Here is a 57,671-nt window from a genome sequence, read left to right as displayed (position 1 = left end):
TGCGGGGTAACCCGATGTATGCTGTTTTTGACATACATTTGGACCATGCGCCTGCGTGATAACCCAATGTATGCTGTTTTTGACATACATTTGGGCCATGTGCCTGCGCGTCAGCCAATGTATGTTGTTTTTGACATACATTCGGCCCATGCGCGTGCGTGCGAGCACAATGTATGCTGTTTTTGACATACATTTGGGCCATGCGCCTGCGCGTCAGCCAATGTATGTTATTTTTCACTTACATTTGGGTCATGCACGTGCTTGCGACCACAAAAAAGCCCTATCCTTCCGCAATGGAAGGATAGGGCCTCTTATTACGATGCGCTCCGTCAATGCTGAAGCACATCACTTATGAAGTGTAAAATCTTAACCGCCAACACGCGCAAGCTCACGCATATTCGCTTCAAAAGCAGCCATCAGTGCAGCTTCACCGGTCAAACCGCTGCTCTCCACCTTGCGGATCTGCTCCAACATTCGTTTGTAATCCTTCGGAATGACACGGGCAAATCTCGGCAGGGCCTCATCCCATGAATCCAGTATTGCCCGGCCCGCATTACTGTCTGTATGTTGGGTATGGCGGCTGATCATAGCATGCAGTTCAGCGATTTCGTCCGCTTCCTCTACACGCTCCAGCAGCACCATCTCCAGGTTACAACGTTTGATGAAGGTATTATCCGGATCGTATACATAAGCGATACCGCCCGACATCCCTGCTGCAAAGTTACGGCCTGTTGTACCCAGTACAACCACACGGCCGCCGGTCATGTATTCGCAGCCGTGGTCGCCTACGCCTTCAACGACTACATTCGCCCCGGAGTTGCGGACGGCGAACCGTTCACCGGCAATACCGCTCACATAAGCTTCGCCGCCGGTTGCTCCGTACAGCGCCGTATTTCCGATGATGATATTCTCTTCTGCCGCGAAGGTAGCCTTGCGCGAAGGCCGGATAATCAGCTTGCCTCCGGACAGCCCTTTGCCGACATAGTCATTCGAGTCGCCTTCAACGGTAATGGTGACGCCCTTCGGCACGAATGCGCCCAGACTCTGTCCCGCAGATCCGGTAAAGTGCAGGCGGATCGTATCGTCCGGCAATCCGGCTGCGCCGTATTTGCGCGTCAGCTCACTGCCGAGAATCGTACCCACGGCACGGTTCACGTTCGTGATCGGCAGGGAAGCTTCCACTGCCGTGCCGGATTCCAGCGCAGGTGCAGCAATATCGAGCAGATGCGTCATATCCAGAGTCTCTTCCAGACCGTGGTTCTGGAACTTGCTGCGGAAGCGTGTGCTTCCTTCCGGCATAGCCGGAATGTGCAGCAGACTGCTCAGATCGACACCCTTCTTCTTCCAGTGCGTGGATGCCTTAACCGCATCCAGACAATCGGTACGGCCGACCATCTCTTCAATCGTCCGGAAGCCCAGCTCTGCCATAATCTCACGCAGATCCTGTGCCACGAAGGTCATGAAGTTCACCACATGCTGCGGATCACCCATGAAGTTCTTGCGAAGCTCAGGGTTCTGGGTAGCTACGCCCACCGGACAAGTGTCCATCTGGCATACACGCATCATGATACAGCCTACGGCTACCAGAGGTGCAGTAGCGAAGCCGTATTCTTCAGCACCCAGCAGAACGGCTACCGCGAGGTCGCGCCCGCTGAGCATCTTGCCGTCAGTCTCCAGCACGACACGGTCGCGCAGATTGTTCAGCATCAGCGTCTGGTGGGTCTCCGCCAGGCCCAGCTCCCAAGGGAGTCCGGCATGACGGATAGAGTTCATCGGCGAAGCGCCGGTCCCCCCATCATAACCGCTGATCAGGATAATATCAGCGCGGCCCTTCGCCACACCTGCGGCAATGGTGCCAACGCCAACCTCAGAGACGAGCTTCACGTTAATGCTGGCACGCGGATTGGCATTCTTGAGATCATAGATCAACTCTGCCAGATCCTCAATCGAATAGATATCGTGATGCGGCGGCGGCGAGATCAGTCCCACGCCTGCCGTTGAACCGCGGACCTCCGCAACCCAAGGGTATACCTTGCGGCCCGGAAGCTGTCCGCCTTCACCCGGCTTGGCGCCCTGCGCCATCTTGATCTGAATCTCATCGGCGTTCACCAGATAGTTGGAGGTAACGCCGAACCGTCCAGAAGCGACCTGCTTGATCGCACTGCGGCGGGAATCGCCGTTAGCGTCCGTAAGGAAGCGCGCCGGATCTTCTCCGCCTTCCCCGGTGTTGCTCTTGCCGCCGATACGGTTCATGGCAATAGCCAGCGTCTCATGTGCTTCCTTGCTGATCGAGCCGAAGGACATGGCACCGGTCTTGAAGCGTTTCATGATCGATTCAGCCGATTCTACCTCATCCAGTGATACCGGAGCACCTACGCTCTTGAACTGCAGCATCGAGCGCAGCGTCTGGTGCTTCTCGCTTTCGCCCTGAACGAGCGCTGCATACTTCTTATACATCTCATAATCACCGCTGCGCACGGAGTGCTGAAGCAGATGAATGGTCTGCGGGTTGAACAGATGCTCTTCCCCGTCACTGCGCCACTGGTATTCACCGCCGGAATCCAGCACCATATCGTTGCCGTCTTTGTCGGTGAAGGCGCGGTAATGGCTGGCAAGCGCTTCTTGCGCTACTTCCTCCAGGCCAATTCCGCCGATACGCGAAGGCGTCCAAGTGAAGTAACGGTCTACGAACTCCGAATTCAGCCCAACCGCTTCAAAAATCTGTGCCCCCCGATAGGACTGAATCGTGGAGATTCCCATTTTGGACAGAATTTTGACCACACTCTTCGTAGCTGCCTTGATATAGTTCTTCACAGCCTTCTCATGCGAGATTCCGCGGAGCAGGCCCTGGCTGATCATGTCATCGAGACTCTCGAAGGCCAGGTAAGGATTGACCGCACTTACACCATAACCCAGCAGAAGCGCATAATGATGAACTTCACGCGGTTCGCCGGATTCCAGCAGGATGCTGACCTTGGTACGGGTTCCCGAGCGGATCAGATGGTGATGCAGGCTGGAGACTGCCAGCAGCGCCGGAATTGCCGCATTCTCGCGGTCTACACCCCGGTCGGACAGAATAAGGATATTATGGCCCTTGCCCATGACGCGGTCTGCCGCCTCATTCATCCGGTCAAGCGCAATTCGCAGCCCTTCTGCCCCCAGCTCTGCCGGGAATAGAATCGGAATGGACATCGACTTGAAGCCCGCACGGCGGACATGACGGATTTTGGCGAAATCCTCGTTCGAGAGAATTGGAGAATCCAGCGAGATCTGCCGGCAGCTCTCCGGTTCTGCCTTCAGCAGGTTGCGTTCAGGTCCGATCGTAGTCGCTGTGGACGTTACCAGTTCTTCACGGATGGCGTCAATCGGCGGGTTGGTGACCTGGGCGAACATCTGCTTAAAGTAATTGTACAGGCGCTGTGGACGGTCTGATAACACGGCCAGCGGCGAATCGTAACCCATGGAGCCGACAGCTTCGGCGCCTGTGGAGGCCATAGGCTCCAGCACCTTGCGCAGATCCTCAAAGGTATAGCCGAAGGACTGCTGCAGCTGCTGCACATTATCATGCTTCGGATTCGGCAGCTCCGGTGCATCCGGGAGCTGATCGAGACCGATGAGATGCTCATCCAGCCACTCTTGATAAGGCTGCTCGGAGGCGATCTCGGCTTTGACCTCTTCGTCCGAGATAATCCGGCCCTGCTTCGTATCCACGAGCAGCATGCGGCCCGGTCTCAGCCGGTCTTTGTATAGAACATCTTCTGCCGGAATGTCGAGGACACCCGCTTCAGAGGAGAGAATAATCAGATCATCTTTGGTGACATAGTAACGCGCAGGACGCAGGCCGTTACGGTCGAGGATGGCCCCGATCTGTACACCGTCGGTAAAGCCCATTGCGGCAGGCCCGTCCCACGGTTCCATCAGGGTGCTGTGGTATTCATAGAAGGCTTTCTTCTTCTCGTCCATGCTGTCATGATTGCTCCAAGGCTCAGGAACCATCATCATCGCCACATGGGGCAGGGAGCGTCCGCTCAGGTAGAGGAATTCAAAGGTATTATCGAACATGGCCGTATCGGAGCCGTCCGGATTCACCACCGGCTTAACTTTGCTGATGTCTTCTCCGAACTTCTCGCTCTTGAACAGCGACTGGCGGGCATGCATCCAGTTCACATTGCCGCGAAGGGTGTTAATTTCACCGTTGTGGATCATGAAGCGGTAAGGGTGGGCACGTTCCCAGCTCGGGAAGGTGTTGGTGCTGAAGCGGGAGTGGACCAGCGCAATCGCTGATTCCAGCGTCTCCTCCTGGAGGTCCAGATAGAATTGTCCTACCTGTACGGTAGTGAGCATGCCTTTGTATACGATCTTCTTACAGGAAAGACTCGGCACATAGAAGGATTCGCCCTCTTCTGCCCCGCCGTAGCGGATCGCCAGCTCTGCCCGTTTGCGGATCACATACAGCTTGCGTTCGAAGGACAGGTCATCCTTGATTCCCTCCGAGCGGCCGATAAATACCTGGCGTACATAAGGCTTAGCAGCCTTGGCCGTCTTGCCGAGCATTTCGTCAAAGGTCGGGACATCGCGGTAACCGAGTACCTGCTGCCCCTCTTCCGCGATAATCTCGCTCAGGAGCGCCTCGTGGCGGGCGCGGATCTCCTCGTTATGAGACAGAAAGATCATGCCCACGCCATAATGGCCCGGCTCCGGAAGCTCAAAGCCCAGCTTCGCAGCTTCGCCGGCAAAGAAACGGTGGGGAATCTGCAGCATAATGCCGGCTCCGTCTCCAGAGTTCGGCTCACTTCCCTGGCCTCCCCGATGCTCCATATTGAAGAGCATAGTCAGTGCATTACTGACAATATCATGGGACGGCTTGCCTTTTATATGCGCGACAAATCCCATGCCGCAAGCGTCTTTTTCGAACTGGGGATCATAAAGGCCCTGTTTGCCGGGCAGTTCAGTGTGTCTCATCACATGCAACCTCTCTATTATAAAGTAGACGGAATTCCAGGAAAATTTTTCAGCGGAAAATCTTAATAATTATTCAGGCAGAATTGGTGTTATTATTTTATCATCGAGCTGACATGAGCGCAATTTAAACTTTTTTATGAGCTTGATTAACATTTGCTTTTGCATTGCAGCTTTAGCGAATAAAAGCGTAAAAAAACTGTCGAATGTATAATTATGCATAAATGACGAATAAGCGCTTATGCACTGAAAGCGTTTCAATCATTTTCCCGGCCTGAAAACAGCACTTCCTTTAGCTATTTATATTTATGAATAAACCAAAAGCGCCCCGTAAAGGGGCGCTTTTGGTTCGTATGTTTTACAAAGAATGTTGTTGCTTTATACAGTCAAAACTTGTTCACTTTTCAGTACTGCTTCATTGCCGCGGTCACGGGTCATGAAGTAGGTGAAGGTAAGGGCCAGGAATATTATTCCATAAGCGCCAAGCGTTCCTGCATCGGCCCACATGGAGCCGAAGTCTCCCGTAGAGATTACTGCCTTGAAACCTTTGACACTGTAAGTCATCGGCAGCAGCGGATTGAAGATCTTCATCCAGTTAGGAATCAGCTCCAGCGGAAAGGTTCCTGCGCTTGTAGTCAACTGGAAGATCAGAATCAGAATGACTACGAAGCGGCCAGGCTGATCCAACCAAGTAACAATCGCTTGAATCATCCACATGAAGGCCAGGCTGGTAATGAACGAGAAGGCGTAGAACAAGGGTACATTCTGTACTTCAAGTCCCAGCCCATACAAGACAATCAGGACAGCCAGCAGAGCCTGAAGCACACTCATCATGGAGAATGTAAGTGTACGGCTCATGAACCGGTTGAACCGGCTGGCGCCAATGACTTCGGAATCACGCATAGGGATAACAATCGTACAGATCAGAGCACCTACGAACAATCCGAGGGACAGGAAGTAAGGAGCGAATCCTGTGCCGTAGTTAGGCACCTTGTTAACCTTCACTTCTTCGATCTGTACCGGCTGGGCGAACATCGATACCAGTCCATCGGTCTTGTTCACCGATTTGGTCTGTGAAGCCGCATCGCCCAGCTTGCTTGCCAGCTCACCGGAGCCTGTCTTCAGCTCATCCAGGCCATCCTTCAGCTGCCCCGCTCCGTCACTCAGCTTCTTCGAGCCATCGGCTACCGAGCTAAGGCCGGTGCCCAGCTTGCCTGCGCCAGCCAGCAGCTTCGTGGTGCCGGCTTCCAGCGCCTTGCCGCCGTCTGCCAGCTTCACGCCGCCCGCTGCAGCTTCGTCCAGCTTCGCGCCGAACTGCTTCATGCCTGCGGCCAGCTTCGCGCCGCCGTTCTCCAGTGCGCCTGCTCCGGCTGCCAGCTGATTCTGGCCATCCAGCAGTTGTGTGCTGCCTGCGTAGAGCTTCTGCGCTCCCTCATGCAGCTGACCCACACCTGCATCCAGCTGCTGTGAACCGCTGTGCAGCTGATTCGCTCCCTGCAGCAGCTGCTCCTGGCCGCTGTTCAGGGCCGCAGCTCCGTCAAGGAGCTGCTGCTGGCCCTGGTCCAGCTGCGTCGCGCCCGCAGCTACTGCTGCGCTTGCTGCCACCAGCTTCTGCACCTCAGGGCTTGCTGCCAGCTGAGGATTCGACTTCGCCAGCGCCTGCAGACCGTCAGACACAGCCTTAGCTCCGGCTGCTGTCTTGGCACTTCCGTCCTTCGAAGCCGTAAGTCCGGCTTCAAGCTTCGCACTGCCCTCGGCGGAGGATGATAATCCGGCCGCAAGCTTCGCGCTGCCATCCACAACTGCCTTCGTACCTGTCTGCAGCTTCTCGGTGCCGACGACAGCCGACTGTGTTCCAGCCTGTAGCGAAGCTGTTCCGGCTGCCGTCTTCTGCAGCCCGGCATTCAGCTGCTTGCTGCCCGCTGCCGACTGCGTCACCCCATCCTGCAGCTGCTTATGCGCTGCGGATAACTGCTGCAGTCCTCCGGCCAGCGTGCTGCTGCCGGTTTTGAGTGCGGCTGCACCGTTATTCAGATCACTCACGCCCTGCGTAAGCGGCGCTACACCATCCAGCAGCTTGCCGGTGCCTTCGGTGAGGACAACCAGATTGTCCTTCAGCTTCAGCGCGCCGTCATCCAGCTTGGTGGCGCCGTCTGCGATCTTGGTCGCACCGTCTCCGGCTTCGCCCAGACCGTCTGCGATTTTGGTGATTTTATCAAACACAGAACTGGTATAAGCTTCCGTAATCTTGGCGGATACCTTGCTCTTGATATCCTTCACTGCCGTGCCGCCAATCTGGCCTGCCAGGAAGTTGTAGCCTTCATTCGGCTCGTAGATGATCTTGGCCGGCTGCGGATCTGCATCCAGCAGTGTAGTTGCCTTGGCCGAGAAGTCTTCCGGAACCACAATCGCCATATAATAGGTATTGTCCGCAAGCCCGGCTTCCGCCTGCTCCCGGCTGACGAAATTCCACTTGAACCCGTCCGTCTTCTTCAGCTCCGTGACCAGATCTTCTCCGGCGGTCAGCTTGGTGCCTTCATAATCAGCACCCTTATCCTGATTGACAACCGCTACCGGAAGCTCGTTCATTTTACCGTAAGGGTCCCAGAATGCTTTCAGGAACAATCCGCTGTACAGAACAGGAATAAATAGAATGGCGAACATGGAAATACGCATCTTGGGATTCTTGAATACCGCGCCAAGATCCTTCATAAACACGGATAAAGATTTCATTCTGGTTCTCTCCTTATGATCATATGCTCTCTCTTGAAAATACGATGTCTTGCTGTGAAATGATAGTTTCGTGAATATTACAGTAACACTGGATGACTGTTTTCCCCATTCGGTCATTCAAAGGCAAAAAAAAATGGGTCTATCCTGTTCAGTACGATCCAACTCAGCACCATCCGCCTCAGCCCATCAATTCCAATCAGGGAAAGCGCAGCTGTAGGAAACGCCATCCCTATACCGGACTTAACTTCTACTGTGACAGCCCCTCTGCCAAAAACAGATGAAAGTAATACTTGATCTGTTCTTTGGTCAACGGCACATGTACCTTGCTCAGCTCAGCAGTAAGCGCGATATATAACCTGAACATTACCACCGACACAATCTGGGGATCGCAGGGTTTGATTTCCCCTTGACGAATGGCCTGCTCCACCTCCCGTTCAAGATATTCAAGCACCACACTCTCGATCTTGTCGAGTCCTTCACCAGCCTGCGGCGTTCCGAAGTCCAGACTCTCCTGGGAGAGCTTGATGAATAGCTCGTGTTCGCTCCGAAATTCCAGCAGGGCATCCAGCACACGGTGCAGATTATCAAAAAATGGCTTATCGCGCCTAATCTCCCGCTCGGCGATCATTTTCATCTCGATGATGACATCCCGCAGGATTTCATCAAATAACTGTTCCTTGTTCGTAAAAAAGGTGTAAATCGTCCCTTTGCCGACATTGGCAATCTTGGCGACCTGGTCCATCGTTGTTGCCTTATATCCGAATAATGAAAAAGACTTCGTCGCCGCCTGCAGCACCTGCTGCCTTCGATCTACCACAGCCATTCATACACTCCCTTTCCTGAAGGATCGTCTGCCACTTCCGTTTTGACCATTTTACTGATCCGGTCACTCGGTCAAGACCAACTTTACCACTTTGCCTATGCCTTTGCAATACTTTTGCTAAATTTTTTTATTTTATTGCAGTGTTTTAACTTTCTATTTACGTCTTATTTGTATAATGTGAGAAAAGAAGCAAAATCCCTAGTATAATATTAGGAGAAGCATGTACGCGGTAACCGCAGACGGACTACTAATGAAGCTATCTAACAAACCTATCTATAATGGAAAGTTGCAGGTGAACTTATGCGAAAGAAAAGAGTACTGCTGTTTTCGGAAGGCTTCGGCACGGGCCATACAGGGGCAGCCTATGCTCTGGCTGAAGGAATACGACTGCTGAATCCCGATGTTCAGTGCCGGGTCTTCGAGCTCGGAAAATTCCTGAATCCTACGGTCGCTCCTTGGATTCTTTCCGCTTACCGCAAAACTGTCAGCAGCCAGCCGAAGCTGGTCGGCATGATGTATAAGACCCAATATCATAAATCACTGAACCGGTTGACCAAGCTGGCCCTTCACCGGATTTTTTATACCCATGCCTCTCAGGTCATTGAACAGCTGCGGCCGGATCTGATTATCTGCACGCATCCGATTCCCGCTGCGGTCATCTCCAGGCTGAAGCACCAGGGGCTTGATGTACCGTTCTATACGCTGATTACAGATTATGATGCCCACGGCAGCTGGGTGAATGCGGAAGCCAACCGATATCTGGTATCGACCTCAAGGGTCAAATCCATTCTTACGGGGCGCGGCGTCCCCTCCGAGCTGGTGACAGTGACCGGGATTCCCGTGCATCCGAAATTCTGGGAGTCCCAGGGCAAGACTAAGCTGCGCAAAGAGCTGGGGCTTGCCGACATCCCGACTGCGCTTATTATGGGCGGCGGCTGGGGCCTGATGTTCGGCAAGGATATTATGAACTCGCTCACCGCCCGGATCAATGAGATCCAGCTTATCTTCTGTATGGGCAGCAACGACAAGGCTATAGCCAAAATGCAGGCCAACCCCCTGTTGAACCATCCCAATGTAAGGATTCTCGGTTACAGCAGTGAGATCAACAAGCTGATGGATGCCTCAGATCTGCTGATCACGAAGCCTGGCGGAATGACCTGCACTGAAGGTCAGGCCAAAGGCATTCCGATGCTGTTCTATAACGCCATCCCCGGCCAGGAAGAGAAGAACAGCCAGTATTTCGTCGAGCTGGGGCTGGCCGAGATGCTGAATCCGGGCGTCGTGGACAAATGGTTCTCCATGCTGCTAAGCGAATATGCCGGATTCGGGGGACCGCAGAAGCGCAAGGCCTCTCCGGACCTCCAGCAGCCGCAGCACTGCGCCGCCACCATTCTTAAGATGCTTGGGAAGCCAGCTGCGGAAGCGGTCTTCTCCGAGGCGTGGAGCGCCCCTCCGCCCAAAGTACGGAGCGAAGAAGCCGTCTATGTCACACCTTAAGCCCTTATCCTGATTCCCTAACACAAAGAACCTCCAGCCCATAGATCCTGCGGGCTGGAGGTTTTTTGTATTACATATGGCCGTAACAGAATAGACGTATGGCGTCTGAAGTATAGCGAGTCTTTTATTTATAAAAGGTATGATTGCCGATGGTCTTGGCGAATGTCCGTGAATGATGCACGGTCAGATCCTGTGCCAGCGTCAGCGACAGGAAGAAATAGGTATCATCCGTAACCTCTTTGACCCCCATAAGCGCTGCATTCACAGCCTTAATACTGTCCGCATTTGGCTTCACGCGTTTAAGACGCCCGTTGGCCACAGGACTGAACTGCCTTTTCTGATAAATAACTTCTCTAATAGTGTCGGGATAATTGGCTGACCGCAGCCGGTTTAGAACAACGTTGGCAACTGCCACCTTGCCCTTGTACGGTTCGCCTTCTGCCTCTGCCATGACGATTTTTTGCAGCAGATGCAGGTCTTCTCCGGATACGGCGTAGCTCCAGGTAGCTTCAGCTTGCTGCTCCTTGGGTAGTAGCTTGGTCCGGGAGAAGAACAATGTTGCGGGGGGATGTTGCTGAGTTACAGCCTTGCTTGATTTCACACTCTTCGTCCCCGTTGCCGCGATCTTGGGCGCTTGCGCCACTGGCGGCGATGCTTTCACCACAGTTACCTTAGGCTTAGTCACAATGGAAGCCGGCTTGACAGCGTCCTTGCGCTGCAGCTTCTCGGGACTTAACCATCCTGCACTCACCGTGCGGGTCCAGGTATGAACCGGTTTGGCAGCTGTGGTGTAGAGCATGGGTGTAATGATTCCGGCTGAATGGCTTGTCCTGTGCAGGACCGATGCGGCTTGCGGAATAAGCTGCTCTACCGATTGATGGCTTGCAGACTTCAGCTTACCCATTTCTATTACATTCTCCCCGGTAGCAGCAGTTCCTTCGGGGTTCATCAAACTTATCGCTGAGAAAGACACTAGGATTACACCAACCAGCAGCGCAATATAGCGGCTCTGTTTGAAAATCAACATGTTTTACCTCCTATTTTACGGCACATTCCTATTGTATGTAACCGAAAATGGAAGCTTTGAAAACTTTCTTGTCGATTTTATATTCAGAAAAATGTAAATTTTTCAGTCATTTCATACATAGGAATGGCATGCATCCTGGTAGCATACACCACAAAACCCTCTACCGTCCAGCCTATGTCTGGAAGTAATTCGCCCGGGGGCTGATTCTTTATCCGTAAATTTTCCAGCTGCTCCAGCGTAAACGGATCTTCTCCTCGGTATTTGCGGGCTACTGTCAAATGGGGATTGTACGTTCGCATCTCTGGGGTATAGCCTAGGGGTAGGGTCGCTGAAACTACCTTTTGCTGCAGCTCCTTCAGCGGCTCCAATTCGCCGGAAATCCCGGCCCAGAGCACTCTTGGCGAGTCTGGAAGACCGAAGGTGCCCCATTCGCCGAGCTTCAGCTGAAAGCCTTTACTTGAACGCGCAACCTTCCGGAGTGCCTCATAGAGAGGTGGAATATTTTCCCTGGGGGTATCTCCAAGAAATTGAAGCGTAATATGGAAATCTTTGAAATGTGTCCATCTGGCAAATTTAAGTCCGGACGACACACGGGCAGACTCATTCTTCAGATATTCAAGCAGCGTATCAGGCAACGGCACCGCAACGAACAGACGCTCCACTTCTTGCTCCGGGTCCAAATGACTCATGCGAATTTCACCTTTCCAGACAGATTTGTTATGCTTATCTATACTTATCGTCTATTTCTCTACTGAAATGTAGAACAGGAGGGAACCATCATGACTAAATCCATCGTTTGTATGCAGCAGCTGTCCTCTGCTCAACAGGAGCTGATCCGCGCCGCTGCACCAGAGTACACCCTTACCCTTGGAGATTCCAGGAACCCTGATCTGGAGCTGCTCTCCGGCGCAGAGATTATTATCGGCTGGGGCAAAGGCATCCGGGACACCGTGCTGCGCCAGGGCTCGCCGCTTCGCTGGGTACAAGCCTGGTCCGCCGGAGTAGAGAAGCTTCCGCTGGAAGCCTTGAAGGAACGCGAAATTCAGCTGACGAACGCCAGCGGCGTGCATGCGGAACCGATTACTGCTGTCATCCTCAGCTTCATGCTAATGTTCACGCGGAATATGCACACAGCCATCCGTAACCAGCAGAACCGCCGCTGGCACTCGAACGGACAGGAGAGCGAGCTGACCGGCAAGACGATTGTTATCGCCGGAACCGGCGCCATCGGCAGCGAGACTGCCAGAATCGCCAAAGCCTTCCATATGAAGACGGTCGGAGTCAGCCGCTCCGGGCGACCGGTGGACGGCTTCGACCAGATCTTCACCACCGGGGAGCTGAAGGACTCCGTCCGCGAAGCAGACTTCGTAGTCAACACGCTGCCGCTCACCGACGAAACGCGCGGGCTGTTCGATGCTGAGGTCTTCTCCGCCTGCAAGCAGGGGGCCTACTATATTAATATTGGCCGCGGCGTCACCACGCATACGGAGGACCTGATCGCGGCACTGAACAGCGGCCAGCTGGCCGGTGCGGGCCTCGATGTCTTCGAGACCGAGCCGCTGCCGGAGGACCACCCGCTCTGGGGCATGGAGCAGGTCATCATCACCCCTCACTGTGCCGGGGTAACCGACCGCTATGCCGACCGGGTGGTCGACATCTTCGTGGAGAACATGAAGGCCTACCTGGAATCCGGCAAGCCTTCGCGCAATCTGGTGGATTATAGCCGCCAGTATTAGAGGGCTTGGGCGGCCGGGGAGACTGGTGCGCTGTGTCGCATACATGCCCAGCTCATTCAACTCTTTTAACTAATTTCAGCAATTCAGTTCATTCAGTGATTCACGAATTCACACATAATAAAGAGCCTCTGCTAAACTAAGCAGAGGCTCTTTATTTACTTCCATCCCTAAATAGATTGAACTTGAAATTCACCCATTAGGGAGCAGTGGCGGAAGAGAAGTTTGGAACTGTAGGAGCGTTAGCGTCCGCCTTTAGATTTGTATTTCTACTGCTTACAGCAGCTTAAATGAGGAAATACAAATCTAACAGCGGCCGGAAGTCCAAACATTCTCTGCAGTCACGGCGTATCCCTAATCTCCGAAATTTCGCTGCTTCAATCTATCCCCCTCACACCTTAAAGCGGGTCACCGACTCCCGGAGCTCCGCAAGCAGCAGCTTCAGCTCCGAGATGCCGTTAGCCACAGCGGTGGTTGAGCTGAGCTGCTCATGCGCAGAAGCAGAGGTCTCTTCGACGCCTGCCGCCGATTGTTGGGAGAGTGCCGAGATATGCTGGCTGAACTCGTTCATGGTCTCGCTGGCACCGGTCATTTGCTGCAGATCCTGGCTCATCTCGTCGATAGTCACCGCCATCATGCGGACCGAGCCGTTGATCTCAGCCAGCGCATCACCGGTCTCGACAATCTGCCGGCTGCCTTGCTCCGTCTTGGCTACCCCTCCGCGCAGCTGCTCTACCATGGTTCTGGAGTCGAGCTGGATGCCCTGTGTAATCTCTGTAATCTCCGAGACCGTCTGTTGCACATCCTCTGACAGCTTCCGCACCTCCTGTGCGACAACAGCGAAGCCGCGTCCGCTGTCACCGGCCCGTGCGGCTTCAATAGCGGCATTGATCGCCAGCAGATGAGTCTGCTCCGAGATGCTCCGGATGGAGCCTACCAGATGGAAGATACCTTCATTCTTGCGGTTCAGCTCTTCTACGGTGTCCATAGACTGCGAGACCGTATCGGCAATCTCGTTCATCTGCGCCACGGAGCTTTCCATGAGCGCCCGGCCTTTTTCACCCTTTTGCCGTACCTGCTCTGAATGATTGGAGAGATCCGTACCTCTGGCGGCAAAATTCTCAATTAACGTATTCAGCTCCTCCACCGCCTTGGAGGCATCTACCGCTGCTTCGGCCTGGCTTCCGGACGCTGTGGCCAGCTCTTCCATCGTCAGCGCAATCTGGCTGCTGCCTTCCTTGGTTTCAGCAATTGTATGCATCAGCTCATCACCCTGCTCCGTAATGACCCTGGATACATTTCTGATCCGGCTGACCATTTCGAGCAGCGTGCGGTTCGTTTCATTCACAGTCTTGGCCAGCAGGCCAATCTCGTCCTTGTTGCGGATCAGCGTCTCTTCCGCCGTCAGATCCCCGCTCGAGATCTGCTGCAGCTGCGCCGTTACTTTCTTCAGCGGATTGATGATCGTTCTGCGGACGAACATGTTCACCACACCGATAACGATCAGGACAATCAGCACAGTCGCAATATTCATTCTCCCGGCGGTATTGAAAATACTCGCAGAAGTTTTGCCCTCGTCCTCAGCATCCTTCTGGCTGTGCGCCACCAGCGCATCCAGATCTACCTGCATGGAATTAAAAGCGTCAATCCCCTTCCGCGATACCTCCAGGGCCAATTTCTCGTCATTGGAGCTGCTGAGCAAGATCGCCTGATTGTTGACAGTCAGGAACTCGCCCCATTTTCCGACGAGCGATTGTAATTGCTTCAGCTCCTGCTCTCCTTTCAGATTGGCTTTATATTCCTTAAAAGTATCCGCTACTTTGCCGATGAATTTGGACCGTTCTTCCGCAAGCGCGTTTTTGTCCGCGTTATCAGTGCTCAGGATATGCTGCAAGCTAAGAGCCATAACATGCTCTGTAAGGTAATTGACATTGTGAATTTTGTTCAGCTCGGGAATGATATTTTTAATGATGTTCCCGGTGTTCTTCTGCATATTGTTCATTTGATAGAGCGAAACCACGCCGCTGATGATAACGAATACAGCCAGAGCCGCATAACCGTAGGCTATCTTGGAGCCGATGCTTTTTCTGCCCCGGAACAGACTTGCCTGCTGCTCCTTGTCTGCTCCCTTCCTCCCTTTTCCTAACAGATCCTTCAGTCGCTGACCTATACCCACACCTGTGTGCCCCCTTGATAATATCTGGATGTTTACACCATTTTCCATCTGATTTCATTTATTTTCATAAAAAAAGCAAAAAAAAATAGGTTACATTTACTATGTCGGCAACAGTCGGTTAAAAATTTACATGTTTCTCTCGATGTAAGGTTTTACCTGCCAGCCCAAACGGCGGACAGGTAAAGGCTCTACATATATAGGTATAATCCAGTATAGGTCTAATCCAGATCGTATATCGAACCGACCTTCAGCCCGTACAGCTCATTGTAGATTTTCTCGGCAAAGGCATCGGTCATTCCGGCGATATAATCGGTCACCATATGCTCCCAGGTCCAGATCGGCTTGGCCGACTTCTGATCCTTCTCGAACCGCTGCAACCAGTCCGAAGGGATAATGCTCCGGGAGGTCTCGGGATCAAGGAACGCCTCCCACAGCCGCCGCAGTATCCACTCGCTCCGTTTCTGCAGACGCTGCACGCGCAAATCGCGGATCATCGTTACCCAGGCGAAGCTTTTGAGCACACTGACGGTCCGCAGCATGTCCTCATCCTCCTTGCCTTCCTTAATGAAGGTAACCTTCTTCCAGTCCCCGTCCCCGATCACGCCGAGGCTGGCGACAAAGGTGCTGACCCAATAGGCCTTGACTTCACGGCGGGTGCGGGAATAGTCATTCTCACAGGTAGGCATCTTCTCCTTCCAGACCCTAAGGAATGAACTCAGCACCTCCTCCACCTTGAAGCGGATCGCCGACTTGTTCCAGCCGGACCAGAAGGCATCCTCAAGCGTAGTGATCTTCTCCACAATCAGCCGCTGGATATAGTCGTCATGCAGGAAATGCTCATGTACCTCAATCTTGCCGGCCTTGATGCCGTCCTCCAGATCATGCGCCGAATAAGCAATATCGTCACACAGGTCCATCAGCTGCGCTTCCAGCGTCTTTTTGCCTGCCGGAATTCCCCACTGGGTGCGGATCTCGTGGATATACTCCCATTCGTGCAGATACATCCCCTTCTTCAGCACCGTCCCGGGAAAAGGATATTTGTTAATGCCCAGCAGCACCGCATCCGAGAGGTTCAGACCGTCGATATTCTCGCGCTTCTCCAGGAACATAATCAGGCGGAAGTTGTGGGCGTTGCCTTCAAAATGCTCATATTTGCGCTTCATGCTCTCATGAATCGTCTGCTGCTGAACCGGACCTGCGCCTGACTTGGCCACTGCCTCCACCGTCTTGCGGGTAACCAGCTTCTCCAGCAGGTTGTCCAGCACCTCTTCTCCCTTATGCCCAAATGGGGGATGTCCGAAGTCATGGGCGATTGCCGCACATTCCACTACCTCGGGATCAATGACCAGGCCCGGATTCTCCGCGGCTCCTGTCTCTACTTCCGGGTAAGAACGCAGCAGACTCTTGGCCGCTTCACGGGCAATCTGCGCCACCTCCAGCGAGTGGGTCAGGCGCGTCCGGTAGTAATCCCCGGTTCCGGCCCCGAACACCTGCGATTTGCCCTGCAGCCGCCGGAAGGTCGGCGAATGGATCAGACGCGAATAGTCGCGTTCATATGCGGCTCTGGAGGTCTCCAGCTTCGTGATTTCGGGATATTGTCTATGCTCTCTTTGTTCAATCAGTGTCATCTCCGCCGCCCCTATTCCTTGATCTGTATTTAGTAACTTATTATAAGTCATTTCTGCCGGAACTTTCACTCTAAAATGCAAATCGCCCTGCGGGCTGCTATAAATGCATAGCAACCAAGGGGGATAGAGCATTCTAAGACTTAAGCAGCAAGAACCGCTTATAAAAACAAGTGTGGAGTGAATTTGAGAGCCATGAGAACAGCCACCCGATTGACCGCCGCAGTTCTTGCCGCACTGGCGCTGATGCACAGCCCTTCCGATCTGGCCCTGGGCAGTCCGAACAAGGCAAAAAACCGCTACTACTATGAGGAGCGCGGCGATATGATCTGGGAAGTGCGCACCAGCCAGAAGGTGATTGCGCTGACCTTCGATGACGGCCCGGACCCCCTGGAGACGGACGGCATTCTGGAGGTGCTGCATGAGTATCAAGCGAAATGCACATTTTTTGCGATTGGCAAGCGGATCGCCGCTTATCCCGATGTCGCCAGACGCGTGATTAATGAAGGACATGAGCTGGCGAACCATACCTATAATCATGTCTATTTCAAAAGGCCGATCTCCGGGGAGCAGATTCAGGAGGAGCTTGCGCTGACGGAGAAGGAAATTATGAAGATATCCGGCAGACACAGCAGCCTGTTCAGACCGCCGGGCGGCATGTATGACGAGACGCTGATCGATGTGTCCAACAGCAAGGGCCTTAAGCCCGTTCTGTGGTCCTGGCATCAGGACACCCGCGACTGGAACCGCCCCGGCGTCTGGAACATCTCCAGCCGGGTGATCCGCAATGCCAAGAGCGGCGATATTGTCCTGTTCCACGACCATGTCCACGGGCCGTCGCAGACGAAGGAAGCATTGAAAATCATTCTGCCAGAGCTGAAAAAGCAGGGCTTCCGGTTCGTGACCGTCTCGGAGCTGATTCAGCTATCCGATGTGCAGCAGGCGAAGACAGACCGGCATATGACCTATTAGGGGGCTTGCCCGGATTGCACAGGTTCACAAAATAAGGTAGTCTTGAGCATAATAAGGCTATCCTAATATGGCTATTTGTGAATCTGCCGATGTCCATCCCCCAGGAGGGTACAATACATGACCGAGAATACTTCCTATACAACCGAGGAAATCGCCCGGCTGCTCAAAATCTCCAAGCTCAAGGTCTATGATCTCATTAAAAAGGGCGAGCTGCCCTCTTACCGTGTCGGCAAGCAGATGCGGGTTGACCTCTCTGATCTGGAGAGGTACAAGCAGAATTCCCGCAACAGCGGGGCCTATGCGAATCCGCTGCCCGGAGGCGGGCTGACCGAAGCTGCACTGCCGCAGGCCCAGCCAGCGCAGCAGACGGGCCCCCCGTTCGCCGCTCCTTACCAGGCCTTCGCCTCCCCGCCGCCACACAGCATGAAGAGCAGCGGTGTACATGTAGTCATTACCGGGCAGGATATGTCCCTTGATATTCTGGCGACCCATCTGGAGCGGGCCCTGCCCTCCACCCGCCCGCTCCGTTCCTATGCGGGCAGTCTGGACAGCCTTATCGCCATGTATCAGGGCGAATCAGATATTGTAAGTACCCATCTGCTGGATGGCGACAGCGGCGAGTATAACCTGCCCTATATCCGTAAGCTGCTCGTAGGCTTCACCTATATTGTAGTGCATCTGCTAACACGCAGCGCAGGCTTCTATGTGCAAAAGGGCAATCCGCTAGGCATCCGCAGTTGGGGGGATCTCCGGCAGGACGGGCTAACGCTGATTAACCGTGAGCGCGGCTCCGGCGCCCGGGTGCTGCTGGATGAACAGCTGCGCCTGCATGGAATTCCGTCCTCCCGCTTGAACGGATACATTAATGAAGAGAACAGCCATCTGGCAGTAGCCAGCCTGGTGGCAAGAGGCGGGGCGGATGTGGGCATCGGCACTGAGAAAGCCGCCAGAATCATTGACGGCATCGACTTCATTCCGCTGATCCGGGAGCGCTACGATCTGGTCATGGTGAAGAAGCCGGAGAATGAAGCCTGGATTAACGCCATTCTGGATATTCTGCGCTCGGAGGCCTTCCGCAGTGAGCTAAGCTCGATTCACAGCTATGATCTGAGCGAGACGGGCAATATTATTTACGAGACTTGAGACCAATAGAAACCAGCCCAAGGGATGTCCGGTTGCGAGCCTTGCCATCCGGTAGTCTCTTGGGCTGCTATCTTGCTGCCGAATCTAGCAGTTGCTATTTTCCCGGCCGAACGAGGAGGAACGCATGTTATCCACAATACCGCAGGCAGCGTTCAGGCTGGAGCGCTTGTTTTTTTCAAGCGTACACAGCTATTACGGAAGATTGGCAGAAGGGGAAGCTTTGCCCCGAAGGACCCTTCACCACCATGCCTTGTGTTATGTCACAGAAGGTAAAGGACAGATTATCCTAAATGGGGGGCTGCTTTCGGCGAATAAAGGAGACTTCTTTTTGTTGTTGCCCGAAACTTCAGTGGAAGGCAAAGCGCTGACGGCAGAACCGCTACGTTATATGATCGTTTTCTTCTCCTGTATACAGCTTCGTAAAGATCAAATGCACCAGGAGCTCCATCCTCCGGAATTTCCAACTAGCGGGAAGCTTGAAGCTTCCGGCCATCCACAGGCTGCAGAGATCACCCGGCAAATGACCGCCTCTCACCGCACCCGTAACCCGGAGGATATCATGCACGCCAAGTATCGGCTGCAGCGGCTGCTCGCATTACTGCTTCAACCAAGTAAGCGTATTGATCAGGACAAGGCTGTAGGGATGGATATTGTGCTTGCCCACATGAAGAACAACTACAACCAAGAGCTTAAAGTTGGGCAACTGGCTCTAATGGCAGGGCTGAGCACCAATCATTTCATCAGAGCGTTCAAGCAGCTTACAGAAAAGACACCTATGGCCTATTTGCTGGAAGAACGGATAAAAAGAGCTAAGCAGCTGCTCTTCTCTTCCGAACGGGTCAAGCAGATTGCCAAGGAAGTGGGCTATAAGGACGAGCATTATTTCAGCCGGGTGTTCAAAAAATCGGAAGGCGTGGCACCGGCCAGCTACCTCAAAAACAATCATATCCGTATTGCTGTTCTCTACTATGGTCTGGATGATTACCTGATGACACTTGGACTGACGCCGGTGGCTGCACTGTCTTACCGGGAACGGGTGTCAAGAAATTACAGCCTCCCCCACCCGGGTGTGCTGGAGCAGGAAATTGTCCGCATGAACGGTTCCCGGTTGAATTATGAAGAGCTGGCACGGGTGAAGCCTGATCTGATTATTGGGAGCGACCGCCTGTTACCAGGCGAGTTGCTAGAGTCCATCGCACCCACGGTTGTTCTTAAGCACACCGATAATGTGGAGCAGCAGTTGTCCCGATTGTCCCGTATTCTGGGCAGAGAGCAGCAGGCTGACGACTGGATGAACCGCTACGCAGAGCAGAAGCACCTCCTTAGATCACAGCTGGAGGCACAGGAGGTGCGGCCTACAGTTTCTTTTATCAGAGTCAGCTCTGAATTCTACCGCCTGTACGGTGCCTCCAATCAGACAGGAACTCTCCTATACCAAGATCTTGGACTACGCCCGCCCCCCTCAACCCGTGAGCAGACGGGAGCAGTGGATTTTGAGATTCATGAGCTTCCCCGGTATAACCCGGGAACCATCTTTTTAGCTGCGGACCCTACCCTGGAATCGAGACAACGGCTGGAAGCACTGCTCTCGTCCAGAGAATGGTCTTCACTGGATGCAGTGAAGCAGTCCCGGGTATTCGATGCCGGAGACCTGTTGTTCAAAACACTTGGACCCTCAGGCAGAAAGTGGGCCATGTCGTATGTTGCATCCCGGATTGGCAGGCGGGACGATAGAATTATCCACGCCAACACAGGGTTATAATCCATTGAAAAGTATGTATCTTTCTCCTATCATAATGATAATGATTATTATTATCTATTGCACAAAGGAGACTAGAAATAAATGAAGCGATTGAAATCCCTCCAGATCATGCTCCTTGCCGTGCTGCTGCTGATACTGGCTGCGTGCAGCAATGGAGCAAGACAACCGGCTTCTGAAGAACCGCGTCCCTCCGCCTCCCAAACCAGCGATCAGGGGGCTGCGGAACCGGGCACACGCACGATTGCCCACCTTAAGGGAGAAGCTGTGATTCCGGCCAAAATCGAAAAAATCGTTGTTCTCTCGGCAGAGTACATAGATCATCTGTTGACTATCGGAGAGAAGCCCTCCGGTGTGAACACTGAGGTCCGGTACGGAGGAGACTATCTTCCCTATCTGGCTGACAAGCTGCAGGGGGTACAAACCGTAGGTTCGGCGGATAATCCCAACCTTGAGGCCATTACCTTGCTTGATCCGGATGTAATTCTTATTGAGAGCCGGACGGCCGAGAATAAGTATGAGCAACTGAACAAAATCGCCCCTACCATCGTTCTTGGAAATGAATGGCTTGATTATGGCGACGATACTTCCTTTTGGACCAAGGATCTGCTAACCATTGCGGAGATGTACGACAAGACGGACCTGGCGAAGGAAAAAATTGCTGAACTGGAACAGAAAACGGTCCAGGCCAGCGAGAAAATCAAAGTGCTGGAGAACAAAAAACTCGCCTACCTCCGTGTACGGGAGAAGACACTCCAAGTGTACGCACAGCAAGGTCATCCAACCAATGCACTCCTTTACCAGGATCTCGGATTTGAACCCGCCGCACTTACGCCGTCAGAGCAGAGAGAGGATTTATCTTTGGAGAAAACGCCGGAGCTGGGAGCAGATTTCATCGTCCTTGAGATGGACCCGAATGCCCGCGATTTCCTGGACAACATGCAGAAGAGCGCACTCTGGAAGAACATCCCTGCCGTACAGGGAGGAAAGGTTCATGAGACCGATTCCTTCTGGCTTTTCAAGGGCTGGGGGGTTATCGGCCGGGGCGAGATTATTGATGAAATAATGGCATGGATGGAGCCATGAGCAGCGCTGAACCTTTTGGGAGCCAGTGGATACAAGGTTTTATGCAGCAGCATTTTGCCTTGACGGTCACGGAGAACCGGAGTAATTCTTTTCCGTTCAGTACAGAAGATCTATTGGACGAAGCGAAGCTTCCGCTAATTATCGGGCAGCAATCACTCCAGCTTGGGCAGCCTCCGGGAATTGTAGTAGGAACTTTGTTTGCCAAAAGGTACTCGGTGTTGATTATGGGACTGGCCGCCTCCATCACTCTCTTCGATACCCCGCTCTCCCTGCTGCCCGGCGCTTTACGGTTCAGGCTAACGGATGCAGGAATGATGCAGTATGAAGCGGAGACCGCAGCCACGGACAGATGGTTTGATAACTCTTCGGAAGTCCGCCAAGCCTGCCTTTCCAAATATCTGGAACACCTGCTGAAACATTTGCGGCAGGTGTTCGCAGCGGTATCAAGTTATACGGGAGCCAAGGAACGAGTCATGTGGTCGTTGGTTTCGCATAATTTGCATAACCTGTATGGAAGGCTGCGCACGGACAGGGGCCTCTGGGACTCTGAGGATCGGGGCCGGATCATCGGCCAGGATTATAATACCCTGCTTCAGCCGGAGAAGCCGGATGAATTATCCATGCGGTTCCGCAAGGTTGAGCATCCGAAGCTGCGCGGCCGCTCATTATATCTGCGCAGGCATTGCTGTCTGGCCTACCGGATCAGGATTGGGCCTGATGCCGGAGAGTATTGCAGCACTTGCCCCAAGCTATCACCGGAAGACAGATGGAATATATTAGACAACTAAGCAACGCCCATCCCCGGTTCAGGATGGGCGTTGCTTAGTTCTGTTCTGCTATCCTCTAGGACCACTAATAACAATAACATCCCGGTTATAGCTGCCTCCGGCAAACGCGATGCCTTCCGGCTCTGTCTTGCGGGGCAGCAGCGCTTCGGAGATTATATTGCCGGTATGGTCGAGGTAGCTGGTGACATCGACACTCTTATGATAGAGGCAGATGTCATCCACCCGGTCTTCCATGACGATACGCAGCGAGGTGGCCTCCTGTACGGAGAGTAGTTCCCCATGCTGCCGTACCGGCAGCCGTTCTACACTCACCTGCGGCTTCGCTGTTCCGAACGGAACGGCCAGGGTAACGATGGCTGCGCTCCCCGTCAAGGTAAGGGAACGCTTCATTACAGGATTCCCGCTGTAGTGCCCCTGCTTGAAGATCAGGCCCTGCTCCAGCGTCAGCCGGTCCTCCGCCAGCCCGGAGGGCAGCGGCTTCAGCAGCAGATTGGCCCCCTCAAGCTGCGAGACCACTTCCCCGCTGAGAGAATCGTAGGTTACTGCACCCGGCGGCAGGTGGAAATACTGCTCATAGCGGTGCTGCCCTTCTGCTTGGAACAGGTCCACGATCAGCCAATAGCTGTTCTTGACGAACAGCACCTTACGGGAGTGAACCACCGGATCTTCGTACCGGGTATATCCGTACTGGCTTGCAAAAGCATAATCATAGACTTCACTAAATTGCGTGTCCCAGATTCTGCAGCTCGCCGTAGGCGGCGTATTCCAGTGGAAGCTGCGGACATGCTGGTCCTGACCGTCGACAACTACAGTGTTATGGGCACGGGTCGAGACTGTATATTTACGTTCTTTGTTCCACTCGAACAAGCCCATACCTGAATCCGCCAGCAGTTCGCGTCCTCCGGCGTAAAGCACCAGGCTGAGCGCATCGGAATGCGCATGCCCGCCGATCCCGACACCTGCCCGCATCGCCATGTACATATCGTCAGGACTCCAGCCCTGGCGCGAGGTTACATAACCGCCTGCCGGGAAGCAGGCCGCCGTCTCCGCAGGCTCTGCAGCCTTCAGCTGAGCATACTCCGCCGCAGCCTCCGGCCCGATTCTCCACAGCAGGGAGAACGGCAGCCGCTCATGACCCAATGCCTTGAAGTCCCCCCGCTGGTACAGGTAAGCGCCCAGGCTCATGACATTACGCAGCTCGCTGAGCACCTGAACATCGGTATCGCCGAACTTGACCAGCTGCCCGTCCGGTGCCAGCAGATGCATCGTGACGACATACATCTTCTCCAGCGTCTCCCGGTATTCTCCGGCATCGATGCCGAGCTTCTGGTACAGAACCACCAGTTCATACAGCTCGCGCATGACGATCAGGTGGTAATTCGGGCTGCCCTCGAACTGTACCCCGTCGGCGTAGACGTTCTCAAGGATGTATCCCGGCAGCTTACGCCCGGCGTATTCCAGCCACTCGGCGGAATCCTTCAGCTCAGGCAGAAGCAGCGCCGTCTGAGTCAGCCCCCGGAGCTGCATGCAGACATGATTGCCGCCGCTCGCATGGTATTTGCGCACATATTCGCCGTGCTGCTGGAAGGACTGAATCAGCTTCAGCTTCACCTCAGGCTCGAAGGCCGGAGAGCCGAAGAAGGTAATGAAGGCTTCCGGCAGCATGAACATCCGCACACCGGCCGAGAGGGGGTCCCAGCTACAATGCTCCGCCCGGAACGTACCATCCACCGGCATATGGTTATCGTCAATGAAATGACTGATCATATCATTGAAGCATTTGGCGTATTTATCATCCCCGGTCAGCGCGTAGGCTCTGGACAGACGCTTCACATAGACGAACCGGGTCAGATGCAGCTGATACTGCGAGCTGTCGAACAACCAGCTGTTCCAGTCGTAGCTTCCGTTCCGGAAGAGCACTCTCTTCCCTTTGAACAGGGGGATATCTCCCTCCACAATCCGGTCCGCCTCGGCAATATCCTGCTGCGCCTCCTCCTCTCCGCTGTAATGGCTGGCGGCGTACGCCTTCAGCTTAGGAACATCCTTCACATCAAAGTAGTATCTCCCGTTGTTACCTGCTGCAATGACTTCTAAATAAGCATCCCTTGCACCGGGGACATCGCCTATGTCCAGCTTAGCCGCTACTCCGGCAAGTTCCGGTCTGGTCAAGTCCAGCATTGTGCTTAAGAACTCCCCGGCAGCCGGCTGCGGCTTCGTATATGCGGGATTGTGCCGCAGATCTTTATACCCCATAGTCAATTCTATCATCACCTTTATATTCGCGGATCTCTCCGCCTGAGTCTATTCCTTAATCGAACCAAGCATTGCTCCTTTGGCAAAATACTTCTGCAGGAACGGGTACACTATGACGATAGGCAGCATCGCCAGCAGAATGGCCGCATTCTGGACATTGGGTCCAAGGTTGGCCGCAAGCGAGGCATCTACCGCTGCCTCTGCCGAGATATTGGAGGCGCTGATTGCCACCATCTGCCGCAGGAGCGGTTGAATCGGCCAGCGTGTCGTATCATTCAGATAGATAACCGCCGAGAAGAATTCATTCCAGAACTGCACCATGAAGAACAGGGTGAACGTGGCGATAATCGGCTTGGACAGCGGCAGCACGATCGAGTAGAGAATCCTGAATTCCCCCGCCCCGTCTATTCTTGCCGCTTCGTCCAGACTCTCAGGCAGGCTCTGGAAGAACGAGCGGATGACCATAATATTGAAGGCACTGGAGGCTGCCGGAAGCACTACCGCCCAGTAAGAATCGATCAGACCCAGATTTTTGACGACCAGATAGTTCGGAATCATGCCCCCGTGAAAGATCATCGTGAAGAAAATAACCAGCAGCATGATCCGGCGGCCGGGCAGAAATTTCTTCGACAGGGCATAAGCCAGTGTAATCGAGACAAACAGGCTGAGCACCGTGCCCATCGCCGTGATAATGACAGAGTTCTTGACGGAGGTCAGGAACGTATTCGCATTCAGCAGATAGCTGTAGGCGTCCAGTGTCCAGTGCTTGGGCCAGATGAAGAAATTCCCGGCCATCGAATCTCCCGGCGGACTGAACGAGACCGCGATAATATATAGAAAAGGCAGAATAACCAGCAAGCTGATTAAGCAAATCATGACTACAATAATGGTGTCAAACCAGGTTGCCTTAAGCTTCATAACCTCTCCACTCCTGTTCTTGTTCTAGAATATGCCTTCCTCACCCAGCAGCTTCGCCGCATAATTGGCCCCGAGGACCAGGATCAGACTGGCAACGGATTTGAACATGCCTACGGTAATCGCGAAGCTGTAATTGAATTGCTCCAGACCGACATGGTAGACGAACAGATCGAAGACATTGGAGACATCCAGGTTAAGGCTATTGGTCATCAGGAAGATCTGCATGAAGTTGGAGTCCATCGAGGAGCCCAGACGGAGCAACAGTAGAATCACGATGGTCCCTTTGATGCCGGGGAGGGTGATATGCCAGATGCTCTGCAATCGGCTTGCTCCATCCACCTTGGCTGCTTCATACTGCTCAGGGTTAATCCCCGCCAGTGCCGCCAGGAAGATAATCGTGCCCCAGCCCGCATCCTTCCAGATCGACTGGAAGATGACCAGCGGCCGGAACCATTCGTTGCTGACCAGGAAGTTAGCGCTGCCGTCGAACCATTGGCCGAGGTAATGGTTAATGACGCCCGAAGGCCCGAAGAAGGAAATCGTAATCCCGTAAATCACGACCCAGGAGAGAAAATGGGGCAGATATACGATGGTCTGCGAGACACGCTTGAACACCTTAAGCCGCACTTCATTCAGAAGCAGCGACAGGAGGATCGTGAAGGGAAAATAAATGATCAGATTCAGTAGACTGATCAGCAGCGTATTTTTCAGCAACATATAGAAATCGGAGGTTCCGAAAAACTGTCTGAAATTATCCAGCCCCACCCAGGGACTGTCCATCATGCCCTTGAACGGGCTGTATTCCTTGAAGGCCAGAATGAGTCCTGTCATCGGAATGTAATGAAAGGTGAGAAAGTAGAGAATACCCGGTGCTGCCAGTAAGTAAAAAGGCCATAGCTGATGAAACCGTTTGGGTCGTAAAGCTCTCTGCACAGGCTAAACCTCCTTATCCAAATGGGCAAAAGAAAGGGGAAAGCCCCCTCCTTTGCCTCTGTATATAGTGTTGTTGTATTACTTCGCGGAATGCTCTGCGTTATACTGGTCCTGCAGTTCCTTGGTGATCTGCACACCCGGACCCTCCGTCCAGGTATCAATCTCCTTCTGCACATCCTCCCAGGCTCCCTCGCCCAGCACATACTTCGTCATTACCGCACTCATTTTCTTATAGCTGTCCGGATTCTTGCTGGCGTACTGTGAGTTGTAGCTGAGGAACGGATTCTCCACCCCGATCTTGCTGATCGTATCGAGAGTTGTCTTTTGCAGCGCCAGGATGTCCGGCTCCTTGGAGTTGGCGTATACATATGGATCTGCACGGTTCTCCAGGATGAAATTGTTCGGCTTATCCAGCTCATACTGCTTCTTCTGCTCCTCGGTCTGCACCGCAACCCCATTCTTGAAATCGCTGGAATGGATGCCGGTGACTCCCGCTTTGGAGAACGCTACATTCTCTTCAGAGGCCGTGAAGTCAAGGAAGTCTACAATCTGCTGCACCTTATCCTCCGGCACGGAGCTTGGAACCGCCCACAGTCCGTAGTACCCGGAGAGTACAGAAGCACCCTTCTGTCCGTTCGCGCCTTCAAGTACATCGACAATCGCGATTTCGGCCTTCGGGTCCGTCTGCTTCAGCTTTTCTACGTTGGTCTCTACAATATCACTGACATTCCCGACAAAAGCACCCGCTGTACCGGCCAGGAACTTACTCCGTGCCTGCCCCTGGTTCTTCAGTACCGGCGCATCCTTGTCGATCAGGCCCTTGCTCCAGGAATCTCTCAGCCATTCCAGGAAGGCCTTGTACTCAGGCGTCTGGAAATCACGGACCACGTTGTCGCCGTCCAGCTTCCACACATTTGGAATGCCAAAGGCATACTGGATCGGGAGGACACCCGAGAACGGCCCGGGGCTATTCACACCGTCTGAACCGTAGATCGTGAACGGGATGGTTTTGCCGCCGCCCGCCGGGTCCTTCTCCTTGAACACCGCAAGCGCATTCGTCAGCTCGTCCATGGTCTTCGGAACCGGCAGATTATATTTATCCAGCCAGTCCTTGCGGATCAGAATATTGGCTTCGCCTCCGCCGTACAGACCGCGCGGCCGGGGAATCCCGTACGATTTGCCGTCAATCTTGGCACCATTCCAGACCACCTCATCAATCTGGCTGATATTCTTGGTCTTCGCAAGGTAAGGGGTCAGGTCATGAAAAGCGCCCATTTTCACCAGGTTGTTGAATTTATCGTCCTTGCCGCCATCCATCAGCAGCAGATCATAGGAATCTCCGGCCGATACTGCCACAGAGAGCTTATCCGTATAGGCTTCGGATGGCACGAAGGTTACGTTCAGATCTACATTGCCGCGCTTCTCCAGATCCTCCAGTGCCTTGTTGTTCGTCATCTCCGGCGGATTGCCGAAAAGAATGGTCATGGCCTTGATGCTGGCCGGCTTGCTAGCCGCACCGCTTGGTGTACCGCCTTCCGGTGCCGCTGTGCTGCCTGCCGCTGAATTATTACCGCTGCCGCAGCCCGCCAGTGTAGTTACCATCAACGCCGCCGAAGCTACAAGTGGTACAAGCTTTTTTGTAATATTCATTGTCATCCCCCATTTGCTTGTATTGATTGCGTTTACATCGTGCTTACACTTTGGATTATAGAAGACGCCGGAGCTTAAGAACATGCCGGATTCCAGCCAAAGTGTCACCATTTTTAAGATTTGCCGTTCCGCAGGTATCTCCATGTCCGCCAATGTACTATAATCTGTTTAGGATAGCCTGCCCGGTATCCGTAGTCCAAAACCCTTAACGGATGTGACTCTATGAATTCACCCTTTTTCAGCTTTTTGCGGCGGAGCTTCTATATTAAGATGATTGTCGTCATGTTCGCCATCTCGGTGGTTCCGCTGATTGTGCTGTCCTTCATTTCTGTAAGCGTATCCAGCACGACGGTGGAGCAGCAGGTGAACCGCCTGAATGCCCAGCTCGTCAATCAGGTCGTGGACCGGATTGAATTAACCATGACCCGGCTGCGGGAGCTCAGCGAGCAATATTCGCGGATCTCGTCCATTCAGAGCGCGCTGGTATCGCCTTCGGCCCAATATTTTGAAGAGGTGGTCCGCAAAAAGGATCTGATCTCCGTGCTTAGCGGCGCGTCCGCCATCATCGGGAATGTGGAGGGCCTACAGGTCTATTCCGCCGTTACAGGAGAGGTTCTCTCCTCCACGGAAGCCCCGGCCATGCTGGAGGAGTCCCCGTACCGGCCGCTGATTGAAGCGTATCTGGCTTCGGGACGGCCGAATCTTTTTCTGGACAAGCATTCGCTGCCTGAGCTGGCTATTCTGAATTCGTCTACCTATTATATCTCACGCGTTCCCTTCGACTTATATAAGGACCTGAAGGGCGTGCTGCTGATCTCCATGAATAACAGCCAATACCAGCAGCAGATTGAGAATATTCAGCTTGGGAGCGAGGGCTCTATCTCCCTGCTGACGGAAGACGGCCTGACCATTGCCACGACCAGCAAGCTGGATAAGCAGGCGGATAAGCAGCGGGTTCAGGAGATTCTGGGGCGCTGGAAGGAGCTGAAGCGCCCGGATCAGTTCGCGGCAGGCTCCTCTATTGTCTCTGTCAAGCAGACCTCCACCTATGACAAGTGGATCGTGCTCTCGGAGATTCCATCTAAGGAGCTGACGGCCAGCGCCGAGATTATCCGCCGGACGGTCACTTATTTTCTGCTCATTCTGGTCTGTCTGGGGGCGCTCTGTGTGGTCGGCTTCGGGTATCAGCTCTACCGGCCTCTACAGGCTGTGAAGCGGCAGGTCGATGCTCTGAAAAAAGGGAATTTCGAGGCCCGGGTCACCCATTTCGCCAATAATGAAATCGGGGATCTGGGCCGTATGCTCAATACAATGGCTGTCCGCATACAGGATCTGCTGGCAGACCTGCATGATTCGGAGGATCTGAAGCGCAAGCTGGAGATCCGGGCGCTGCAATCGCAGATCAACCCCCATTTCATGTACAATACCCTCAATACGATCCGTATGTTCGCTATGATGAAGGATTATGAGAAGATCAACTCCCTGATGGGACGGCTGGTGGCCTTGCTGCGGTATTCCATGGAGAATTTCGAGCAGACGGTACAGCTCCAGCAGGAGCTTGATTATCTGGCGGATTATGTCGGGCTGCTGAATATGCGCTACAAATGCCAGATCCATCTGGAGGCTGAGATTGAGGAGCCGCTGTGGGGCATGATGATTCCGAAGCTGGGTCTGCAGCCGCTGATTGAGAACTCCGTGTTCCACGGCATTCTCCCGCGTAAGGCACCGGAAGGGCATATCCGTGTGCGCGTATACAGAAGTCCCGGCGGGAGCCATATTATTGTACAAGTCGAGGACGACGGGAACGGTCTGGAAGAGGCTGAGCTGAGGAAGCTGCAGCTCCATCTCCAGCAGGAAGAGTCTGCCGAGAACATCGGTCTGCAGAATGTATGGATGCGTATGAAGCTGCTGTTCGGGGCGGAGACACAGATCCTGCTCACCAGCGCTCCGGGCGAAGGCTTGACCATCCGCATGCTGCTGCCGTCCGGGAACGTTCTGATTAAGGAGGAACATCATGAATCACTATAGAGTTGTCCTTGTGGAGGACGAGATTCCGGCAAGAACGGTTTTCCGGCATTTCATTGAGGAGCGTGCAGATCTGTTCACCCTTGTCGGCGAAGCTGAGGATGGCCGGGACGGGCTGGAGCTGTTCCTGAAGCATAAGCCGGAGCTGATTGTTACCGACATTACAATGCCGGGCATGAACGGGCTGGAGATGCTGCGCGAGATCGAACGGAGCGGGGCACCTGCCCCACAGATCATTATCCTGACCTGTCATCAGGATTTCCACTATGCCCAGCAGGCCATTCATCTGAAGGCGGCTTCCTACCTGATCAAGGATGACTGCCTCTCTGATCCGGGCCTGTTGACCCGGACGATGGAGGAGCTGGCAGTCCTGGCGGATTCACGCGGCGAGACGAGAGACAATTATCTGCAGCTGGAGCAGCAGGTCCGCCTGAGCGAAGTCGAGATCGAGCAGAGCCTGTTCCTCGACATGCTGCGCAGCCCGGCGGCTGAAGCCAAGTGGCTGCGCAGTCTTGCGGACTCGCAGCTCCCGCTTCACGGCCAGGGCTTCATGACCCTGCTGCTGGAGCTGGACCGCAACTCCCTGCGCTTCCCGATCGACCAGCTGGAGGAGCTGAAGCTGTGGCAATTCGCCGGGGTGAACGTGCTGAAGGAGCTGCTCGGCAGCATAGGCCCGCATAAGGTTATCGCCCTCGACAAAGGGCGGTTCCTTGCCCTGTATACCGACAGCTTCAAGACGGAGAGACCCCGCTTCCTGGAGCAGGTGCTGGAATCCCTGGCCGCGAATCTCCGGATGAGCTGCATCGCCCTGCTGTGCAGCTTCGAACAGGGACTGGAGGACCGGCCGGAGGCACTGAAGCGGCTGGCTTCGGCGCCGTATCCGTTCTTTTACCGCTGCAATGAGCTTATCGGCATTGGGGAGTGGGGGCAACTCTCCAGCTTCCAGCGGATTCCTGAGCCGCAGAGCCGCTTCTGGAGCAAGGTGCTGAAGAAAGCGCTGCTGGAGCCGCATCTCAGCACGGCAGCTCTGGAGCAGGAGCGCCAATCCCTGCACCGTCAGGCGATGGAGCAAGCGTGGGACCCGGAGCAGATCAAGTCCCTATATCTGCGAGTCTTTCTGGATATGAGCCATAACGTTATTGGGGCGGAAGGCGGGGCGGATCTCGAAGCAGAGCTGCGTGTACAAATCGAGCTGTGCCAGACATTCAACGCTGTACATGAGATCACCTGCGATCATTTCCGCAAGCTTCAGCAGCTTCAGGAGGGCGGCCGGAAGATCGATGCCTCCATCACACGTATCATTCAACAGATGCGCGAAGATCTCAGCTATCCCTACAAGCTGGAGGAGCTGGCCGCTTCGATCAATTACAGCGTGCCCTACTTCAGCTCCATGTTCAAGAAGGCCGTCGGCGAGAGCTTTGTCCAATACCTGACCCGCCTGCGGATCGAACAGGCCAAGCTGCTGCTGCTCACCACCGACCACAAAACCTTCGAAATCTCCGAATCCATCGGCTTCGAGAATTACCGGTCCTTCAACCGGATCTTCAAGAAGGAGACTGGCGTCTCCCCCTCCGATTACCGCCGTCAGGGGACCCAAAGCATATAAATTCAGAAACAGCAGCATGGCCTACGCGCGCTCCCGGTCCCATGTGGTCGGTTTTTCGATTACATTTTGCCTACGCGCCCGCGCAACGCCGATTGTGGTCGGTTTTTCGATTGTATCCGGTTTACCGCAAAAAGCCCCCGCCTTCACCGGAAATTCCGGTGAGGACGGGGGTTACCCTTGTTAAGCTAAGCCGTCAGGTACGGCGGTTCACGAACATCAGCATAAGTGCGGAGATGACAATGATTGAGCCGACCCACATCCAGGCCAGCGTCATATTTCCGCCATCCACCGCTACATAGATCGCGGTAGGCACGGTCTGGGTGCGTCCCGGAATATTGCCCGCCACCATAATCGTTGCCCCGAACTCGCCCAGCCCGCGGGCGAAGCCGAGGACATAACCGGCAGCCAGTGAACGCCCGGCCAGCGGCAGGGTCACATAGCGCAGCACCTGAAGCTCGCTGGCTCCCTGCGCCCTCGCTGCATCCTCAAGGTCCTTCTCTACCCCTTCGAAGCCTGCCTTGACCGTGCGGTATACCAGCGGAAAAGCAACCACAACAGCGGCAATGACTGCCGCCCCCCAGGTGAACAGAATCGTTTGCTCCGTGAACTGTTCATACAGCCTCCCGATCCAGCTCCGCCGTCCGAGGATCACCAGCAGGACGAAGCCGACCACGGTTGGCGGCAGCACCAGCGGCAGCAGCAGGACCGTTTCGACCAGGCTGTGTCCGAAGAACCGGCGTCCCGCCATCTTACGGGCAGCCAGTGTGGCCAGCAGGAACACGATCATACTGGTTAATACCGCAATCTTGATTGATAACCAGACCGGGGCGAAAAAGTCGGTCCAATTGATCTCCATCTATCTTCACCCCATCTTAATGGTAGTTAGTTATTTAGCCAATTGAAAGCCGTAGCCGGTGAAGACGGAACTTGCAGCAGCAGTCTGCACATAACTGTAGAACGCTTTGGCCTCCGCCTGATGCTTCGAATCCTTAACAATGCCCACCGGATAGTTAATCGCCTTGTGTACATGGCCGCCCACCGTCAGGGCGATCTTCACCTTCTTCGAGGTTAACGCATCCGTCTTGTAGACGAACCCGGCATCTGCATTGCCTGTCTCCACATAAGACAGCACCTGGCGGACATCCTTAGCGAAGACCAGCTTGCTTTGCAGCGTATCCCATACCTTCTTCGCGGTCAAGGACTGCTGAGCGTATTGTCCGGCTGGTACCGATTCCGGCTGGCCTACGGCTACCTTTTTGAAGGCTGGAGCGGTAAGGTCAGTAATGGTTGTAAGCTTCGTGTTCGAATCGGAAGGCACAACGACGACCAATTGATTCTTCAGCAGCGCCTTGTGGTCTGCAATCAGCCCTTTATCCACCAGCGCGTTCATCTGCTTATCGCCTGCCGAGAAGAACAAGTCGGCCGGTGCCCCCTGCTCAATCTGCTTCTGTAGCGTACCTGAGGCGCCATAATTGAACACTAGCTTAATCTCAGGATGCTGCTTCTCATACTGCACAGCAATCTTGTCCAGACTATCCTGCAGACTCGCTGCTGCGGAGACAATAATCTCCGTCTTCTTCACTGCCGCCTCAACATCTCCTGCTGAACCCGCCGACACGCCCGCCACCATAAGCAGCACCAACAATCCCGCTAACCACTTCTTCAGCACACTCCATACCTCCCAATCCCTATTCTTTATTTTGATCATATTCTAGCAAGTTAAATCGAATTATACAATGCATTTGATTATGTTTGTATATGTTTAGTTATAATTAGTATTGAAATCAGGGATTACCCTAGTCTGCACGCCAAAAAAACCCCGCCCTATGTATAGGGAAGAGGCCTGTTCTAAGGCTATTCGCAATAAACTTCTCACAGTTCCAGTTATTCGACCTTGAAAGCAACCTTGAAGCTTCCCTTGGCATCTTGCCCCTTGATTTCAATCCGGTATTTCCCGTCCTTCCCGGCTTCCACCTTCTCGGTACCTGATTCATTGGTTGCCAGTTCAGTAAGCACCTCATTATCCGGCCCGTATAACTTCATGGACAGCCGGCCCTTTTCCACCTTGGATTTGTAATCGATGCTGATCGTTTCGCCGCTTTTCATGCTCAGCTTCTTCTCCTCTGTGCCCGTAAAAAGCTTGTAGGAGCCGCTTATTTTGCTCTTCGTGCTGGACCCGACGTACATTTTTTTCTTGTCACAGGAAGTCAGCAGCACCGACGCCATGACGATCAAAATCCCCAGTTTCATCCATTTATTCTTCATATCCCTAACACTCCCCCGGTTTAGATTAGATGGCCGCAATGCGGACAACGGATACCCTCATTGCCTGCATTAGATGCTATGTAAATGTGATGCTGTTTCCTTGCCAGGAGATACAGGATCAGACCGATGAAATTAGGGATATAGATGACCGCAGTCACCCACAGCCAGGCATTCATCCGCCGCCGCGAGGCATCTTTATAAATGAATACCGCGATTAGCACATTCAGCCCCAGGAACAGCAGGGCCAACAGGCTTATCACGATGAGCCAGGTCAGATTCTCCTCCATAAACTCGCCCATATAGGGGCTTATAGCGTACCCCAGCGCAATACAGCTTAACAGGATGGTTGCTGTAAGCGCCCAAAAAACAAATTTCTCAACGGTTAAGTGAACTTTCATAAGACCCTCTCCCGCCTCCCATAGTACTGTACAACAGTAATGTTCCGGCGACCATTGGAGACAGGATGAACAGCAGCCCCATGCTGATCTTCCATTGCATGGCAGCCGGACCGGCCAGGAAACACAATCCCAGCACCAGGAATACCAGCCATTGCAGGACCATTAACCCGGAAAGGATTACTATTCTTCTGCGCCCGTGAATCCGCCGAATCGTATTAGAGACAAGCTCTGGTGATGGCGTGAGCGGCAGATTGAAATATTCCGTCAGCAGCCGGTCTTCGTCTCCGGACTCCTTCATTTAGTTCATCTCCTTCATTAGCTTGTGCAGCAGCTTCTTACCATGATTCAATCGGGATTTGACAGTTCCGAGGGGAACTCCCAGCACCTCCGCTATGCCCTCATAGCTGAACTCCTCATAGTAATACAGTACGAGAGGGGCAAGGTAACGTTTGGGCAGACTCCGCAGGCATTCCTCCAGGAGCCGGTGCTCCTCATGCCGCAGCAGATCCTCTTCTGCCAGTGGAGCCGGGTCTCTAATATGTATAAGCTCCGCATCCGAGGACAACCAGGTCCAAAGGGCATACACGCTTTTCCACTTCCGGTAGCGGTCACGGTACATGTTGAAGGCCACCTGGAACAGCCAAGGCTTAAAGGGACGCTCCGCATCATACTTCTCCAGCTTGCGGAGCACACGTACCCATACCTCCTGGAACAAATCCTCCGCATCCTGCCGGTTCAAGGTAAGATGGCGGCAGAACCGGTATAAATCATCCCTATACCTGACAATGAGAAACTCAAGATGCTCTTGTTGACCGGACTTGCATCCTTCAACGAGCTGTTTGTCGGTCATCATCTGTTCTCCGCCCACCCTTTCAACCTACATTACGTAGCGTCCCGGATATTGTTCGAAAATTCACAAAGTTATTTTTGGGAAAAGTAGGGCTTCGGTTCACAGAACGCTGAGAAACGAATCTCCCATTCGGGAACCACGTTGGGCTAATTCTGAACTAAGGTTTAGCAGTGACCCGAGGATAGGAGGTGGAACTGGCTTAATTGCAATTCGTACAACTAAAATGCCCGATTCCTAACCCTTCTCACGTTTAGTTGTATTTCGTACATTTAAAAGGCAGCCTTCTCCCGTTTATCAGCTAATTGGGCAGATTTAGTTGTACAGAATACAGTTAGAAGATGAAACTATGCCTTTTGGCTGCTTTTAAGTGTACATTCTGCAACTAACACAGGAAACCACCTTCCATCAAAACAAGAGCTGTCCCAAGCAGCCATTAATATGGCTTGGAACAGCCCTTGCTAATACCTTCTATTCAGATTTAATTCTTCATCCGCGGGTCCAGCACATCCCGCAGGCCGTCGCCCATCAGGTTGAAGCCGAGGACCGTCAGCATGATAGACAGGCCCGGGAACACCACGGTCCAGGGGGCCTTCTGGATAAACTGGCGGGAATCGGAGAGCATCTTGCCCCATTCCGGGTCCGGCGGCTGAGCGCCCAGTCCAAGGAAGCCCAGGGCAGCGGCTTCAATGATGGCTGTCGCGACGCCGAGAGTGCCTTGAACAATGATCGGCGTCAGGCTGTTCGGCAGGATGTGGCTGAACAGAATCCGCCCGTTCTTCATCCCGATGGCCCTGGCCGCCGTAATGTACTCCTCGGACTTCAGGCTCAGCACCTTGGCCCGGACCAGCCGGCCATAGGTCGGAATGTTGACGATGGCAATCGCGTAGAGCGCATTCTGCAAGGAAGGTCCCAGAATAGCTACAATAGCGATGGCCAGCAGAATACTCGGAAAAGCCAGCAAAATGTCAAACAGACGGGAAATGATCATATCCATCCATTTGCCGTAGTATCCGGCGAGGATGCCCAGCGCAGTGCCGACAATGATCGAGCCGATTACGGAAAAGAATCCCACCCAGAGTGAAATCCGCGCCCCATAGATTACCCGGGTGAACAGATCCCGCCCCAGATCATCCGTACCGAACCAATGCTCTGCCGACGGCGGCTTCAGGCGGTTCACCAGCTGCTGGGCCTTGAAATCATATGGGGCGATCCACGGCGCGAGCAGCGCAATCAGTACAAAGAACAGGATAATGCCAAGCCCGGCCATGGCCGTCTTGTTCTTGCGGAAGGCCTTCCACGCATCGCGCCAGGGGCCGGAAGCTTGATCCGCCGGAGCCTTAGGAGGTGGAGCCTGTAGTGCTGCCTGTCCCATAGCTGCTCCCCCTCACTTGTAATTGATGCGCGGATCGATAGCGGCATACAGCAGATCCACCAGCAGATTGATGACCACAAAGATAAAGGCAATAATCAGAATCCCGGTCTGGATCACCGGATAATCCCGCGAGCTGATCGCTTCAAAAATATAACGCCCTACCCCGGGCCAGGCAAAAATCGTCTCGGTCAGCACCGCCCCTCCGAGCAGCGCCCCTGTCTGCAGACCGATTACCGTCAGCACCGGAATGAGTGCATTTTTCAGCGCATGCTTATAGACCACGAGGAACTGCGACATACCCTTGGCCTTCGCTGTACGGATATAATCGGAATTCATTACCTCCAGCATACTGGAGCGGGTCATCCGGGCAATGATCGCCATCGGAATCGTGCCAAGCGCAATACTCGGCAGAATGAGATGCTTAATGACCGTCCACAGCTGGTCCCACCGTCGGGCCAGAATCGTATCCAGCACGTACAGATTGGTTATCGTCTCCACCGGATTGCGCTGGTCCATCCTGCCGATGGACGGCAGCCAGTGCAGCTTCAGCGCGAAGAGCAACTGCTCCATCAGCCCCAGCCAGAAGATCGGCATCGATACCCCAATGAGCGCGATGATCATCGCCGTATAGTCAAACCAGGAGTTCTGCCTCCAGGCGCTGAGGATACCGGCGTTCACCCCGACGAAGGTTGCGAACAGCATGCTGGCAGCCGTCAGCTCCAGCGTAGCGGCCAGATACGGTACGATTTCTTTGGCAATCGGCGTTTTGGTGCGGATCGAAGTCCCGAGGTCCCCCCGGGCCAAATCACCCATGTAATTAAAATATTGCTGCAGCCAGGGCTTGTCGAGGCCAAGCTGGTTACGCAGCGCCTGCTTGGATTGCTCGGTCGCCTTCTGGCCGAGAATCGTCTCGGCCGGATCACCCGGAATGGCATGGATAATAGAGAAGACGATCAGGGTCATGCCGATCAGCACGGGGAACAGCACCATCACACGTTTTATGAGGTAAGAGTTCAATTCCGTTCACCTTCCAAAGGTGTATTTATTCAAAATAAATCTCACTGTAATACTCTGTCCCTGTCGGTCCGGGAACGAAGCCCTTCAGATTGGCCTTGCCGGCCAGCAGCGGTGTGGTATGAACCAGCGGAATCCATGGCGCATCGGCTTTGATAATCTCCTGAGCCTGCTTGTACAGCTCGGTGCGTTTGCCCTGGTCTGTCTCCTTCTGGGCGCCGGTCAGAAGCGTATGCAATTCTTCGTTCACATAAAAGGCACGGTTATTGCCGGGAATAGCATCCTTGTCCAGCAGGGTATACAGGAAGTTGTCCGGGTCGCCGTTGTCGCCGGTCCAGCCTAGCATGAAGATATCGTCCTTCTCCCCGGCCTTGGTGTCATCGAGATAAGTCGCCCATTCCGGGGACTCAATAACGGTCTTGACCCCGATCTTCTCCCATTCTGCTTGAATCGCTTCGGCTACCTTCTTGCCGTCAGGCATATAAGGACGGGATACAGGCATCGCGTACAGTGTCACCGGATCAGGCAGTCCGTCAGGATAACCCGCTTCGGCCAGCAACGCTTTGGCTTTGTCCAGATCATACTCATAATCCTTCACACTGTCGTTATAGCCCCACAGGGAAGGCGGCATAGGATTCACCGCAGCCTGGGCCTGGCCGGCGAAGAATGCATCGATAATCTCCTGCTTGTTGACTGCATGGCTGAGCGCCTGCCTTACCTTCACATTGTCGAACGGCTTCTTCTTGAAGTTGAAGCCGAGGTACGCCACATTGAACGGCGGACGCTCAATCTTGGTCAGAGCACTGTTGCTCTCCAGCGTGGACAAGTCATCCGGGCTGAGATCTTCCATCAGATCGATTTCCCCGTTTTGCAGCGCCGTGAAGCGGGCTGAGTTGTCCGGAATCGAGCGCACGATGACCTTGTTCAGCTTGGGAAGCCCTTCCTTCCAGTAGGCGGTATTCTTATCCAGTGTGATGGAATCATTGCGCTTCCACTCCTTGAACACGAACGGGCCTGTCCCTACCGGCTCATTTTTGAAATTCTCCTTTTTCTCCTTGATCGCAGCAGGACTGGCAATCCCGAAGGTGGTCATGGCGATATTCTGCAGGAACGGCGCCTGCGGCTGGTTCAGTACAAATTGAACCGTCGACTCATCCACCGCCTTCACTTCCTTGATCACCCGCGCCCCGTCCGGACCGAACATGGAGTCATAGTAATCGAAAGAATCACCTTCGAATTTGTATTCACTGGCCGGATCACTCCAGCGCTGGAAATTGAACACGACTGCCTCGGCGTTGAAATCGGTTCCGTCATGAAACTTCACGCCAGGATGCAGCTTGAAGGTGTAGCTCAGCCCGTCCGGCGTTACTTCCCAGCTGTCGGCAAGTGAGGCCTGGACTTCAGAGGTACCCGGCTTATACTCGAGCAGCGAATCGAAGACCTGATGCGCAATCTTCAGCGACTCCCCGTCCGTCACAATCGCCGGGTCCAGGGAAGCCGAGTCGCCCCCGCGCCCCAGGATCAGGGTATCCTGCGCTGTCCCAGAGGTCTCAGGTGAGCTTGCCGGAGCATTTGTTGCCGCCGTATTCCCTCCGGTATTTCCCGTGTTGCCTGTGTTGTTCCCTCCGCCGCAGCCGCTGAGCGCGAGCCCCGCGCCAAGCATCAGTACCAATGTGAGATTACCCCATTTGTTCATCTCCAGAAAGCTCCCTTCTTTCATTGAAATATCAAAGTGTTTATATAGAGCCGTGCAGGTAGCACAGCTATAAACCAAGGTTCTTCTGTATATGGCTCTAAGATGCAAGCAAATCAGGCTAGCGGTGTATTGGCTTCTCCATCATAGAGATGGCAGGCTGTGAAGTGTCCGGATTCTGTCTCCATCAGCGGAGGCCTGATCACCCGGCACTGCTCCATCACGCGCGGACAACGCGTGTTAAATGCACATCCGACTGGCGCATTCGCCGGATTCGGTACCTCCCCCTGCAGAATGATCCGCTCCTTACGGATATCGGGATCAGGTTCAGGAACCGCAGACAGCAGAGCCTGCGTATAAGGATGCTGCGGCCGGGCATAAAGCTTATGCTTGTCCGTAATTTCGACAATCCGCCCCAGGTACATTACCGCTACCCGGTCGCAGATATGCTTCACCACACTGAGATCATGGGCGATAAATATGTAAGTTAAGCTGAATTCCCGCTGCAAATCCTGCATCAGGTTAATAACCTGGGACTGGATCGATACATCCAGCGCAGAGACAGGCTCATCTGCAATAATCAGCTTCGGATGGAGTGCCAGTGCTCTGGCAATGCCGATCCGTTGGCGTTGTCCGCCGGAGAACTGGTGAGGGTAACGCTGCAGATGGGCCCTGGACAATCCGACTACATCCGCCAGCCGCTCCACCTCTGCCTTGCGCTGCCTGGCATCGCAAGTAGCGTGTACAATCATCGGCTCTTCGAGAATACGCTGCACAGTATGACGCGGGTCCAGGGAGGAGAACGGGTCCTGGAAGACAATCTGCATCTCCCGGCGCTGACGCCGCATATCTTCCGCAGACAGCTTCGTAAGCTCCTGCCCTTCGAACCAGATCTCGCCCGCTGTCGGCTCAATCAGCCGGAGCAGCGCGCGGCCGGTAGTCGATTTGCCGCAGCCGCTCTCCCCTACCAGACCGAAGGTCTCCCCCTTGCTCACAGCAAAGGAGATATCATCCACAGCCTTCACACTGCCGCGTTCCCGGCTGAAGAAGCCCTTGTTCAGCGGATAATACTTCCGGAGTCCCTTGACCTCAAGCAGGCTCTCACTCATACCGCATCCTCCTGTTCCCTGTCATGCAGCCAGCATCTGCAGCTGTGCTGCTCCTCTTGCCGTGTCAGCGCCGGAAGGCTCTGCATGCACAGCTCCATGACCTCCGGGCAGCGCGGTGCGAACCGGCAGCCCTGCATCTCTGTGCTGAGAATCGGCACATTGCCCGGAATGGAGTAGAGACGTTCCTTAGCTTCATCCATCCGGGGGACGGAGGCAATCAGTCCTCTCGTATACGGATGCAGCGGATTTTTGAAAATATCATGTACACTGCCTTCCTCCACCACCTTGCCGGCATACATCACAGCCACACGGTGGCACATCTCGGCTACTACGCCAAGATCATGGGTAATCAGCATAACGGCAGTGCCCTGCTCCTCATTCAACTGGCGGATCAGCTCCAGAATCTGGGCCTGAATTGTTACATCAAGTGCGGTTGTCGGCTCATCGGCAATCAGCAGCTCCGGGCTGCAGGAGATCGACATGGCAATCATGACACGCTGGCGCATGCCTCCTGATAGCTGATGCGGGTACTCGTCGATGATCGCTTCCGGCCGGGGAATTCCAACCTTGCGCAGCATACCGACAGCATGCTCCCGGGCCTCCTTCCTGGAGAGACCACGGTGCAGGCGTACCGTCTCCATAATCTGCTGTCCAACCGTGAATAAGGGATTCAGCGAGGTCATCGGCTCCTGAAAGATCATCGAGACCGAATCCCCCCGGATCTTACGCATATCCTTCTCCTTCAGCGGAACAATATCGCGGCCCTTCAGCAGGATGCGTCCGTCAACAATTCTCCCTGGGGGGCTTGGGACCAGCTTCAGGATAGACAGGGAGGTGACACTTTTACCGCAGCCGGATTCTCCTACGACACCCAGAACTTCGCCCGGATTAATGTAGAGATCGACACCATCCACTGCCGGAACCTCACCGCGGTCCGTTAAAAAGTGGGTATGCAGGTTTTCAATGCTCAGAATCGGCTGGATCAAGTCTCTCCCTCTTTTCTGTTAAAAATTGAACGAAGGTCAAATGCCTGCTCAGGAAAACTATTTAAAAAGTTAGATATATTAACTAATACCTAACATAATAAGTAATCTAATTAACTTTAAATACATATTACTGTTATTTAATGTATAACTTTACTATGGATATCCTATCTAGGCAAGGAAAATTTGTACATATAACTAACCCTATGAATTTTATATGAATATATCAGAGCATAAAAGTGTGAGGAAAATATACCTGCAGTTATTTGTACAGCGACAGCCACTTCTCCAGTTGTTGCTTCAGCACATCCCGGTAATATAGCGGCTCCATAATCTCAGCCTCTTCCTTGTATTTCATAATCCAATGAACGAAGCCGATATCCTGCTCCACAGCGACCTTGAAATGCAGGCTGCGGTTCTGGCGGTCTACCCTGCTCGGCTTCACAAACATCTCCTCCTGCTTCAGCCGTTCCATCATCCGCTGCGAGAATTTGACTCTGAATTCAACCTGCAGGCTGTCCTGTTCCAGGGACCACTTCTGCTCCATGAAGGACTGCAGATCGAACTGGTCTTTGGAGAACCACCTGTCCAGCGGATTGACACTGGAGAAGCCGTTAATATGAAAGGTGCGGATGATCCCGAAGCGGTGACAGAAACCAATCAGGTGAAAACGATTCTCTAGCGGGACCAGGCAATAGGGATCAATCCGGATACCTTTTTCTTCGTAGGCATTCTCACTATAGTCAGCCTGTATGCTTCTCTGCTTCATTACGGCATCCAGAATGTCGGTCAGAAAGAGGGGCTGGTCTCCCTGAGATCTGCTATTTTCCGTCCAGTTTGGTCCGGCTTCCTTTTTCGTACGCTCCATTGTTTCTTCCCTTTCTGCCTTTTGCTTATAATCTGCCGCCATCACTTTCTCGTATGCGTCTTCAAAGCCCGGGGGCAGCAAAGGTTTGATCTCTGCCATAATACTGCGTAACTGTGAAAAAGCCTCTTCTTCCTCTTCTGACCAATCCAAGGGGTACAGCGCGAAATTACCGATAAAAGCATACCCCTTGCCATGTCCCATATGAGTAATGGGGATATGCATGGCACTGAGCGCATCCATATCCCGATAAATCGTTCTCTCGCTGTTGCCGCATCGTTCCGCCAGCTCACGGGCCAGAATTCCCGGTTTGGCTTGAACTAGCGTAATGATGCGCATCAGCCGGATCAATCGGTCTGTCATATTCAGTTCTCCTTGACTTATGGTAAAATAGACCCATTATTTTTAAATAAACTAGTTATATATATCTATAACCAAGGATGTAATAACCGAGATAAGAAAATATAATAGAACTATTTTACTATGTTACCACATTTAGATATTACGCATTTCTTAATCTGCTCCGCCCGGTGTGATTCTATATTTGAGCCCTATGTATGGGTAATTCCTATTCTATCTACGCAGCTTCCCAGCAATTATCTCATTCCTATCCTGCTGAGCGGCAGATGCTCTGCCTCCAGTCTTTTATACAGCGCTTCCGCTTCTCTGAGCAGCTGCATATCCCCGGATCGGGCAGCCATCAGGAGTAGTTGATCGGCCTGCCTGCGAAGAATATCTGCGGGTACCTCAGGCTTGTTCTTCATCCGGGCCTCCTGGGCTTCCGCGATTAGCGCCTCTGTCTGCAGCAGCGCCAGATGCTTCTCCACATGGAAGCAGGAGCCTGCCCCCAGCAGGCCGGTATGATGGGAATATTCGATTCCCAGCTTCTTGAGCGGCAGCTCGCGGATACGTTCCACCGTAGGCTGCTTGTATTGCCATTGCAGCCAGAGGGCTTCATGTATGCCTGCAGGCATACCCGCCATCATGAATTCCAGGGCGATGTACCTGCGCTGCCCGGAATGGATTTTGCCAAGCTTCAGGAGCAGTGATCTCCCCTCTCCTTCTTCTGCACTACAGCCGTAACATCCTGTTACCTTGACATGACTTTCGAGCCAGACACGCAGCTCAATATCCCGGGCTACCACCTTCCGGCTCTTCTTGCGGGAATCCTCCCCTTGTAGCGCTCCCTTCCACTCCACGAGCAGCACTATTTTCTTGGCACCGCCTGCCAAAATACGCTCCTGGCTCCATGTAAACAACGTCTGAATACTTGCTTGCATATTTCCACCTCTTTCTTAATTTGGGTCTTCTATTAATGTACCAATATTGGCGGACAACTCCTTGTCATGGAATGTATGTTCGGTCCTATAATATCGACAAAAAAAGAGCCAACCTACCCCAAAAGGTGATTGCCTCTTTATGAAAGTCTATTCTTTTGTCAAAATATGACGAACAAAGTTTTACGCATTACATCAATCGGACCCGTCTGCCCGCCTTCTCATGCCGGAAGAACAGCCCAAGGGCCCAGGTTGCACACAGCAGTGCGAAGAGGAAGAACAGCAGAGACCATACAGCGGCCGGTAAAATGGTCAATCTGGCCAGATTCGCTGCGTCCCCTGCCCGGGAAGGTGTCACGACGGAAGCATAGACCAGGAATAAGGTCCCCATCACGGACTCTTCCAGGGTCAGGAACGCAAGAAACAGATAGTAGTACTTGCTGACCTTCGGCCAGAGGAACAGCATCGCAGCATTCAGCAGAATGAAGCCGCTCAGCCAGATCATTCCGAAGCCGCCCCGTACATACAGCACAAGCATAATCAGCGCGACCAGGCTGGTCAGAACAAGCCCCCATTCCCGCTTATCTCTACTATAGAAATAGAAGAGCAGCAACGCGAACAGTGAAGCCAGAGGATAACCCGCCAGCGACACCAGGATCGCCTTGCCTCCGGCAGCAATCGCCGAATAGGTCACACCGCTGTGATCAGAATACAGCTCAATGCGCAGCACATTGCCGGAGAGCAGCAGAGTCATCAGCGCATGGCCGAATTCATGGAACATGGTATCCAGATTACGGAATAAGGAGGAGAACGGAATAAACCGGGTCAACAGGGCGGAGCCCGCCAGGAACAACAGTGTTTTGAGCCATCTATTCATTGAATACAGCCCCTTTCCGTTCACAGTATACGTTAATTTGCAGTTACACTCAATATTATGGAAACCATCCCTGCCTTAACGCTGTATTACCTCTTGGTTCTCTCCATAGACACAAAGGGTAATTATGCCTACAGCCGCCCGGGTTGTTCAAACAGCAAGCAGCTATGATAAAATAGGAGGACAATTAGCTCTAACAGGTGGTGATCAGCTTATGAAAAGACGGGTAACAGGAGTGATGCTGAGGCTGCTGGGTTCTTCCCTGCTTATGCTTGGCCTTACTCTCACTTGGCCTGCCCCCCAGGCCAAGGCCAATTATCTGAATGATATATACAATGGAATACAGAGCTTCTCGGAGCTTCCCGGAGAAGTCACCAAGCTGCAGGAGAGTTACCAGAAGACTGCAGAAGAGCTTCAGCAGACGAAGGAGGATCTCGGTGAAGCCAAGGAGCAGCTGACGGACAGCCTGCAGCAAATGCAGACGTATCAGTCCCAGAATGCTGCCCTGCAGGAGCAGAACCGCCAGCTCAGCCAGGTCGTGGACGAACTGAAGAATGACCGCACGGCGAGAGAGAACTACTTCAACCGGATCAAGGTGACGGTCATCTCCGGGATTGCTCTTCTGCTGGGCTACTTCCTGCTGATCCGGGTGCTGCGCTTCACGATGCGGTACCGCTCCAGAAGAAGCGACCGGCTGCGTTAAGGAGGATGAAGAATGAACATTGACATTCAGGATGAAGGCGACAGCGGCAGCGGACAGGCGGTTGCTTTTACCGTTCAGGAGAACGAGGAGGTCCATGTGCTGCATCCGCAGCAGATTATTGCTTACCAGGGCCCTTCGGCGGGACGGGCCGACCGGTTCATGGATGTGAAGGGCATGTACCGCAAGCGCAAGCTGATCCGGGCGGATCTGACCGGCCCTTGCCGGTTCACAGCCGCGCTGCCGCCCGGCTACCGGGTCAAGACCATCCAGCTTGACAGCAAAAGCGATCTGCTCTACGACTTCAGGCACCTCTTCTTCTACAGCAAGGGCGTCACGATGCAGACGAGAGTGCTGAGCATGAAGAATATGCTGATTACCCGGGATATCGTCAAGGTCAAATTCTCCGGCCGCGGCAGCATCGGCATTCTGACGGAGGGCACGGTCTGCGAAGCCGAGCTGCATCCCTTCGATCCGCTCTATGTCGATGCCGGCAGTATTATCGCTTATCCCGAGAATGCCAAGCTTGAGCTGACGGTGTACGGCAACCATCTCGCCAGCCAGCATATGAGCTATCACTGGAAGATGACCGGCCACGGGCCTGTGCTGTTCCAGGCCGGACGCCAGAGCAGACGCTTCGAGCGCGACAATAATGAAGACGGTATTATCAAGCGCTTCCTGCGGGAAGCCCTGCCCTTCGGCGGTGTATTTATTAAGTAAGTGGAAACGGCATTGCCGTCCTTTTAAAGGACGGTACCGTTTCAGCGAGAAATAGAAGGATAAGTTATTGTGTGCAACATATAAATTCTTATATTTTAAGCAAAGAGCGCCCGCATGTATAACGCGGGCGCTCTTCTATATGTCCTATGCCGGAGTTACGCCAGATAAGCGTTCAGCATCCAGGCTGTCTTCTCTACACTTGTCCGGATGCCGATCAGCAGATCGGCGGTAGGCTGGTCGCTGGCCTCCTCTGCGCTAGTAATGCCCTGCTTCAGCTCTTCAGCTACGGCAGCGAAGTCTTGAACCAGCTGTACCACCATTTCCTTGGCGCTCTCACCGCCGGCAGCTTCCTTCAGGCTGGAGAGCTTCAGGTACTCTGCCATAGTAGAAGCAGGACGTCCGCCGATCGCAAGCAGCCGCTCAGCCAGCTCATCCACATAACCCGCAGCTTCATTGTACAGCTCTTCGAATTTCTCATGCAGGGTGAAGAATTGGGTTCCGCTGACATACCAGTGGTAGTGATGCAGCTTCACTCCCAGCAACGTCCAGTTCGCGGTCTGACGGTTCAGAACAGCATGCAGTGCAGTGTGGCTGTTAACTTGTGTACTCATTTAAATAACCTCCCGGAATGTGTATTCTACAATATATTGTATTTAGACTCGTTCTAAATATATATACAATTTAACACACTTTTTACTGTATTGCAATCTAATGTCCCGCATCCTTGATGTACTGCACATTCTAGCACTCCTCCGGGAGGCTATCCTATAATTTGAATCACAATTCTGCAAAAGCATATGGATTGACATAAATCACTCGAACCGGAAGAGAAGCTCACATCCTCCCGTAGGATGTCCCTTATACCGTAGGGATATCCGTCTCTGCCGCCCGTCCCAGTCCGCTGCGGAAGATGGCACGCATCTCCTCCCGCTTGCTCTTGGGGCTAAGCACATATACCGTATCTCCGGGCTCAATCACCGTGCTGCCATGCGGCGTCACGATGGTCTTGTTCCGTATAATGGCCGTGAACAGAATATCGTCCGGCAGGCCGATCTCTGCAATCTGCATGCCGGATATCGCCATCTGCCGGTCGATTCCGATATGATTGAATTCGGAATCAGTCTTCCCTAGCGCGACAAGCTCCATCAAGGATGGCTGGGATGCCTGCTCCCGGCCCACCAGCCTCAGCCGCGAGGCCAGAGGTGAAATGGTTGTTCCCTGAATCACTGCCGAGGTCAGAACAACGAAGAATACGACATTGAAGAACAGCCTGCCATGCGGCAGCCCCGCGAGCAGCGGGTAGGTCGCCAGGACAATCGGGACGGCTCCCCGGAGCCCGGCCCAGGAGATCAGTGTCTTTTCACGGAAGGAGAACCGGGACAACAGCAGGCTGAGGAATACGCCGAGCGGCCTTGCTAGGGCCATCAGAATCACGGACAGCAGCAGCCCCTGCCAGGCCACAGCCGCCAGCTCCTGCGGGAAAACCAGCATCCCGAGCAGAATGAACATGGCAATCTGCATCATCCAGGCAAAGCCATGACTGAAATTCATAATGGTGCGGTGGTACATCAGCTCGGAATTCCCCAGCACCAGCCCCATGACATAGACAGCTAGCAATCCGCTGCTGTGTACCATAGCCGAAACCCCGTAAGTCAGAACTGCAAAGCCGACCGCCATGACTGGATACAATCCGGTGGAGTCCAGATTAATCCGGTTAATCAGGTACACCGCCAGCTTGCCGATCATAATCCCGACCAGCAGTCCTACCCCCATCTCCCAGAAGAACGACAGCACCAGGCGCAAGATTGCGGTATCCGGGTGCTGCACCCATTCAATCAGCGACACGGTAAGGAATACAGCCATCGGATCATTGCTGCCGGATTCGGCTTCAAGCGTCGAGGTTAGCCGTTTGTCGATATTTTTGCCGCCCAGCACGGAGAATACCGCCGCTGCATCTGTCGAACCGACAATGGCCCCGAACAGGAAGCTCTCCGCCCAGGGCACCCCGAGTATAAATTTGGCAAAAACACCAACGATCACCGCAGTCAGCAGCACTCCGAGTGTAGCCAGCGACAACGCCGGCTTCAGAATCGGGCGAATATCCTTCATGCTCGTCTGCATCCCGCCCTCAAACAGAATCACCACCAGGGCAAAAATGCCGGCAATCTGCGTGAGCGAAGCATTGTTGAAATAAATAAAATGGCTGAGTACCATGCCGGCTGCAATAAACAGGACCAGGGCAGGCATGCCAAAACGGGTGGAGAATTTGGTGGAGAGCACGGCGATCAGCAGCAAAGCCGCCAGCAGCAGGATGATTTGATCTGCAAGATGAGTCATGAACCGGTTCACACCTTTCCCGGGAGCGGGTATTCGCCTTAGCCCCATGTATTTTATAGTATGTGTATGATTCGTTAGATAGAAAAAAACCCCGGTGGGCTGAATTCCACGGAGGTTATTATGCCGTCCTTCATTCTCTTGAATACACCTGCAGCTCCTGAATGGACCAGTAGTTGCCGCCGGAGCCTGTCTGGGTAATCTTGATATGCCGGGTCTTGACCGGGGCAAACGTAATCTTGGTCTTCTCCAGCTGGCCTTTGCCCGCTGCGACCTGTCTCCAGCTCTTGGCATCCTCCGATACGTGGACAGTGTAGCCGCGCGGATAGTCATATGGCGATAAAGGGTAATCCATATCTATAGCTTCTACCGTATGTTCTGCGCCCAGATCAATCTGGAAGTACTCCCCCGAGGCCTGATGCTTGACCGTATCCCAGCGGGTCCGCCGGTCTCCGTCAATGGCACCTGCCGGATTGGAAGCCTCCTTACTCACACTGGACGTCACCTTCCAGCCTGCCCGGTCCAGCGGGACAAGTCCGGTTGCTGTAATCTGTGTCTTCTCTGACATCACGCCAGAGCCGGACACTCTTACAGCATAAGTATAAAGTGTGCCTTCCTTCAGCTTGCTGTCGTTGTACTCGGTTCCCTTCACTGCTGTAGCGATGACCTTCAGCTTCTCGTCCGGGCCGTCTGCCCGGAGCACTTCATAGCTTGCTCCGGGGGCTTCCAGCCAGTTCAGATGCATCGATAATCCCTTGACAGCAGTCGCCTTCAGGCCCTGAGGCGCCATATCCGCCACCTCAGAGGAAGGCTCCAGAATGTACTGCACGCCTTCTCCCGGAGCCAGCGTCTCCGTGAATTCCAGCTCCGGCGAAGCAGCCCTGCCGGTTACATAGCTGCGGGCCTCCTCATAAGTATCGCCCTTGCCGAACCGTTCTCCTTCGTACTCCGTTTTCTTCGGCATAGTGACCTTAACCTTAACGGTCTGCTCCGTCTTCTCGAAATTGACGAAGTTCACCAGCACCTTGTTGGAGGTGGCCTTGCTGCCCGCCAGCGGCTCAAGCGTGGAGGTGTCCACTGCTCTTACGTAGACCAGCTTATCCTTCAGCTCCTCCTTATTGCTGATCTGGTAGGTCAGCGGAGCGCCGTGTGTAGCATAAGCCAGATCCAGCCTGCGCATGATACTGACGCGGGATTCTTCGCCTTCCTTGGTGTAGTAGATCTCTGTAGCCGCCGGATCATGATCCTCCAGATTGAAGCCGTATTTGAACAGGCTGAAATTCTTGAAGAAGGCGGCATGCTGCACGAACATCTCGGCATAGCCGATATGTGCCCGCATAATCCGGTCGAACACCGCTGAAGTCCGCTCCTTGGCCCCATATTGATACGCGTCCACATGGGAGTCCGAGGTGCCGAACTCGGTGGCGAGCATTTTTTTGCTAAGGCCGTCTACCGAGCCCCCGAAGGTCTTCAGGTTCTCCGTGAAGCTCCCGCCCTGTCCGAAAATATAGGAATCCCCATAAGAATGGCCATTCGTCAGATCCGTTACCGCTTCAAGCTCATCGCGCTGCTTCGGATCGCGTTCCCAGCCGTCCGGGTCTCCGCACTGCTTCACCGGACCCTTCTGATTGCCGCACGAGTCTTCGCTGTAGCCCGGCCAGTAGGCCCATCCGGGTGCAACCGTCTGCAGATGCGGTGCGATCGTCTTACCCTTGCTGTTCAGCCACTCGGCTATGGCCAGATTGACCGCTTTGGAACGGTTGAACAGGCCCGGTTCGTTATCCACCTCGTAATACTGGAAGTACGGGCTGTACTTCTGGAAATAATCCGTCAGCTTCTTCTCCGCATCCTCTGGCAGAGTTCCATCCGCCTTCAGCTTGATATCGCCTGTGTACAGATAGAGCGCTACGGCCTGCATATTGTAATCCTTCAGGACCTTGTAGTACTCCTCCATATTCTCACACGAGCGGCCTACATCGCTGGCACAGCTGGTCCGCATGATATTGCCGCTATAGGCTACACCCAGCCACTTCATAATATAGGGCAGATGGGTAACCGCCCCCTCGTCAAAATAAAACTGCTTGTTATTCACCACCGTCCCCGTCAGCGTATAGCTGCCGTGAATCGGCTCCTTAATCGGAGACTTCAGCGCCTCCAGACTCAGATTATCCCAGGTCCACCAGTTGTACTTATCCTCAGCCTCTGAGGAATAGATTCCCCTGGCCGTCCGCAGCGTCAGCTCGTTGGTGCCGCTGATGAGCTGCTCTTTGGGAATGTACAGCTCATAGGTTTTGCGGAAGTCGTATTTGCTGCCTGTTCCGGCAATCCCGGCGATCTGAATAATGCCTGAGAGCTGACGGTTGGAGAACACGCTCATCTGGGGAACGGATTTGTAAGCATCGATAATGCTCACGCGAAATAAGACCCCGTGCTCCGGGATCTTATCCAGCTCATACTGAATCCGCAGCTCCGGGTTGGTCTCCCCGTGCAGGCCGGAGGGCAGTGACTTCAGCTCTGCCGACCTGGCAGTGGTTGAGGCTATGCTGAGCGACTTCTTCACCCCGCTTGACCCTGCCGCCTTGAACTCACCGGCAGAGCCGTCATGCTTGCCAAGCTTCCATAGAACCGTTCCTTCCGGCATCTCAGGACCGGCATCCTTGGCCGCCGACAATGAAGACAGATCCACATCTGCTTCACCGTCCCTGGTCCCGTAATCTCCGAAGACAGAGACGGACAACAGAATCAAGATGATCAGTGCTGCAAATTTTAGTAGCCTGTGGAGATATTTACTGGGTTTCTTTTGAACTCTAGTCCTCATTCCCTTGTCCTCGCTTTCTTCCGGAATTCTGTGCTGCACCGGGCTAACGTCACGCTTCTTCCTCTGCGCGGCTTCCTTAAGGAAGCGTCAGCGCACTCTGGGGAATAATCATCTGCTTCTGGCTCTGGCTTCTCCACATCAGACTGACGCTGGCATCCCCGCGGTTCTCGTAATACTCAACCTTGATAGCATAGGGGGTACCCGCAGAGAGCGTGATGCTGCCCTCCTTGCTCGCACTGCTCTGGTTCTTCCAGCTGTCGATCAGGAGCTTGCCGCCGATCCATACGCGGATGCCGTCATCCGAAGAAGCGGTGAACGTATACTTTTCACTGTAGAGAGGCTTAAGGGTCCCGGTCCAGCGTACCGAGAATGAATCCTTGGGAAGGCCGGATGCCGGTGAATTCCCATGCCAGTTGAACTGAATGGTACTGTCGTTACGGGTAAGCAGCGGTGTGCCGGACAGGTCCATATTGCCATAATACTGGCCTCTCAGGCCGTTCCTTGAGCTTACAGCCGCCGCATGGGTTTTGGCACCCGCTGCGAGCTTGTAATCCTCCCGCGAGACCGTATATTTATGGTTCATGAAGCTTTGAATTTTCACGGTCGGGTTATTCTCCACCAGCATCTTGCCCCATGTCATCGTATATACCCATTTGCTTTGTTTTTGAGACATGATGACAGGGTCTGGCAGCTCTCCGCTCTCCCCGATGCCTATCGGTTTGCCGTCCGCAAGCTTCAGAAGGCTGTCATAATAAGACTGCTTGAAATCATTGTCATAAATGTCGGCGGCCAGAATATCCACCTTGGCGGTGCCGGGAAAATAGGCGGCATACGGCTCAGACGACTTGTTGGGGGCATTCGGATTCCACACCCACAGCAGATTGTTCAGCTTATGCGTATTCACCATGCGGTCATAGACCAGGTCCCACAGCTTCACAAAGTCATCCTTCTGCCCCCACCAGAACCAGCCGCCGTTCATCTCATGATAGGGCCGCCATAACACGGGAACTCCGGCATCCCGCAGCTCACCCAGATACTTGGCCACTTCATCCAGCTCGGCAATCAGAGCCTTATACTGCGGCGTTCCGGGAGTGACGTACTGCTTGAATTGATTCTGGCTAAGCGGCTTCTGCACATTGGTCCATACCGGCGCAGTTCCCGGCAGATTCTGATGGAAGGTCATGGCGACAATGCCGCCGCCCTTATGCCACCGGATGGCGCTGTCCACGACAGCCTGACGCTGCTTGGCAATGGTCGCCTTGGACTGGTTACCTATGGCTCCCAGCTCATAGCCATGCAGAACGGCATAGCGGCCGGTTGTGGTGCGGAGCTTATTATTGAATTCATCGGGGCTCTCCAAATAATCATGCTGGCCGGATATCATGCCCTTGCCGCTGAGATCGTGGAGATAGCTTAACAGTGCGGAAGCCTCCTTGGAGGCCGAAGGATTAATGGGCTTAATGGGAGCGGCGGCAGGGGAGGCCAGTGTGGTAACCTTGGCATCTGCCGGAAGACTGCGCCCTTCCCCCCATGGAAGCAATGAAAGGATAAGGATAAGAGGAAAAACAGTTGTAAATAGCCTGTACTTACGGTTAGTGTTCAATGTAATCTCCTTTCTCCAGCCACACCGCTTCGGCAGACCCCGGAGCGGTTACGCTTCCCGGATGGTCGTCTATAGCTTAGTAGCCCTGCTGGTAAGCAGGGCCATTAAGAGTGGCTTGCAGGATTTATAATTGTAACGTCTTAACCAGTAACAGCGCCAATGTTGAACACAGCTGCGGACCTTATGAGCTTACGAAGCGGAAGGGAGAAACAGCGCGCTTGCCGGAATGGTTCCTTTGGCCTGGCTTGGACTCTGCCACATCAGCCGCGCTTTTGCATCCCCTTGATTCTCATAATACTCTACCTGAATATCATACAGCTCGCCTGCGGTCAGGCTGATGCTGCCCATGCGTTCGGTGCCGCTCTGCTTCACCCAGCTGTCAATCACAAGCTCACCGTTCACCCGTACGCGGATACCGTCATCGGAATGGGTATAGATCTGATAAGTCTCCGTGTACAGCGGCTTCATCTTCCCGCTCCAGCGGACAGAGAAGAAGTCTATGCCGAGAGCGGCATCCGGCGAGCCTTGGCGCCAGTTGAAATCAAGCACAGCATCGGTACGCACTACAGCGGGTTCGCCCGATAGCGTCATGTTATTGAAGTATTCCGCGTACAGTCCATTGGCAGCAGGAACTTCTACCGGCAGATCCACCGGTGTTGCTGTAGGAGAAGGAACGGGAGCCGCTGTCGGCGTAGGCACCGGTGTTGGCGTTGGTGTCGGTGCTGGCGTCAGTGTTGGTGTTGGTGCTGGTGTTGGCATTGGTGTCGTTACTGGTGCCGGCGTTGCTGTCTGTGCTGGCGCTACTGTCGCTGCTGGTACCGTTGTCGGTACTGCTGTTGCAGCCGGAGCAGGTATGGATGTGTTGCCTGCTCTGGAGAAAAGCGCACTTGCAGGTACGGTTCCCTTCACCTGGCTGGGGCTCTGCCACATCAGATGGACATTCGCATCGCCTGCATTCTCATAATACTCTACCTTAATATCGTACAGTTGCCCGGCAGTCAAGGCTATGCTTCCTGTGCGGGCAGTTCCGCTCTGCTTGACCCAGCTGTCAATGACTGCTGTGCCGTTCACCCATAAGCGGATACCGTCATCCGATGTAGTATAGAACTGATAGGTCTCGCTGTAAGCCGGCTTAATCTGGCCGGTCCAACGGATCGAGAAGTAATCTGTGCCAAGTGCGGCATTAGGAGCACCCTGACGCCAATTGAAGCTGATGACCTCATCGTTACGCACCATAACCGGTGTCCCCGAGAGTGTCATGTTCTTGAAGTATTCTCCAAGCAACCCGTTCTGGGCAGGCTTGCTCTCCGTATCACCGGAGGTTGGGACCGGCTTCGGAATCGGCGCAACGGTTGGTGCCGATGTTGCGGTTGGCGTTGCTGTCGGTGTTGGCGTTGCGGTTGCCGTTGGTGTTACTGTAGGCGTTGGTGTTGCTGTAGGCGTCGGCGTTGCTGTTGGCTTAGGAGCCGCCGCCGGAGCAGACCAGGCCTTATATTGGTCACGGGTCAGTGTGTAGCTGTCGTTCATGAAATTCTTGATCGTTGCCGTGCTGTTATTCTCATAGAGCATCTTGCCCCAGTTCATCATGAACACGTAATTCTGCTGGGTCAGCTTCAGCTTCGAGATATTCGGCATTTCACCGTTCTCGCCGATGCCGATCGGTTTGCCGCCAGCCAGGCTGGTCAGATCATCATGATATTTATTCGAGTAGTCGTTATTATATATATCCGCTGCCAGCACATCCACTCTGTCCGCACCCGGATAAGTCCGTGCATAGGGATCAGAGTTGGCATTCGGCGCATTCGGGTTCCATACCCAAATCAGATTATTTAATTGATGAACGTTTACGAAACGGTCATACATAATATTCCACAGAGCTGAGAAATTATCTTTCTTCCCCCACCAGAACCAGCCGCCGTTCATTTCATGGTACGGTCTCCACAGGATGGGAACCTTGGCATCCCGCAGGCTTTTAAGCGAGACGGCTACTTTATCCAGATCGGTGATCAGCGCGTTATACTCCGTGGTGCCGGGGGTTACGTATTTGTTGAACTGTGCCTGGCTGATTGACTTTTGCACATTGGACCATTCGTACTTGGTACCCGGCAGATTCTGGTGGAAGGTCATGGCGACAATGCCGCCCGCTCTGGACCAGTTCGTCGCACTCCAGACAATATTTTTGCGTTGTGCAGCTACTCCGCTCTCACTCTGTCCACCGATTGCTCCAAGCTCATAACCATGCAGTGCGGCGTATTGTCCGCTTGTTCCCTTCAGCTTGTTGCTCAGCTCATCCGGACTCTCGAAATAGTCATGCTGCCCTGTAATAATTCCATTTCCCGAGATATCACACAGATTGTTCAGCAGCTTGACCGCCTCGGCTGAGGCATTAGGGTTCACGGGCGCTCCTGTAGAGGAAGCAGCCTTGACAGTGGACGGGGCGATTCCCAGTCCCACGGGTACAGCAGACAATACCACGGCCAGCGACAGCACAGCGCAGAGCAAACGAGACTTACGGTAAGTTTTCACAATATTCTCTTCCTTTCGGTAGCCAGGCTGCCACTCTTGCGAAGGCCCTATAGCTTTGCGTCCCTATCTTTCGATTAGGTTTGCCATTGTCGTTTTGGAAGGATCAATCCCTCTTACCGTAAGTATCGTCGATATGCAAATTTAATGTAGAGTAAAAACAAAATTTGTCTAAAAAATAGTTCTCAATACCTGATTTAAAATTGTAACAATTGGTTAAATAGATAAGTTAGACCTAAGAAATGAACTGATGTAGAGCGATATCCTCCCAGTCCAGAGTAATACGGATATTGTCTTCCTCTACCAGCTCAGACCCCGTCTGCACCTCAATGAACTCCACATCGGTAAGAGCAAGAATGGCATGCTTGGTCCCTTCCGGTATCCGCACCACATCTCCCGCCTTCACCGTATGCATCTTCTCATTGATGACAATGCTGGCTTCCCCGCTGACGAAGGTCCAGATTTCACTGCGTTTGTGATGCAGCTGATAGCTGATATTTTTGCCCTCGTTAATGAAGATCCGCTTGGTCAGCACCTCGTTGCCTTCATCATATTTCACATAATCGATCACCTTGTAGTGTCCCCAGCGGCGTTCCTCGTACATCGGTCTTTGTTCAAAAGTCTTCAGCACTTCCTTGATCCGCGGACTCTCGGCCTTATGCGTTACCAGAATGCCGTCCGGGCTGGCGGCGATAATCAGATCCTTCGCCCCGATGACCGTAATCGGAATATCCAGCTCGTTAATGAGGCAGGTGCCCTCGGAGTCAGCGGTGATGAAGCCTTTGCCGACATGGTTGCTGGTCATTTCCTCGGTCAGGGTGTTCCAGGTACCCAGGTCCTTCCAGAATCCGGCGTACGGCTGCACGACGATGTTCTCTTCTTTCTCTACCACTTCGTAATCGAAGCTGATGGAGGACAGCAGCTTATACTGCTTCTGCAGCTCCTCGTAATTCAGCGGCAGCCCTTTGCGCTGCAGGATATCCAGCAGGTAGCCCAGACGGAAGGCGAATACTCCGCAGTTCCAGAGCGCTCCCCGGCTGATTAGCTCCTCGGCCTGCACACGGTCAGGCTTCTCCTGGAAGTGGCTCACTTGCAGGTAACCATTCGCTCCCGCATCTGCGCCCGTTGGAATGATGTAGCCGTATTTCTCCGAAGCATGCTCGGGAACTACGCCCATCAGCGCCAGGTTCGCCCCGCTCACCAGCATGGTGTTCTCCAGTTGCAGCACCGTTTCAAAAAAGGAGGATTCCACGTATGGGTCCACCGGCAGAATCGCCACGGTCTCGCTTGGGGACACCCCCGCGATGGAATACAGGTAGGCCGCCGTCAGCGCAATAGCCGGGAAGGTATCCCGCCGCTCCGGCTCCACGATGATCGGCACCCCGCTGCCGAGCTGGCTCTGGATCATCTCCACCTGGCTGCGTCCGGTCGCCAGATAAGAGGACCCGGCCATGCCGTTCTCCTCCAGCTGTCTCCATACCCGTTGTACCATTGATTCCGGTTCACCTGCCGGACTTGCCAGTACCTTCAGAAATTGCTTGGAGCGTGAATCATTGGACAACGGCCAGAGCCGCTTGCCGGAGCCGCCTGATAGAAGTACTAGTTTCATAGTGAACCCTCCATATCGTATTGTTATTGGGTATTTCTTGTTGCGTCTGTGTGGTAAAAACCTGTCTGTTATGAGGGTCGCTGCAAGGAATTTTGGGCTTACGGCCGCTGTTGTATTTGGATTTCTTGATTAAAACCGCTTCTCGCGGTAGAAATCCAAATACAAAGGCGGACGCTAACGCTCCTACAGCTCCAAAATTCCCCTCCGCTCCATTTCATAACAGGCTTGTGATTTTATATCCGCTTCGCCCGCAGGCGAAGCTCCCGGCTAAAGATCCGATATTGCCGCTTGTTATAGCGGCAAGGGGGCCGGGCTGCCGCGCTATACTTGCAGCAGCAGCAGTTGAAATCCTGGTTGCCGGCAGCCTGCCTTCACGACAGTGAATCCCTGGTTGCCGCCTAGCTGTTCCAGCGGAGAAAGATTCAAAAGCTCAAAGACTCTTAAGTGCCGCTTGTTCCAAGGCGTCGCCGCTGACCTAGCGGCTGGAGAGAACAAGAGTATAGGGCAACAAAATCCAAGACAATGGAATTAAAGACCGGAATTCAAGACCTGGATTCAAGACTCTTGTGCCAAGGGCTCGCCGCACAAGTTCGCGGCGGCAGAAGCTAGTTAGTTAAGTACTAGGCACTAGTGCTCCTCATTTCCTCCATTTGGCCCATATCCGAGAAATCAGGTGCACTTATGCTCTTCATTTGCTCGTTTAGCCAACTTTCCCGGGATTCAGGGGCACTTGTGCTCTTCATTTGCTCCATTTGGCCCGCATCCGGGAAATCAGGGGCACTTGTGCTCCTCATTTGCTCCATTTAGGCAACTTTAAGCACCATCAGAGGGATTTATCTCCTTCATTTCATCGCTCAGCCCACTTTCGGCGCATTTAATGGGATTTATCCCTCTCATTTCGCCGTCCAGCCCGCTTTCGGCGCATTTAATAGGATTTATCCCTCTCATTTCGCCGTCC

General features: G+C 53.7%; 42 protein-coding genes and 1 riboswitch. Of the genes, 11 read left to right on the top strand and 31 right to left on the bottom strand.

Annotated elements, in window-relative coordinates; genetic code table 11:
* Positions 1–366: 366 nt before the first annotated feature.
* The 3 genes from gltB to C173_RS05615 all read right to left on the bottom strand — a co-directional run bounded on the left by gltB (position 367) and on the right by C173_RS05615 (position 8,515).
* Positions 367–4,962 carry a glutamate synthase large subunit gene (gltB, locus tag C173_RS05625; protein ID WP_036723162.1) on the bottom strand — a complete coding sequence of 1,532 codons (4,596 nt, stop codon included), beginning with the start codon at positions 4,960–4,962 and terminating at the stop codon, positions 367–369.
* Between the two features lie 375 nt (positions 4,963–5,337).
* Positions 5,338–7,692 carry a YhgE/Pip domain-containing protein gene (locus C173_RS05620; protein ID WP_036723161.1) on the bottom strand — a complete coding sequence of 785 codons (2,355 nt, stop codon included), beginning with the start codon at positions 7,690–7,692 and terminating at the stop codon, positions 5,338–5,340.
* Between the two features lie 247 nt (positions 7,693–7,939).
* On the bottom strand, positions 7,940–8,515 hold the full coding sequence (locus C173_RS05615) for a TetR/AcrR family transcriptional regulator (protein ID WP_036723160.1): 576 nt from the start codon (positions 8,513–8,515) through the stop codon (positions 7,940–7,942).
* A 300-nt stretch (positions 8,516–8,815) separates the two neighbouring features.
* Between C173_RS05615 and C173_RS05610 the strand changes: the two genes are divergently transcribed.
* The gene (locus C173_RS05610) at positions 8,816–10,012 is read left to right on the top strand and encodes a UDP-N-acetylglucosamine--LPS N-acetylglucosamine transferase (protein WP_036723158.1); all 1,197 of its coding nucleotides are present in this window, start codon (positions 8,816–8,818) and stop codon (positions 10,010–10,012) included.
* 124 nt (positions 10,013–10,136) lie between these two features.
* Here C173_RS05610 and C173_RS05605 read toward each other — a convergent pair whose 3' ends face one another.
* Both C173_RS05605 and thpR read right to left on the bottom strand, forming a co-directional pair.
* Entirely contained in the window at positions 10,137–11,039 is a 903-nt protein-coding gene (locus C173_RS05605) for a cell wall hydrolase (RefSeq protein WP_036723157.1), read from the bottom strand.
* Between the two features lie 83 nt (positions 11,040–11,122).
* Entirely contained in the window at positions 11,123–11,728 is a 606-nt protein-coding gene (thpR, locus tag C173_RS05600) for an RNA 2',3'-cyclic phosphodiesterase (protein ID WP_036723156.1), read from the bottom strand.
* Positions 11,729–11,818: 90 nt separating this feature from the next.
* Here thpR and C173_RS05595 point away from each other — a divergent pair, with 90 nt between their 5' ends.
* Positions 11,819–12,775, top strand: a complete 957-nt coding sequence (locus C173_RS05595) for a D-2-hydroxyacid dehydrogenase (protein WP_036723155.1) — start codon at positions 11,819–11,821, stop codon at positions 12,773–12,775.
* 388 nt (positions 12,776–13,163) lie between these two features.
* On the opposite strand, the gene C173_RS05590 is transcribed toward C173_RS05595, so the two are convergent.
* Together C173_RS05590 and C173_RS05585 are read right to left on the bottom strand one after the other, a co-directional pair.
* A complete protein-coding gene (locus C173_RS05590) occupies positions 13,164–14,948 on the bottom strand; it encodes a methyl-accepting chemotaxis protein (RefSeq protein ID WP_036723154.1) in 1,785 nt (594 codons plus the stop codon).
* A gap of 218 nt (positions 14,949–15,166) precedes the next feature.
* A complete protein-coding gene (locus tag C173_RS05585) occupies positions 15,167–16,576 on the bottom strand; it encodes a deoxyguanosinetriphosphate triphosphohydrolase family protein (RefSeq protein WP_036723152.1) in 1,410 nt (469 codons plus the stop codon).
* 192 nt (positions 16,577–16,768) lie between these two features.
* Here C173_RS05585 and C173_RS05580 point away from each other — a divergent pair, with 192 nt between their 5' ends.
* From C173_RS05580 to C173_RS05560, 5 genes are all read left to right on the top strand, one after another.
* Complete coding sequence (locus C173_RS05580) at positions 16,769–17,545, top strand: polysaccharide deacetylase family protein (RefSeq protein WP_036723151.1); 777 nt, start codon at positions 16,769–16,771, stop codon at positions 17,543–17,545.
* 117 nt (positions 17,546–17,662) lie between these two features.
* Positions 17,663–18,688, top strand: a complete 1,026-nt coding sequence (locus C173_RS05575) for a substrate-binding domain-containing protein (protein ID WP_036723150.1) — start codon at positions 17,663–17,665, stop codon at positions 18,686–18,688.
* A gap of 124 nt (positions 18,689–18,812) precedes the next feature.
* On the top strand, positions 18,813–20,450 hold the full coding sequence (locus tag C173_RS05570) for an AraC family transcriptional regulator (RefSeq protein WP_081751029.1): 1,638 nt from the start codon (positions 18,813–18,815) through the stop codon (positions 20,448–20,450).
* A gap of 81 nt (positions 20,451–20,531) precedes the next feature.
* Positions 20,532–21,533, top strand: a complete 1,002-nt coding sequence (locus C173_RS05565; RefSeq protein ID WP_036723147.1) for an ABC transporter substrate-binding protein — start codon at positions 20,532–20,534, stop codon at positions 21,531–21,533.
* Positions 21,530–22,321, top strand: a complete 792-nt coding sequence (locus C173_RS05560; RefSeq protein WP_162174669.1) for a (2Fe-2S)-binding protein — start codon at positions 21,530–21,532, stop codon at positions 22,319–22,321. Before C173_RS05565 ends, C173_RS05560 begins: the two co-directional genes overlap by 4 nt.
* Before the next feature lie 48 nt (positions 22,322–22,369).
* Here the strand turns inward: C173_RS05560 and C173_RS05555 are convergent, their stop codons facing one another.
* The 4 genes from C173_RS05555 to C173_RS05540 all read right to left on the bottom strand — a co-directional run bounded on the left by C173_RS05555 (position 22,370) and on the right by C173_RS05540 (position 28,075).
* Complete coding sequence (locus tag C173_RS05555) at positions 22,370–24,574, bottom strand: alginate lyase family protein (RefSeq protein WP_036723145.1); 2,205 nt, start codon at positions 24,572–24,574, stop codon at positions 22,370–22,372.
* A 48-nt stretch (positions 24,575–24,622) separates the two neighbouring features.
* Positions 24,623–25,492, bottom strand: coding sequence for a carbohydrate ABC transporter permease (locus C173_RS05550; protein ID WP_036723143.1), 870 nt, complete (start codon positions 25,490–25,492; stop codon positions 24,623–24,625).
* 24 nt (positions 25,493–25,516) lie between these two features.
* Positions 25,517–26,425: an ABC transporter permease gene (locus tag C173_RS05545; RefSeq protein ID WP_036723142.1), complete on the bottom strand. Its 909-nt coding sequence runs from the start codon at positions 26,423–26,425 to the stop codon at positions 25,517–25,519.
* 78 nt (positions 26,426–26,503) lie between these two features.
* Positions 26,504–28,075, bottom strand: a complete 1,572-nt coding sequence (locus C173_RS05540; protein WP_162174667.1) for an extracellular solute-binding protein — start codon at positions 28,073–28,075, stop codon at positions 26,504–26,506.
* A gap of 222 nt (positions 28,076–28,297) precedes the next feature.
* On the opposite strand from C173_RS05540, the gene C173_RS05535 reads away from it, so the two are divergent.
* On the top strand, positions 28,298–30,103 hold the full coding sequence (locus C173_RS05535; RefSeq protein WP_036723140.1) for a sensor histidine kinase: 1,806 nt from the start codon (positions 28,298–28,300) through the stop codon (positions 30,101–30,103).
* On the top strand, positions 30,090–31,706 hold the full coding sequence (locus C173_RS05530; protein WP_036723139.1) for a helix-turn-helix domain-containing protein: 1,617 nt from the start codon (positions 30,090–30,092) through the stop codon (positions 31,704–31,706). Before C173_RS05535 ends, C173_RS05530 begins: the two co-directional genes overlap by 14 nt.
* Before the next feature lie 193 nt (positions 31,707–31,899).
* Here C173_RS05530 and modB read toward each other — a convergent pair whose 3' ends face one another.
* The 14 genes from modB to C173_RS05460 all read right to left on the bottom strand — a co-directional run bounded on the left by modB (position 31,900) and on the right by C173_RS05460 (position 44,409).
* Positions 31,900–32,562: a molybdate ABC transporter permease subunit gene (gene modB / locus C173_RS05525; protein ID WP_036723137.1), complete on the bottom strand. Its 663-nt coding sequence runs from the start codon at positions 32,560–32,562 to the stop codon at positions 31,900–31,902.
* 30 nt (positions 32,563–32,592) lie between these two features.
* Positions 32,593–33,336 carry a molybdate ABC transporter substrate-binding protein gene (gene modA / locus C173_RS05520; RefSeq protein WP_235191804.1) on the bottom strand — a complete coding sequence of 248 codons (744 nt, stop codon included), beginning with the start codon at positions 33,334–33,336 and terminating at the stop codon, positions 32,593–32,595.
* A 254-nt stretch (positions 33,337–33,590) separates the two neighbouring features.
* Positions 33,591–33,971, bottom strand: coding sequence for a hypothetical protein (locus C173_RS05515; protein WP_036723136.1), 381 nt, complete (start codon positions 33,969–33,971; stop codon positions 33,591–33,593).
* 20 nt (positions 33,972–33,991) lie between these two features.
* Positions 33,992–34,369: a PLDc N-terminal domain-containing protein gene (locus C173_RS32675; RefSeq protein ID WP_051477832.1), complete on the bottom strand. Its 378-nt coding sequence runs from the start codon at positions 34,367–34,369 to the stop codon at positions 33,992–33,994.
* Positions 34,347–34,667 carry a hypothetical protein gene (locus tag C173_RS05505; RefSeq protein WP_036723134.1) on the bottom strand — a complete coding sequence of 107 codons (321 nt, stop codon included), beginning with the start codon at positions 34,665–34,667 and terminating at the stop codon, positions 34,347–34,349. The genes C173_RS32675 and C173_RS05505 overlap by 23 nt, the downstream gene beginning before the upstream one ends.
* On the bottom strand, positions 34,668–35,222 hold the full coding sequence (locus tag C173_RS05500) for an RNA polymerase sigma factor (RefSeq protein WP_081751026.1): 555 nt from the start codon (positions 35,220–35,222) through the stop codon (positions 34,668–34,670).
* A gap of 475 nt (positions 35,223–35,697) precedes the next feature.
* Entirely contained in the window at positions 35,698–36,591 is an 894-nt protein-coding gene (nikC, locus tag C173_RS05495) for a nickel transporter permease (protein WP_036723130.1), read from the bottom strand.
* Between the two features lie 12 nt (positions 36,592–36,603).
* Positions 36,604–37,608, bottom strand: coding sequence for an ABC transporter permease (locus tag C173_RS05490; protein ID WP_036723129.1), 1,005 nt, complete (start codon positions 37,606–37,608; stop codon positions 36,604–36,606).
* A 25-nt stretch (positions 37,609–37,633) separates the two neighbouring features.
* The gene (locus C173_RS05485) at positions 37,634–39,301 is read right to left on the bottom strand and encodes an ABC transporter substrate-binding protein (protein ID WP_155991270.1); all 1,668 of its coding nucleotides are present in this window, start codon (positions 39,299–39,301) and stop codon (positions 37,634–37,636) included.
* 113 nt (positions 39,302–39,414) lie between these two features.
* Positions 39,415–40,407 carry an ABC transporter ATP-binding protein gene (locus C173_RS05480; protein ID WP_036723126.1) on the bottom strand — a complete coding sequence of 331 codons (993 nt, stop codon included), beginning with the start codon at positions 40,405–40,407 and terminating at the stop codon, positions 39,415–39,417.
* On the bottom strand, positions 40,404–41,393 hold the full coding sequence (locus C173_RS05475) for an ABC transporter ATP-binding protein (protein WP_036723125.1): 990 nt from the start codon (positions 41,391–41,393) through the stop codon (positions 40,404–40,406). Before C173_RS05475 ends, C173_RS05480 begins: the two co-directional genes overlap by 4 nt.
* Positions 41,394–41,652: 259 nt before the next feature.
* Entirely contained in the window at positions 41,653–42,618 is a 966-nt protein-coding gene (locus C173_RS05470; protein WP_036723123.1) for a helix-turn-helix transcriptional regulator, read from the bottom strand.
* 233 nt (positions 42,619–42,851) lie between these two features.
* Complete coding sequence (locus tag C173_RS05465) at positions 42,852–43,535, bottom strand: hypothetical protein (protein WP_036723121.1); 684 nt, start codon at positions 43,533–43,535, stop codon at positions 42,852–42,854.
* A gap of 187 nt (positions 43,536–43,722) precedes the next feature.
* Positions 43,723–44,409, bottom strand: a complete 687-nt coding sequence (locus C173_RS05460; RefSeq protein WP_036723120.1) for a M50 family metallopeptidase — start codon at positions 44,407–44,409, stop codon at positions 43,723–43,725.
* A 211-nt stretch (positions 44,410–44,620) separates the two neighbouring features.
* On the opposite strand from C173_RS05460, the gene C173_RS05455 reads away from it, so the two are divergent.
* Positions 44,621–45,109, top strand: coding sequence for a hypothetical protein (locus C173_RS05455; RefSeq protein WP_036723118.1), 489 nt, complete (start codon positions 44,621–44,623; stop codon positions 45,107–45,109).
* A 12-nt stretch (positions 45,110–45,121) separates the two neighbouring features.
* Complete coding sequence (locus C173_RS05450) at positions 45,122–45,826, top strand: AIM24 family protein (protein WP_036723116.1); 705 nt, start codon at positions 45,122–45,124, stop codon at positions 45,824–45,826.
* A 155-nt stretch (positions 45,827–45,981) separates the two neighbouring features.
* Here C173_RS05450 and C173_RS05445 read toward each other — a convergent pair whose 3' ends face one another.
* The 6 genes from C173_RS05445 to C173_RS05420 all read right to left on the bottom strand — a co-directional run bounded on the left by C173_RS05445 (position 45,982) and on the right by C173_RS05420 (position 56,713).
* Complete coding sequence (locus tag C173_RS05445; RefSeq protein ID WP_036723115.1) at positions 45,982–46,437, bottom strand: Dps family protein; 456 nt, start codon at positions 46,435–46,437, stop codon at positions 45,982–45,984.
* Positions 46,438–46,684: 247 nt separating this feature from the next.
* Positions 46,685–48,163: a potassium/proton antiporter gene (locus tag C173_RS05440; RefSeq protein WP_036723114.1), complete on the bottom strand. Its 1,479-nt coding sequence runs from the start codon at positions 48,161–48,163 to the stop codon at positions 46,685–46,687.
* A gap of 130 nt (positions 48,164–48,293) precedes the next feature.
* Positions 48,294–50,978: a discoidin domain-containing protein gene (locus C173_RS05435; protein WP_081751046.1), complete on the bottom strand. Its 2,685-nt coding sequence runs from the start codon at positions 50,976–50,978 to the stop codon at positions 48,294–48,296.
* A gap of 76 nt (positions 50,979–51,054) precedes the next feature.
* Positions 51,055–52,518, bottom strand: coding sequence for a glycosyl hydrolase (locus C173_RS05430; RefSeq protein WP_235191791.1), 1,464 nt, complete (start codon positions 52,516–52,518; stop codon positions 51,055–51,057).
* 252 nt (positions 52,519–52,770) lie between these two features.
* Positions 52,771–55,107 carry a PA14 domain-containing protein gene (locus C173_RS05425; RefSeq protein ID WP_081751025.1) on the bottom strand — a complete coding sequence of 779 codons (2,337 nt, stop codon included), beginning with the start codon at positions 55,105–55,107 and terminating at the stop codon, positions 52,771–52,773.
* A gap of 14 nt (positions 55,108–55,121) precedes the next feature.
* Positions 55,122–55,202: riboswitch (cyclic di-GMP riboswitch) on the bottom strand.
* A gap of 137 nt (positions 55,203–55,339) precedes the next feature.
* Positions 55,340–56,713: a sugar phosphate nucleotidyltransferase gene (locus tag C173_RS05420; RefSeq protein WP_036723110.1), complete on the bottom strand. Its 1,374-nt coding sequence runs from the start codon at positions 56,711–56,713 to the stop codon at positions 55,340–55,342.
* Positions 56,714–57,671 lie beyond the last annotated feature (958 nt).

Origin of the sequence: Paenibacillus sp. FSL R7-277 (assembly GCF_000517965.1) — a bacterium.
GTDB classification, from domain to species: domain Bacteria; phylum Bacillota; class Bacilli; order Paenibacillales; family Paenibacillaceae; genus Paenibacillus_AQ; species Paenibacillus_AQ silagei.
This window is presented reverse-complemented; position numbering and strand designations above follow the sequence as displayed.

Excerpts from the sequence above, each read along its gene's own strand:
- C173_RS05605 (WP_036723157.1), bottom strand. The coding sequence starts at position 11,039 with ATGTTGATTTTCAAACAGAGCCGCTATATTGCGCTGCTGGTTGGTGTA.
- C173_RS05620 (WP_036723161.1), bottom strand. The coding sequence starts at position 7,692 with ATGAAATCTTTATCCGTGTTTATGAAGGATCTTGGCGCGGTATTCAAG.
- C173_RS05530 (WP_036723139.1), top strand. The coding sequence starts at position 30,090 with ATGAATCACTATAGAGTTGTCCTTGTGGAGGACGAGATTCCGGCAAGA.
- gltB (WP_036723162.1), bottom strand. The coding sequence starts at position 4,962 with ATGAGACACACTGAACTGCCCGGCAAACAGGGCCTTTATGATCCCCAG.
- C173_RS05435 (WP_081751046.1), bottom strand. The coding sequence starts at position 50,978 with ATGAGGACTAGAGTTCAAAAGAAACCCAGTAAATATCTCCACAGGCTA.
- C173_RS05610 (WP_036723158.1), top strand. The coding sequence starts at position 8,816 with ATGCGAAAGAAAAGAGTACTGCTGTTTTCGGAAGGCTTCGGCACGGGC.
- C173_RS05440 (WP_036723114.1), bottom strand. The coding sequence starts at position 48,163 with ATGACTCATCTTGCAGATCAAATCATCCTGCTGCTGGCGGCTTTGCTG.
- modB (WP_036723137.1), bottom strand. The coding sequence starts at position 32,562 with ATGGAGATCAATTGGACCGACTTTTTCGCCCCGGTCTGGTTATCAATC.
- nikC (WP_036723130.1), bottom strand. The coding sequence starts at position 36,591 with ATGGGACAGGCAGCACTACAGGCTCCACCTCCTAAGGCTCCGGCGGAT.
- C173_RS05505 (WP_036723134.1), bottom strand. The coding sequence starts at position 34,667 with ATGAAGGAGTCCGGAGACGAAGACCGGCTGCTGACGGAATATTTCAAT.
- C173_RS05460 (WP_036723120.1), bottom strand. The coding sequence starts at position 44,409 with ATGAATAGATGGCTCAAAACACTGTTGTTCCTGGCGGGCTCCGCCCTG.
- C173_RS32675 (WP_051477832.1), bottom strand. The coding sequence starts at position 34,369 with ATGAAAGTTCACTTAACCGTTGAGAAATTTGTTTTTTGGGCGCTTACA.
- C173_RS05470 (WP_036723123.1), bottom strand. The coding sequence starts at position 42,618 with ATGACAGACCGATTGATCCGGCTGATGCGCATCATTACGCTAGTTCAA.
- C173_RS05480 (WP_036723126.1), bottom strand. The coding sequence starts at position 40,407 with ATGAGTGAGAGCCTGCTTGAGGTCAAGGGACTCCGGAAGTATTATCCG.
- C173_RS05485 (WP_155991270.1), bottom strand. The coding sequence starts at position 39,301 with ATGAACAAATGGGGTAATCTCACATTGGTACTGATGCTTGGCGCGGGG.
- modA (WP_235191804.1), bottom strand. The coding sequence starts at position 33,336 with ATGGTGGCGGGCGTGTCGGCGGGTTCAGCAGGAGATGTTGAGGCGGCA.
- C173_RS05540 (WP_162174667.1), bottom strand. The coding sequence starts at position 28,075 with ATGAATATTACAAAAAAGCTTGTACCACTTGTAGCTTCGGCGGCGTTG.
- C173_RS05420 (WP_036723110.1), bottom strand. The coding sequence starts at position 56,713 with ATGAAACTAGTACTTCTATCAGGCGGCTCCGGCAAGCGGCTCTGGCCG.
- C173_RS05570 (WP_081751029.1), top strand. The coding sequence starts at position 18,813 with ATGTTATCCACAATACCGCAGGCAGCGTTCAGGCTGGAGCGCTTGTTT.
- C173_RS05565 (WP_036723147.1), top strand. The coding sequence starts at position 20,532 with ATGAAGCGATTGAAATCCCTCCAGATCATGCTCCTTGCCGTGCTGCTG.
- C173_RS05515 (WP_036723136.1), bottom strand. The coding sequence starts at position 33,971 with ATGAAGAATAAATGGATGAAACTGGGGATTTTGATCGTCATGGCGTCG.
- C173_RS05455 (WP_036723118.1), top strand. The coding sequence starts at position 44,621 with ATGAAAAGACGGGTAACAGGAGTGATGCTGAGGCTGCTGGGTTCTTCC.
- C173_RS05550 (WP_036723143.1), bottom strand. The coding sequence starts at position 25,492 with ATGAAGCTTAAGGCAACCTGGTTTGACACCATTATTGTAGTCATGATT.
- C173_RS05575 (WP_036723150.1), top strand. The coding sequence starts at position 17,663 with ATGACCGAGAATACTTCCTATACAACCGAGGAAATCGCCCGGCTGCTC.
- C173_RS05585 (WP_036723152.1), bottom strand. The coding sequence starts at position 16,576 with ATGACACTGATTGAACAAAGAGAGCATAGACAATATCCCGAAATCACG.
- C173_RS05535 (WP_036723140.1), top strand. The coding sequence starts at position 28,298 with ATGAATTCACCCTTTTTCAGCTTTTTGCGGCGGAGCTTCTATATTAAG.
- thpR (WP_036723156.1), bottom strand. The coding sequence starts at position 11,728 with ATGAGTCATTTGGACCCGGAGCAAGAAGTGGAGCGTCTGTTCGTTGCG.
- C173_RS05560 (WP_162174669.1), top strand. The coding sequence starts at position 21,530 with ATGAGCAGCGCTGAACCTTTTGGGAGCCAGTGGATACAAGGTTTTATG.
- C173_RS05615 (WP_036723160.1), bottom strand. The coding sequence starts at position 8,515 with ATGGCTGTGGTAGATCGAAGGCAGCAGGTGCTGCAGGCGGCGACGAAG.
- C173_RS05555 (WP_036723145.1), bottom strand. The coding sequence starts at position 24,574 with ATGGGGTATAAAGATCTGCGGCACAATCCCGCATATACGAAGCCGCAG.
- C173_RS05595 (WP_036723155.1), top strand. The coding sequence starts at position 11,819 with ATGACTAAATCCATCGTTTGTATGCAGCAGCTGTCCTCTGCTCAACAG.
- C173_RS05500 (WP_081751026.1), bottom strand. The coding sequence starts at position 35,222 with ATGATGACCGACAAACAGCTCGTTGAAGGATGCAAGTCCGGTCAACAA.
- C173_RS05580 (WP_036723151.1), top strand. The coding sequence starts at position 16,769 with ATGAGAACAGCCACCCGATTGACCGCCGCAGTTCTTGCCGCACTGGCG.
- C173_RS05450 (WP_036723116.1), top strand. The coding sequence starts at position 45,122 with ATGAACATTGACATTCAGGATGAAGGCGACAGCGGCAGCGGACAGGCG.
- C173_RS05445 (WP_036723115.1), bottom strand. The coding sequence starts at position 46,437 with ATGAGTACACAAGTTAACAGCCACACTGCACTGCATGCTGTTCTGAAC.
- C173_RS05465 (WP_036723121.1), bottom strand. The coding sequence starts at position 43,535 with ATGCAAGCAAGTATTCAGACGTTGTTTACATGGAGCCAGGAGCGTATT.